Below are 52,240 nucleotides of genomic sequence, written 5' to 3'. Positions count from 1 at the left end.
CTCTCGGAGCCGGCTTGCTTCTCTCTACTACGTGACTTTTTCGACAGCCTGAGGCCGTCCCCCTGGGACGGCCTTTTCGAGCTATAAACAAAGAAGGCGAGAGAACCTGCGCAATACTCAGCTTTTCAACAAATTGATATGCGACAGTTCGACGGAGTTGTTGAAAACAAACTCGACTTTATATTTCCCGCGTTTGTAGGTCAGCTTGGTTTGCGCGGCGCCGCCGCTTTTGATCGTCGTTGTGGAAATCGGCGTATACCAGTTCTTTTTGACCATGGACAGCGTGATGCCGCCGATGTTGGTCTGACGCTCGACATTGGTGCCGAAATAACGGATTTCTTTCAATACGCCCGAAGCATCGTAAGACATGGCATATCCGGGATTGCCCATATCGGCCGTGTAATTGTCGAAGCCGCTTACAGAAGAGCGGGGGACGTTCGGCGAACCGAACTTATCGATGATTTCGGTTCGCTTGGTCTCGCCGACCACGAAGCCGTCTGCGTTGCCCGGGAACTCGCCGTTCAAGGCCGGCTTGTAGAACGACATCAGCGTCTCCCGAGCCATGGCGCTGCTTGAGGCGGCCGACGTCTGCGCCGCCGAAGCGGAAGGCAGAAGCGTCGGTACGGCAGCTCCGAGCGAACCGAAGCCGACGAGGCCTGCGACGGATAACGTCAAAATGTTTTTGCGCATACGTGTAATTTCGATCATTACGAATTCCTCCTCCCAATCGACAAACGATGAACCTTTACTCATATTACCTGAACGGAAGGAGGCGAAACAAGTCGGCCCGCAAGGCAGGCTTAAGCTTTCTCTTTCAGCGTTCCGCCGCTGCCGGAGAACAGTTTGCGATACTGGCCCGGCGTGTGCCCCGTTTCCTTTTTGAATTTGCGGATGAAATTCGGCGCGTCGTGATAGCCGATGCGTAGGATGATCTCTTTGAGCGGTTCGTCGGTGGTCGTCAGTTCGACAATAGCCGCTTCCATGCGTTTCTGCCAAATATACTGAACGAAATTGGTACCGACTTTTTCTTTGAACGAGCGGCTGAAATACGACATGGAGATGGAATAATGGTGCGAGATCGTCTCCAGACTCAGCGAATGGTCCGCATAATGTTCGTCGATGTAAGCCACGATCTTGTCCATCAGCGTGTGCGCCTCGCATTCTTCCTTTTGTTCGATCCGTTCGCACAGCCGATCGACCAGTTCCAGGAAATAGGGCTCCAGCTCGTCGGGCGAGGAGAACATTTCGATTGGAGGAATGGCGCCGTTCAAGCTGTCGACATCCGCTTCGGCGGCCGCTTTCAAAATCGTATTCAAGATGTCGAAGCCGATGCAGCGCATGTATTTGGCGGACAACCCCGGCGCGCGCAGCGTTTCCATCGCCTCGGCTATCGAACGGGCGGCGATGTCCGCGTTGCCCTGTTTGAGGCTTTGCGACAGTTTGAGCAGCACGGTTTTCGGAACCCAGCACGCTTCGCCCGATTCGGAAGAGAGATCGCTGAAGTAAGCCAGGTTGATGCCGGCGCCGCGCGTGCGGGATTCGAACGCCGAACAGGCTTCGATAAACGACTGGCTCAGCCGCCGCGGGTCCGCGGAGCAGGTACCGATTCCGATCGCCGGGTTCAGACGGCCGATTTCCTGCAGATGATCGTATACGGCGCGGGCGATACGGTCGATCTGTCCCGCTTCGTCCGTGTCGTGGATCGGGTTAAATCCGACAATGACCGCGATCTGATCCGGCTTGGGCAGTTCGACGCCGAAGAGGCGGACGCCCAGTTCGGGATATTCCGCTTCGCCCAGCATCGTGAGCATCAGCTGCCAATCCTTTATTTCGTCCGCGGTGCCTCCCGGCCGTTCGCGTCCGATCAGCATGGCGAAATAACGCGCACGGTCGAAATTCAGGCCGAACGAATCCAGCAGTTCGGGCGAAGGATTCGTGTCTCCGCCGTGACGCAGCAGCATGAGCAGAACATGATTGCGCGCATAAGGCTCCTGCAGGTCGGCCCGCGCGCTGTAAGCCTGCAGGGCGGACCGAATCCGATCGAGTTCATTGCGGCCTGCCGCTTCGCCCGTTCGATCGGAATCGACGCTTCGTGCGGCCGGTTTGGATTCGGCGAATTCGGACAGCTGAAAAATGGGGCTGTACTGCCGGCGTGCCAGCAAAAGGGCGCCGATCGCGCCGAATACGACGACAATCGAAAATAGAGCGGCGATAAACGTACGGATGTGCAGCACGCTGCTGAAAAATTGCGAACTGGGCATAAGGGTCACGTATTCCCAGCCGTTCAATTCGGATTTGACGGATACGACCGAATGGGGCACACCCTGAATGGTGATGCTGTGGGTACCGGTGGACAGGGAAACGAGCGAAGCCAGCGCCTCCGGTTCCAGAGCTTCTTCCTGGCTGCTTTTCACGGCCAGCACCTGACCTTCGCCGTCAAAAATATAAGAAGACCCTTCATAGCCGCCCAGAATGGAATCGATCAGTCCCGTCAGGCTCGATTCCTTCACGAAATACATCAACGTCCCGTGCGGATTCGGACTATTAGGCACGACGGGAACCAGATAAGCCAGCGTCGATTGTTCGAATCCCGAACCCCGGCCGACCAGATCGGCGGGGCGCATCGTCGCGTAGCGCACTTCGTTCAGGTCGCGTTCTACCGTGCCGCCGCTCCAATTACGGAAACGATATTTGTCCGCGAATACGTCCAGATCGTACATGCCGACGCTGGAATAAATTTTCGGGTCGCCCCTGAAGTACAAAAACATCTCGTCCACGATGGGACTTGCCGCTTTGTAATTGCCCAGCGCATCGACGGCTTCCAAGCTGTAATAAGGATCGTGCACGCGGTAGCGGCTGAGCCTCGGATCGTAAGCGGCTCGGGAAGCGATATCGTTCAGCTGCTGCAGATGGGTATCGACGATCGTCTCGGCTTGATTCAGCTGATTGAAATGGGACTGTTCGATCTGTGCGCGCAGATTGCCTGCCGTGTTGTGGTACAGCACGAAGGTCAGGCAGATCAGCGGGATAAGCAGAACGAACAAATAGGAAGAAATATATTTCAGGAAAAGCCGCGACTTGAAGTAGCTCGGTTTCACGTTTACCTTCAATTTCATTCTCCTTTCCCGATCGCTTGGTGGAGGCGAGTTGTCTTCTGCTTAAAGTGTACGCAGGCGGCGGATTGTCGGACAATATGTAGAATTTGATCGGCTTCGGACAAGCGCAGCGGCGCTGTCTTTCGCCCCAAAGTATGTCATTCTTTACTTTTTTGCTTTGAAAGGCTGAAATCGCTTTTCTCCGTGATGTGAAATTTACTTAGAATTTTCATGAAAAAGAACTGGATCTGTAATATATTCTAACACATTTGTCTGATCTTGCGATTGTCCAAAATAACGACAGAGCCAAAATCACATATTTACGCTTAGCATACCTTTCTGTAAACTCGCTGTAAACCCGAAACGTCGAAAGGCTCAGCAAAGCGAATGGAAATGCTTACAAAAAAATAAACCCCCGCCTTTTCCGCTCAGGATGAACGGATATGAAGAGAAGCGGGCGGTACGAAAGGAAGTGAACCGGAAAAGAAGGCTTGTCAGGTAATGTAACTCTTCTATAACTCGAAACCTGATACGCGGACATTACAACGAGGGAGTGGGGAACATGATGCACGAAGGCGCAAAAGCGGTGCTGAACCCGCCGGACGCTCCGGCGAAAGGGAAAAGCAAAAAACTTCTAAAGAAGATCGCGCGGAACTGGCAGCTGTACATCTTCATGGCTCCCGCGCTGCTGACCGTCATTATTTTCAACTATGTACCGATGTACGGCATACAGATCGCTTTCAAAAATTACGTTCCGGCGTTCGGCATGGCAGGCAGCAAATGGGTCGGTTTCGACCACTTTACGAGGTTTTTCGAATCCTATTATTTCTGGGATCTGATCTGGAACACGCTGAGCATCAGTTTATACGGACTGCTCGTCGGGTTCCCGCTGCCGATCCTGCTGGCGCTGGCGTTCAACGAAATCCGAACGGGCCCGTTCAAGAAAACGGTCCAGACGGTTACATACGCGCCGCACTTCATCTCGATGGTCGTTATGGCGGGCATGATCATTACTTTTCTGACGCCTTCGACCGGCATGATCATCAATCTGCTCGAAGCCGTCGGCATTACGCCGCCCGCGTTCCTGACCGACCCGCGCTGGTTCAAGACGGTCTATGTCCTCTCCGACGTCTGGCAGGCGACCGGCTGGGGCACGATCATTTACCTGGCCGCGCTGACCGCCGTCGATCCGGGGCTGCACGAAGCGGCTATTCTGGACGGAGCGTCGAGGCTGCAGCGCATCCGGCATATCAATTTCCCGGTGATCATTCCGACCATTACCATTCTGCTGATCCTCAATATGGGCGGACTGCTCGGCGTCGGATACGAAAAGATATTGCTGCTGCAAAATCCGCTCAACATGGAAGCGTCCGACGTCATCGCGACGTCCGTATACCGGACCGGCCTGCTCGAAGCGCAGTACAGCTACTCCACGGCGGTCGGACTGTTCAACTCCGTCGTCAACGCGATCCTGCTGATCGTCGTCAACCAGGTCGTGCGGCGGACGAGCGAAAACAGTCTATGGTAACGACGTTCGCAGAGGAAAGGGAGTGAGAAAGAATGATCAGTTCGATCAAGGAAACGAAGCAGGACAAAATTTTTCTCGTCTTTGTCTATTTGCTGCTCACCGCGGCGCTGATCGTGGTCGCTTATCCGCTTATCTACATTCTCAGCGCTTCGATCAGCAATCCGACGATCGTGGCCGCCGGCCAAATGTGGCTGCTGCCCAAAGACATTACGTTCGAAGGTTACCGGCGGGTGTTCCAGGATTCCAGCATCTGGAACGGCTATCTCAATACGATCATCTATACCGTCGTCGGAACGCTGGTCAACCTGATCGTGACGCTGCCCGCCGCCTATGCGCTCAGCCGCAGGGATTTCGTCGGAAGGAACCTGTTCATGATCCTGTTCATCGTCACGATGTTCTTCGGCGGAGGTCTCGTTCCGACGTACCTGGTGGTGCGCAGCCTGGGCCTGGTCGACAGCATGTGGGCGCTGATCCTGCCCGGGGCAACGTCCGTGTGGAACCTGATCGTCTGCCGGACCTTCTTCCAGTCTTCGATTCCGAGAGAGCTGCAGGAAGCGGCGGAGATCGACGGATGCAGCAATTTCCGGCTTTACTTCCGGATCGTGCTGCCGCTCTCGACCGCGCTGATCGCCGTTATGGCGCTTTTCTTCGGCGTCGGACACTGGAACAATTACTTTTCCGCGATGATTTACCTGAACCAGCAGGAAAAATACCCGCTGCAGCTCGTGCTCCGGCAGATTCTCGTCCTGCAGCAGATGTCCGCGCAGGCGGGCACGGTCGACGCTTCGATGGCGACTTCGCTCAACAACAAAGCCGAAGTCGCGGCTCTCGTCAAATACGCCGTCATTATCGTGGCGACGCTGCCGATTATCGCGGTGTATCCGTTCCTTCAGCGTTACTTTGTGCAAGGTGTCATGATCGGTTCCGTCAAGGGATGATCTTGCCATAGCATGGCCATCAGAAAAAAAGGGGAGGATTCGGTTATGAAAATGAGTCGCAAAAAAGGGGCGGCGGCGCTGTCCGGTCTGATGTTGTTCTCGATGCTGGCTTCGGCCTGCCAATCCGGAGGATCTACGGAGACGGCGGCGGAATCGGGCGGCAGCGTGAGCAAAGAGGGCTTTCCGATCGTCGAAAAGCCGATTACGCTGAGCGTGTTCGCGCCGAGCGCCGACATGGCGCCGTGGGACACGATGCCGGTCATTCAAGAAATGGAAAAGCTGTCCAATATCAAAATCGAGTTCCAGACGGCCCCGATCGACAGCTTCCCGACGAAGAAAAATCTTGTCTTTGCCAGCGGCGAGCTGCCCGATATTTTCTACGCGGCGGACATTACTCCGGCCGAACAGGTCAGCTACGGCACGCAGGGCCAGCTGCTTCCGCTGGAAGATCTGATCGACAACTATGCGCCGAATCTGAAAAAAGTTCTCGACGAAAATCCGAACGTGCGCAAATCGATCACGACGACGGACGGCCACATCTACGCGCTGCCGTTTATCGACACCGCGGCCGTCTGGTACCGGGGACCGATGTGGTACAACGGTGAATTCCTGGAAAAGCTGGGCGTGGAAGAACCGAAAACGACGGACGAGCTGTACGAATACTTGAAAAGAGTCAAAACGGAAGACCCGAACGGCAACGGCAAAGCCGACGAAATTCCGCTCACTTCGGTCAAGCTCGACGATCTGCGCATGTATTTCATGGGATTCTGGGGCATGTATAACGAAGTGTACTACGCGGACAAGGACGGCAAAGTCCATTATTCGCCGCAGGAAGAAGGATACAAAGGGTATCTGACGTTCCTGAACAAGCTGTGGAACGAGGATCTGCTGGATCACGAGACGTTCTCGCAGACCGACGAACAGAAAAAAGCCAAAGGCGCGAAAAACCAGCTGGCGCTGTTCAGCGACTACTATCCGTACTTCACGCTCGGAGGAACCGAAGAAACGATGCAGGACCCGATGATGACGCCGGTCAGCAGCGAGATCGCGGGCACCCCGGTTTACGGCAAGCATCCGGGCATGTCTTCCAACGGAACGTTCGCCATCTCCGCGACCAATCCGAATCCGGAAGCGAGCATGCGATGGATCGATTATCAGTACGGCTATGAAGGCGCGACGCTCTGGACGCAGGGACCGCAGGGCAAAATGTGGGATTATGCCGACGAAGCGACGCACGAGAAAAAATTCCTCGATGTCCCGGGCGGCGGAGACCGCGAAGAATACCGCGCGACGCTGACGCCGAACTACGGCATCGTGACGCCGGGCGTCAATATTCCGGAGCTGACCAACGGCCTGCGCAGCGAAGTGGAAGACTGGGTCGTGAAGCAGAACGAGGAGAAGCTGGTGCCGATCGCCAAAGTGCCTTTCCCGAACGTGTACCTGACGAACGAAGCGCAGACGGAAGTGTCCGCGCTGCTGTCCGACCTCAACACGTACGTAGAGCAGATGGAAGCGAAATTCGTCACCGGACAGGAGCCGCTGAGCAACTGGGACAGCTATGTCGCGCAGCTCAAAAAAATGGGCAGCGACCGCATCGTGGAAATCTACCAGGAAGCGTACGACAAGTGGAACAGCGAGAACGCGCAGTAAACGCGGCTTGAATGCCGGAGCAGAATAGACCGGCGAGCGCCGCTTCTCGACTGCGGGAAGCGGCGATTCGGCGGAGAAGGAGGGTTCGATGACGGAAGCGAAGATCGCGGAAGAAGCCGTTCATGAAGAAACGGCCGTTCACGAGGGCGTGCACAATTATAGCAGCGAAGAGGAATGGGTCAAACCGGACGATCCTCTGCTGCTGGAACGTCTGGAATGGTTCAAGGATCAGAAGCTGGGCTTGATGATGCACTGGGGTCCGTATTCGCAGCTCGGCGTCGTCGAGTCCTGGGCGCTGAGCGACGGGGACGCCGATTGGGCGAGGGACTGCATCGACTGGGGCGTCGAAGGCGAAGAACTGAAGCGGGAGTATTTCGACCTGAACAAGACGTTCAACCCGATCCGTTTCCAGCCGGAACTGTGGGCCGACCTGGCCGCCGAAGGCGGATTCAAATATTTGAACTTCACGACCAAGCATCACGACGGCTTCTGCATGTGGGACACGCATACGACGGATTACCGGATCACGGGGCCGGCTACTCCGTTCCACCGGCATAAATACGCGGACATCTGCCGCAATCTGTTCGACGCGTTCCGCTCGCGCGGACTGGCCATCTCGGCTTATTTCTCGAAGGCCGATTGGCATACGCCGGATTATTGGGCGCCGGGCATGGAGCGGGGGGAGAAGATGTGGCGCGGGCCGTCGTACGATCCGCAGGAATACCCGTGGCTGTGGGAAAAGTTCGTGAAGTTCACGCACGAGCAGATCACCGAACTGATGACCCGATACGGACGGATCGACGTGCTGTGGCTTGATGCCGGCTGGGTCAACGAACGCCGCGGACAGGACATCCGGCTCGGCGAACTGGTCGACGGCATTCGCCGGGACCATCAGCCGTGGCTGCTGTCGGCGGACCGCACGGTGGGCGGCGCGTACGAGAACATCATCACGCCGGAGCAGACGCTGCCGGAGAGACCGCTGAACGTCCCGTGGGAAAGCTGCATCACGATGGGCACTTCGTTTTCTTTCAATTATGAAGACCGGTACAAAAGCGTCCGCCAACTGGTGCATCTGCTGGTGGAGATCGTGGCGAAGGGCGGAAACCTGGCGCTCAACGTCGGTCCGCAGCCGGACGGCCGCCTGCCGAAAGCGGCGATCGAACGGATGAAGGGGCTCGGCGCCTGGCTCAAAGTCAACGGCGAAGCGATTTACGGCACCCGGATCTGCGAACCGTATGCGTCGGCGGACAAAAAGCTGCAGTTCACGCGCAAAGGGGATGTCGTCTACGCCATTCGGTTATATGCGGAAGGCGAGACGGTGGAACGCGAGTTGGAGCTGCCGGCGAACGGATCGTTCGAAAAAGCGACGCTGCTCGGCCGCGAAGAAGAGCTGCCTCTGAGGAGAACGGAACGGGGATTGGCTGCGACGCTGCCGGAATGGCCGGCAGCCGAAGAGGCGCCGATCGCTCTTGCGTTTCGGTTGGAGTAGAAACGGTCGAAAAAGCGGCGGTACGCACCGGGAAGGGGAGCGCCGCCGCTTTTGGCATCCGGGAACGCGGAACCGAATCGGATTTCGGCCGAGAAACGGGATATCGGACATAGGAGGGGAGAACATGAATTTGAGCGGAATGCCGGAACCGGCGGTCGAATTTGCGCCGCGTTCTTATGTGTGCGGGCGCGCGCCGGGAATGTTGGAGCTGGACGGGCAGCTGGACAAGCCGTTTTGGGAAGCCGCGCCGTGGAGCGAAGCTTTCGTCGATATCGAAGGGCCGGCGAAGCCGAATCCCGCCAAGTCGACCCGGGTGAAAATGCTTTGGGACGACGAATACTTTTATTTTGGGGCGCATCTGGAAGAAGACGAGATCTGGGCGACGCTGAAAGAACGGGAATCGGTCATTTTTCACGACAACGACTTCGAAATCTTTATCGATCCCGACGGCGACAGCCATCAATATTACGAGTTCGAGATCAATGCGCTGAATACGGTTTGGGACCTGCTGCTGGTCACGCCTTACCGCGACGGAGGGCCGCCGGTCAACGGCTGGGACATCCGCGGTCTGAAGACGGCGGTACATATCGACGGGAAGTTGAACGATCCGTCCGCGGACAACCGGAGCTGGAGCGTCGAGGTCGCGATGCCCTGGAGCATTCTGCGCGAATGCGCCGAAGGACAGCGTCCTCCGCAGGCGGGAGATTATTGGCGGGTGAATTTTTCGCGGGTGCAGTGGAAGGTCGACAAAGATGGCGGAGCCTATCGCAAAAGTATCGATCCCGCGACCGGGCGTCCGTATCCGGAGGACAACTGGGTCTGGTCGCCGCAGGGCGTGATCAATATGCATTATCCGGAGATGTGGGGATTCGTGCTGTTCGCCGGAGAAGAAGCGCCGGACGTTTTCGAACCCCCGGCGGACGAGTCGGTCAAATGGAAGCTGCGGAAGCTGTATTACCGGCAGCGGAATCGGTACGAGCGGTCGGGCGCTTTTTCGTCCGAACTCGCCGATCTGCTGGAAGACGGAGACGAACAAGGGGAACTGGCGGCGTTCGGCGCTTCCGGAATCCTGATCGAGACGACGGCGAACTCGTTCCGCATGCGCGCGCCTTCGGCGGACGGCGGCGGGGCGTACTGGATCCGGGAAGACGGCAAACTATGGAAGGAGTGAGAGGCGGATGAAAATCGACGAGACGATGCCAGGAAGCGCGAAGGGCGGCATTAAGGACGGCGCGGGCGAGACGGCTGCGGAAAATCGGGGAATCGGCGGTTCTGCCGCGGCCGGCGGAGGCGGCGCGGACCGGGACGGGCGAACGCTCTCGCTCGGACCGGAACGAACGGCCGCCATTCGGGAAGCTTTCGCTCGGCGGAGGGAGCTGGCGTCGACTCGGGAGCAGGAGCTGTTCGGCGTGCTGGACGGGCCTTTGAACGGGGAAGAACGGTTGGCGCTCGAATTTCTGTATGCCCATATGCCGATCAACGATCTGGCGGATTATGACGGAGAGCTGTTCCTGACCCACGTGCGGCAGGCGCTGACCATGCGCCGACGGATGCCGTGGGGAACGGAGGTGCCGGACGAGCTGTTCCTGAATTACGTACTTCCGCCCCGGATCAATAACGAACGGCTTGAGGATTATCGGAGCGTCATCGCCGGAGAACTCGCGGAACGCGTCCGGCATCTGTCGATGGGCGAAGCCGTGTTGGAAACGAATTACTGGTGCTACGAAAAAGCGACCTACACCGGCAGCGACGCCCGGACGATCTCCCCGCTCGGCCTGATGCGCAGCGCCAAAGGGCGCTGCGGGGAAGAATCGACGCTGGCGACCGCGGCGCTGCGCAGCATCGGCATTCCGGCCAGGCAGTGCTATACGCCGCGCTGGGCGCATGTCGACGATAATCATGCCTGGGTGGAGGCTTGGGCGGACGGAGCCTGGCATTTTATCGGGGCGTGCGAGCCGGAGCCGAGGCTCGACAGAGGCTGGTTCGACGGTCCGGCGCGGCGCGCGATGCTGGTGCATACCCGCGTGCCCTCGGGCTATGCGGGTCCGGAGCCGGTCACATACTCGGACGAAGCGCATACGGAGATCAATCTGCTGGCGAACTACGCGCCGGTGCGCGCGCTGACGGTCCGGGTAACGGAAAAATCCGGCCGCCCGGCCTCCGGCGCGGACGTGCAATTTCAAATTTACAACTATGCCGAGCTGCATCCGATCGCGACGGTTCGGGCGAACGAAGCGGGCGAAGTCCGATTCGTGACCGGATTCGGCGACCTGGTTGTCAGAGCCGCGCAAAACGGGGCATGGGGCGAAGCCGCCGTATCGGGCAGCACGAATCCGGCCGAGGAAGAGACGGTGACGTTGGTGCTGGACGGCTTCGGACAGCCGGAAGGCGAGGCGGATTTCGATCTGACGCCGCCGAAAGAAATTCCGCCCGAGGCAAGCGAAGCGCCGCTCGCGGAAGAGGAGCTGACGCGACATCGGGAGCGAATGGCGGAAGGCGAGCGGATTCGCGCCGCTTACGAAGGCCGTTTCGCGACCGAGGCCGAAGCCGGCGCGCTGGCCGGCCGGTTGGGATTGGATGCCGATCGGGTGTTTAAAGTGCTCGGCGACGCCCGGGGCAATAAGAAAGAGATCGCAGGCTTTCTTGAAGACCGTACGCCGGATCACGGGGAATGGCCGCTGCGCCTGCTTGAAAGTCTGACGGACAAGGATATGATCGATGTCGGCCGCGAAACGCTGGACGACCATCTGCTGCAGGGACTGCGGGCACTCGAAGACTATGAGTCGGCGGAATCGGCGGGATTGGCTGGAAATGAAGCGGAGACCGGAACCGAATCGAAGCCGGGAAATCGTGCGGACGCTGCCGATCCCGGCGAGATTTCCCTTCCTTACGTGTTCTGTCCGCGCGTACGTTGGGAGCGGCTCGCTCCTTATCGTTCCCGGCTGCGCGAAGCGTTCTCCGCCGAGGAGCGCGCGGCGTTCCGCGCCGATCCCCGGCGGCTTGCGCGCCGGGTCGCCGAGGACTTGCGCGCGTTCGCCGGTCTGACGCCGGTGCCGGGCAAAGCTTCGCCTGCCGGCACTTTCGACTTGAAGGCCGGCGACCCGGAATCGGTCGAGATTCTGCTGGTCGCGCTCTGCCGCGCCATGGGCATTCCCGCCAGGTTGCACCCGGCGACCCGGCGGCCGCAGGCGCTGGCGGACGGCGAATGGATGGATCTGGAACGCCCGATCCCGTCCGGGGAGGAACGAAGCGCGGCCGTCGACAGTGCCGACCAAAAGCCTGGCACAACGCGCGGCACGCTGCGTCTGCTGCGCGCCGGAAGCGGCGGCCCGGCGATCGAAGCTTCATACCGCGAGAACTTCACGCTGGCACGGCTTGACGGAGGCATCTATACGACGCTGGAGTATCCTTTCCGCAGGAAAGACGTTTACGACAAGCCGTTCGAGCTGGAAGAGGGAGAATATCGAATGACGACCGGCGTCCGCCTGCAGGACGGCAGGGTGCTCGGCCGGATGTTTTACTTCACGGTGAAGCCTGGTCTCGAGACGGCGCTGCGGCCGGCCTTCCGGCTGTCGGGAGAGACGTTGCCGGTACTGGGCGCGGCCGCCGGAGCTTCGAGACTTCGGCTCCCGGGCGAGGCCGGTCGCACGCTCGGCGCTCTGGCCGGATCAGACGGCGCGCTGGTCGCCTGGATCGATTATCGGCTGGAGCCGACCCGGCATCTGCTGCGCGAAGCGGGAGAGTTGAAGAACGAACTCGAAGCCGAGAGCGTCCCGCTCCTTTTTATCATGCAGGGTCAACCGGAAGGGGAGGAAATCGAAGCCGCTCTTCCGGAAGAAATCCGGCCGTTCGTTCCCGGGCCGCTGCCGTCCGGCGCGTCGTTCGCTTACGATCCGTCCGGCGAAGCGTTCGGCGAGATGACGTCCGTCTGTCCGCCGCCCGGATCGGAATATCCGCATCTGTTCGTGCTGGACGCGGAACTGAACGTCCGCTATGCCGAATCCGGCTATAAGCCGGGCAGCTGCCGGGAAGCGCTGAACGTGCTGCGCGCGGTCCGCGGCTGATTGGTTTATCGCGCCCGTCGCCTCCTATCGCGCCGTCCGACCGATCCGTTCAGCCGATTCGTTCGACCGATTCGTTTGAGCGGTCGGACCTCCCATTTTAATAACAGAAAAGAGGAATCGACTTGACCGAACACCTTTCACGCAGTGCCGCGGAGCGGGCAGACCTGCCTTTCGGCTCGTCCGCATCCGCAGCTCCGAACGGCGATGTTCCCGCCTTCCGCACGGTCGGCTACGTCGGTCACGCCGACCTGCCGGACCTGCGCGCCGAAGACCTGCTCAAGCTGACGCATATCAATATCGCGTTCGGCCATGTGAAGGACGACGCCGTCGTCACCGATCATTTGCGGAATATGGAAGAAATCGCCCGCCTGAAAAAGGAACATCCCGCCGTGCTGATCCTGCTGTCGGTCGGCGGCTGGAGCGCGGGCGGTTTTTCCGAGGCGGCCTCGACCGAGTCCGGCCGTCGGCGGATGGCCGAATCCGCGCTGGAAGCGATCGACGCTTACGGCCTGGACGGCATCGATCTCGACTGGGAATATCCGTGTTACGGCGAAGCCGGCATCGGCGCGAGTCCGGCCGACCGCGACAATTTCACCCTGCTGCTTCGAAACATCCGCGAAGCTTTCGACGAGCGCGAAGCGGCGGAAGAGCGGCATTATTTGCTCACGATCGCGGCCGGGGCCGACCAATATTACGTCGACGGCACCCGCATGGACGAAGCGCAGCGTTATCTCGATTACGTGCAGCTGATGACGTACGATATGCGCGGCGGGTTTCAGGTGCTGACGGGGCATCATACCAATCTGCACACCCCGACCGGAGACCTGTTCCGCATCAGCGTCGAAGCGTCGGTCCGTCTGTTCGCGAACGCCGGCGTGCCGAAGGAGAAGATCGTGATCGGCGCCGCGTTTTACTCCCGGATGTGGAAAGGGGTACCGGACGTCGACAACGGCCTGCACCAAATGGCGGGCACAAGCGGCGGTTACGGACCGGAGTTCACGGAGCTGCACGAATCTTACATCGACCGAAACGGATTCCGCCGCTATTGGGACGACGAAGCCGCGGCGCCTTATCTGTACGACGGAGGCCGGCATGACGGCGGAACGTTCATCACGTACGACGACGAAGAATCCATCGCCCGCAAGTGCGAATTCGTGCGCAACGAACGGCTGGGCGGCGTCATGTTCTGGGAATACCGCTGCGACCGGACGGGAAGGCTGCTGGAAGCGATCCGCGCAGGCTTGGCAGGCGAAGCGGAAACGGCGCCGTCCGCCTCCCGAACCGGAGGAGCTTGAACGCGCCTTTGGCCGCGCCGGTGGACAAGGCGTCTTCCTGCCGCTAAAATCGAAAACAACGTCCGAAAGCCCCGCTTCCCGGAAGCGGGGCTTTCGGCATTCCGGCGAACGCGGCGAAGCCGCGCATTGTTTCGCGTATTCGCGATACTTCGATCGAAGCCGGCTGCTCGATTTTTCGAGATCCGATAAACAAGGAGCGAACCCGACTTGACGAATGAACCCCATGTTTCGAATGAACACGGCAATGACGAAGAGTACGATAATCCCGTGCGCTACGATCTGGAAAACGAACAATGGAAACCCGAACTGCCGCTGCTGACGCAATACGCGGAGGGGGCGGAAGGCCGAACGATCCTCGAAATCGGCTGCGGGACCGGCCGCACGGCGATTCCGCTGGCGGAAGCCGGATACACGGTGACGGGGATCGATCTGCATGAAGGCATGCTTGAGCTGGCGCGCCGCAAAGCGGCGGACAAAAACGCGGAAGTCGAATGGATCGCCGGAGATATCGCGGATCTGCGGCTGCCTTCGCCCGCGGGATTCGCCTACATGACGGGCAACGGCTTCCAGCATTTTTTGCGCAACGAAGACCAGGACGCGCTGCTGTCGGCCGTCTCGCGGAATCTGCGAAGCGGCGGCGTCTTTTTGTTCGACACCCGTTTTCCCGGAGCCGAAGAATTGATGCAGCCCGAGAGCGAACAATATTGGCGCGCCGCGGCGGAAGGGGACGGGACGGAAACGAAGCTGTACACGATCGCCCGCTACGATGCCGTAACGCAGATTCAGCATTATACGACGATCCGCCGCCGAGCAGACGGTTCGGAAGAACGCACCCGGATCGATCTTCGTTATACCTACCCGCAGGAACTGCGCCGTTTATTGGAACGTGCCGGCTTCGGGATCGAAGGTTTATATGCCGACTGGGATCGCACGCCGCTTCATCCCGGCGCCTATTCGATGATCTGCGTATGCCGCAAAAAGTAAACGCGGCACTCGGGCGGCCCTACCGCCGGCCAGCCGATACATAAAAGCTCGTTTCAGCTGCCGATTTTTACCGTACGCGCTTTCGTTATGTTAACTTACCTGCCGCAAAAAATGAAATTTTCGCATTTCATCTGGTGATTATTTATCAAACTCGTTATACTGGTTAAAATAGTCTGCACCATCAGAGGAGGAAATGCATTGACGACTTTCCAGCAGTTCGAATACGTACGCCCTAATATTGACCAGTTGAAGATTAACTTCAACGAATTGATCGCCAAGTTCGAAGCCGCGCAGAGCGCCGCGGAGCAGGAGTCCGTCGTGCACGAGGTCAACGCGCTGCGCAACAGCTTCGATACGCAGCATCAGCTCGTCAGCGTCCGGCATTCCATCGACACGACCGACGAGTTTTACAAGAGCGAGCAGGAGTTCATGGACGAAGTGGGCCCTGTCGTGCAGGAGTACATATCGGATTACTATCGCGCCCTGACGACGTCGAAGTTCCGCGGGGAGCTGGAAGGCAAGTGGGGAAGCCAGCTGTTCAAGCTGGCCGAAAGCGCCATCCGTACCTTCAGCCCGGAAATCATCGAAGACCTCCAGCTGGAGAACAAGCTGTCGACGGAATACGACCAGCTGATCGCGTCCGCGAAAATTCCGTTCGAAGGCGAAGAGCGCACGCTGCCGCAGCTGCTGCCGTTCGAGCTGTCGACCGACCGCGATATGCGCAAAAAAGCTTCGGAAGCGAGATTCGGCTTCCTCAACGAAAACGAGCCGGAACTCGACCGCATCTACGACGAGCTCGTCAAAGTCCGGACGCGGATGGCGAAAAAACTCGGGTATCCGAGTTTCGTCGAAATGGGCTACGACCGCATGATGCGGACCGACTACGACGCCGAGATGGTCGCGAACTTCCGCAAGCAGGTGCTGGAAGAAATCGTGCCTGCGGCGACCCGCCTGCGCAAGCGCCAGGAAGAGCGGATCGGCGTCGACACGCTGCGGTATTACGATAACGGCTTCAGCTTCAAGACCGGCAACGCGACGCCGAAGGGCGACCCGGATTGGATCGTGAAGAACGGCGAAGAGATGTACAAGGAGCTGGCGCCGGAAACGGACGAGTTCTTCCAGTTCATGCTGAAGAACGACCTGATGGACCTCGTCAGCAAAAAAGGCAAAGCGGGCGGCGGCTACTGCACGTACCTGGCGGATTACAAAGCGCCGTTCATCTTCTCGAACTTCAACGGAACGTCGGGCGATATCGACGTCCTGACGCACGAAGCGGGACACGCCTTCCAGGTGTACTCCAGCCGGATTCACGAAGTGCCGGAATACCTGTGGCCGACGTACGAGTCCGCCGAGATCCATTCCATGAGCATGGAGTTCTTCACATGGCCGTGGATGGAGAAGTTCTTCAAGGAAGACACGGATAAATACCGCTTCGACCATCTGGCCTCGAGCCTGCTGTTCATTCCTTACGGGGTGTCGGTCGACGAATTCCAGCATTTCGTATACGCCAATCCGGACGCGACGCCGGACGAGCGCAAGACGGCCTGGAGAGAGATCGAGAAGAAATACCTGCCCCACCTGAACTACGAAGGCAACGACTATCTGGAGCGCGGCGGCTTCTGGCAGAAACAGGGCCATATCTTCAGCACGCCGTTCTATTACATCGACTACACGCTGGCGCAGATCTGCGCGTTCCAGTTCTGGAAGCGGTCGAGAGAGAACTTCGAAGACGCGTGGAAAGATTACATCCATCTGTGCAGCCTCGGCGGCACGCAGTCTTTCGTCGGACTGGTCAAAGAAGCCGGCCTGATCTCCCCGTTCGAAGACGGCTGCGTCGCTTCCGTCATCGGCACGATCGAGGAATGGCTGAACGGCGTGGACGACAAAGCTTTGTGACGCAGACGCGGGCTTGTTGGCCGGAGCGAAAAAAGGATGAAGCCGTTAGCCGGCTTCATCCTTTTTGGCGTCAAGAGGCGGAAACGACCGACGCGGCGCGAAACTCTTGCGGCGTCTGGCCGAGCTGTTTGCGAAAGACGTGCGAGAAATAGCTTGCGGTCTGGAAGCCGCAGTCCATCGCGATTTCGGATACCGGCCGGTTCGTTTCTTTGAGCATTTCGCGGCTTTTGCGGATACGGTACTGGATCAGATAGTTGTTCGGCGTCAGATGCATATGCTTTTTGAACAGCTCGCAGCATCGGCTTCTGCATACGGAACCGGCCGCCGCGATATCGTCGATCGTCATCTTGGTTCCGTAATGCCGGTGGATATGGTCCGTCATGTCGTGGATGAGCGCCAATTGATGGGCATCCGCGGCTTCGGCCGGCTTTTCCCGGACGTGGTCGGCCGTGCAGGCGCAGAGTTCGACCGCCCGGGTCAGCAGATGCAGGAGATTGCCCGGTGCGTTTTGCATCCGGTCGTGCAGCTCCTCCAGCAGGCGCAAAATTTGCGGATGCCCGGGAACCTGCGGAGAGAGCAGCAAAAAATCTTCCGCGTTCAGGCCGAACTTTTGATCCAGATAAGCTTTGCCCGCAAAGGTGCTCTCGCCGAGCAGCGCCGGATGGACGGTCACCACGATGTACGAACAGTTCCCGCCGGGAGCGGATATCCCCCGATGGAGGCGTTTGCTGTTGACGAACACGGCGCTGCCGTCCTTGATCCGGATCGTCCGGCCGTTCACGAAATAGTCCATCGCGCCTTCGAGCACCAGCACGAACTCCAGATCCGCATGCCAATGATAAGCGAAAGCGTTCGAATCGTAATAACGCAGCGATCCCTTATAGACGCACAGGGGGAAATCCGGCAGATTGTATTTCAATTTCTCGGACAGGTCCGAAAAGATCTCAAGCGGCTTGTACATGGGACTCTCTCTCCAAACTTTATACGATATTGATAGTATACTACCCGATTTTGAGAGCGAAAACATCCTCTCTATTATACAATTTCGATAATGAAAGTTCAGTTTGCTTTTAATAGGAGTGTGAGAGAGATGAATGCCTTGATCATCGCGGACGATTCTTACGTGAAAACGTCTGTCCGAACAGCGCTTGGACGTTTCGATTCGGCGTGTACGATTTTTGAAGTGTCGTCGCCCGAAGAAGCTTTGCGATTGATGCGATCGGTGTCCATGTCCGTCGTGTTTTCCGAGGTCAACATGCGTCATATGAACGGTCTGTCTTTCGCCGAAGCCCATAAATCTTTCTTTTCCGGCCTATGCTGGATCGTGATCTCGGAGTTCGAAAGTTTTTACGATATCCAAAAAGCCATTAACCTCGGAGCGAGGGATTATCTGCTCAAGCCGGTCGACGAATCGGGAATCCGCGATCTGCTGAAATACGGGCTGCTTCAAAATGCGGGCGCGTACCGGCAGCGCTGCAATCCGTGCGTATCGTGCAGGTAGTCGGGGCAAGTGCACGCTTCAACGATCCGACAGCCGACCGTCATCGTCCCAACGCCCGTACATCCGGTTCTCCCGCGTATGGGCGATCAGCTTGTTCAGCCTGCGTTCGAACAATTCCGGCTGTCTGCGGCAGCCCTGAATCGTGTCGAGACGGATTCGGCGGTACAGTTCGGGAAAAGCGGAGAAGTTGGCGTAAACCTGCGGATCTTCCCGAAGACGCCGTTCGATCTCTTCGTCGATCGCGAAGGAATCGAGGCCGGAAGGCGGATAGACACGCCGCCCTTCTTCCCGCATCAGACCCATCCGTTCCAACCGCAGCGCGCGCTGTTTGTTCAATTCGGTCCACGAACTCCCTCGCGCCCTGGGGGAAATCCGCTGCGCGACTCCGCCTTCCGGCAGCGTCTTTTTGACCCCGTCGATCCAACCGAAGCACAGACATTCTTCGACGGCGTCCAGGTACAGCAGTTTTCCGGGAGAGGGCTTCATGCCGACGAGGACCCAAGCGCATTTTGCAGAAGCGGCATACTTCTCCAGCCAGCGCCGCAGCTCCTGCCTCGTCGTGATTTCCGCCCGCACAGGATTTCTGTTCTCCGTCTCGTCCATAGCTCCGTCCGCTCTTTTCTCGTTCACGCCGGGCCCCAATACCAGGTCATTTCCACCGCATACATAGGACTGAATGCCTCGGCGATCGTAGGGAAGGAAGTGCCGACTTCCCGAGTCCGGACCGAAGACGGCAGTTCGCCGATCCGGTTCAGCGGCGTTTGCGCGGCCCGGGCGTTGTAAAGGAACATTTGTGCCGGATGATTCATGAATAACGACCTCTTTTCGGTAAAGTAATAGTGAGCTTTCGAAATCAGCATAAACAAAGAAGGCTGACAGCAGTCTGTCAGTCTTCCGAAAGGTTTGCGATTGTTTGCAAAAGGCGTTACCGTTCGTCGTTTTCGTAGAATCGGAGGGCGCCGCTGCCGAAGCCCAGCAGGATGGACCACAGCCAACGAGCCTCCAGCTTGGCGGCAGACAGCACCTCGTGATTCAACAGCTTATAAATCATGGCGATCAGCCGCTCCAATTTCATGATGACCCTCCGCCTTCGAATAGGATAAATTTCGGAATCGATTATACCATGAAGCGAAAAACACAGGAAAAACACAAGTTCCGTCTACACTGGATACAGACTGATCCGTTTGCGCCTACAGCAAGGTTCGGTCATGCTGAACGAATGTGGAGTGATCATCGTGAAAAAAATGTTTCCGTCCATGCTGACGCTGGGCAACCTGCTGCTGGGGTTCGCGGCCATACTGTTGATTTTTCAAGACCAGAAGACGACCGCGGTGCTGCTGATCCTGCTCGGTCTGGTCTGTGATTTTTTCGACGGATTTTGCGCGAGGAAGCTGAATGCGGAATCGGCGCTGGGCAAAGAACTCGACTCGCTTGCCGATCTGGTGACATTCGGGGTGGCGCCTGCCATGCTGGTGTATGCGTCCGCGCTGCAGCATATGTCCGTGTTGGGGGCGGTATGCTGTCTCGTTTACGTAGCGTGCAGCGCCTTAAGGCTGGCCCGTTTCAATGCGGGACAGAGCCATATGTGCGGTTTCGTCGGCATGCCGACACCGATGGCGGCGGTTATTCTGATTCTGCTGACCGTTACGGCGAATCCGCCCGTACTGGCGGTCGGCGTGTGTCTGACCAGCATGCTTATGGTCAGCCGTCTTTCCTTTCCGAGCCTTAAGAAAATCAAGCCGGAAGTCGTAGAGGACTGCTGATGGATGCGGCTTTGAATTTTCTGTCGGATTACGGGTACATGGCCGTGTACACGCTGCTGACGCTCGGGATCGTGGGACTGCCCGTGCCGGACGAAGTGTTGATGACATCGGTCGGCTACTTGACTTCGATCGGAACGATGAAACTGCCTTATGCGCTGCTTTTCAGCTTCGCGGGCGCCTTGAGCGGCATGATGATCAGCTATGCCATCGGCCGGCAGGCCGGACGGCCTCTGCTGAATCGCTACGGAAAATGGATCGGCCTCAAGCCGTCGCGCATCGCCAGAGTGGAAGGATGGATGAGCAAATACGGGCCTGTATCCATTATGTTCGGGTACTTCATTCCGGGCTTTCGGCACGTGACCTGCTATCTGTGCGGAATCGGCCGAATGTCTCTGCGAAAGTATACATTGTTCGCTTCGATCGGCGCTTTGCTTTGGTGCACGATCTTTATTATGATAGGAAGGGTTTTGGGACATGCCAGCCATTGAACGCATAAAAGGAAAAATATACCGCACATCCATGCTCATGCTGGGGAACCGGTTTTTCAGCTTCGGCCTCAAACGTCTTTGCGACTCGGCGCTCAGCCGGAAGGGGATTCCTTCATTCATGAAAATGTACGGAATAACCGAGGAAGAACTGACGAGGCCTTTATCCGACTTTCGCTCGCTGACCGACTTTTTTATTCGGGACATCGATCCGCTGCGGCGTCCGATCGACGGGGAAGATTCGGCGGTTGTCAGCCCGGTGGACGGCTTCGTGCAGTGCTACGGGGATATCGGGGAAGACTGCCGCTTCCTCGTGAAAGGGAAAGCGTACACGTTCGAGGAATTGACCTCGATGAAAGCGGAAGATACGGCATACGCCGGGGGGAAATTCATTATTCTGTACTTGAGTCCGTCCCAGTATCATCGCTTCCACAGTCCGCTTGCCGGGGAAGGGGAGCAGACGGCCGAGCTCGGCCGCCGCTCGCTGCCGGTCAACAAAGCGGGTTGGAAATACGGAGGCCGATTGCTTTCGTTCAATCATAGAGTCGTATTCGAAATCCGTCGGCAGAGCATGTCGATGCTCATGATTGCGGTCGGAGCCTTGAACGTCAACTCCGTAATCCGAAGCAATCCTCGTCCGTTTTGGGAGAAGGGCGAAGAGGTCGGATACTTTTCTTTCGGATCGACGGTCGTTTGCCTGTTTGAAAAAGGAAAAATCGAATGGATCGGGAAGCTGCAAGAAGAAATGTATCTTCGGGTAGGAGAACGTTTCGCCGAGCTGGTCCCTCCGGATTTGTCGAGTGATGCTAAAAACTAAGGAAGGAAGGGCGGCGCATTGACCAAAAAAGTGCTGATTGTGGAAGACGAACACCGAATCCGGGAGCTCATCTCGGATTATTTTGCTGCCCGGGATTGGGCGGTTTGCCAGGCGGAAGACGGCAGGGAAGGCTTGTATGCGTTCGAGACCGAAATTCCCGACCTGATCATTCTCGATCTGATGATGCCCGAGATGGACGGTTGGGAACTCTGCCGCGAGATCCGCAAGCGTTCGGACGTCCCGCTTATCATTTTAACGGCCGTTTCCGGCGACGAGCGGCAGATCGAAGGTTACGAGCTTGGCGCCGACGATTACGTGACCAAGCCGTTCAGTCCGAAAGTGCTCGTTTCCAAGGCTGAAGCGCTGATGAAAAGGGTGGACGGCCAAATGTCTGCGAGTCCCTGCCTGCCCGCGGGGTGCGGCGTCCTGCTGAATACGCACACCCGCCGTCTTGAACGGGACGGAGAATCCTATGACCTGACGCCCAAGGAATACGACATCCTGCAGCTTCTGCTGCGCAACCGGGGAATCGTGCTGCCGCGGGATACTATTCTCGGACATGTGTGGGGCGGCGAATACGAGGGCGACGTGCGGGTCGTCGACACGCACATCAAGAAGCTGCGCGGCAAGATGGGACAGGCTGCGGACTGCATCCGGACCGTGTTCGGCGTCGGCTATACGTATGAGGAAATCCAATGAAAAAAGCCGGGATCACGACCAAGCTTTTTGTGGCGACCGCGGCCTTTTTCATTCTGTTTTACTTTATCGTTCTTTCGGGTCAGCTGATCGTCTTTCCCAATTTTTACGAGCAGCGGAAGTTCAAGAAGCTGGAGCAGGAGGCGGCTGCGCTGGCATCGATTTACCGCAGCGATCCCGAGGCGATTTGGGAGGACAGCTCTCCTTCCATACTCAGATTGTACAAGGACGGGGCCAACTTTGCGCTGACGGACTTCAGGGGGAATCTGCGGACGTCCGATCCTTACCGGATGGAAGTGGAGCGCTCGGACGGCCGGACGATCGACGTTTCGCTGTATTATCTCGCCAACGCTTTTCGGCCGGAATTCAGCCGGCTGCGTCTCTCGCCCGGTCAACAGGTGACGATGCGGGGCGTGTACGGCGACGATACGGAGAGAAACGTGTTCTATCCGCATTATTTGCAAAAAGCGGAAGGGGCGAGCATCGGGGAGGCCGGAGACGGGACCGACGACGGATCGGAAATCCAAGAAGCCGCGGGCACGATCAAACGGATCAGCATGCCTGACGCGAGCAAGGCCAGCCGGCGTTCCGGTCTGCTGTATCTGGCCATGGACGAATTTTTTCCGCTGTCGGCGGAGCATACGGAACGGTTGAAAAACATGGAGCCCGTCGAGCAGGAATGGGTCGATCCGTGGAGCGAAAGCCGCAGTCTGATCATGATTCAGCCGGTACGCCGCGGCGACGGCGAGATCAAACTGCTGTTTCTCGTGACTTCGATGCAGGAGCTCAAGGAAACGAACAGCGCGCTGCGCGTCTTCTACGCTTACCTGGGAGCCGGAGGACTCGTATTGATTCTGCTGCTGTCCAAATTTTATTCCCATCTGGTGACGCGGCCGCTTCTGCTGCTGAACAAAAGAGCGGAAAAGATGAAAAATTTGGATTTTTCCTGGGGCGAACCGATTCCGCGAAAAGACGAACTCGGCAGCCTGTCGCATACGCTGGTCGAACTGTCGGGCAAACTGGGACGTACGCTGGACGAATTGAACGACACGAACGAGCGCCTCAGAAGCGAGATCGAGCAGAATAAGGAATTGGAACAGCTGCAAAAAGATTTTTTCGCCAATGCTTCCCATGAGTTGAAAACGCCGATCAGCGTCGTGCGTGGATTCGCCGAAGGCATGCGGGACGGTATCAGCACGGGGCGGCAGGATCATTACATCGGCGTTATCCTGGAGCAGAGCGAGAAAATGGAGCGGCTCGTTCAAGATATGCTCGATCTGCTTCATCTGGAGTCGCCGGCCGTCAAGCTGTACAAATCGCCCGTGCTGCTCAGCGAGCTGACGGAAGACGTGCTGGACAATCTGGTGTATCAGATGGAAGAGAAAAAGGTAACCGCAAGCATCGACTGCTTCGAAGAACGTCCGGTCATGGCCGACGCAGGCAGGATGGAGCAGGTGGTGCTGAATTTGATGACCAACGCGATCCGCCACGCCAAAGAAGGCAGCGTCATCGAAATTTCCGTTCGCGGAGGAGCCGAGGATTGTTCGTATGTCGTCCACAACAAGGGAGAAGCCATTCCCGAAGAGTATCAGAAGCGGATCTGGGAACGCTTCGTCCGTGTGGAAGCTTCGAGAAACCGCAAGAGCGGCGGAACCGGACTGGGACTCGCCATCGTCAAACGGATTCTGGAGCTCCACGGCTGCGCCTATCGGGTCGAAAACAGGGACGGGGGCGTGACGTTCACGCTCTTATTCCCTTCCTGAAAAACTCGCTCGGACCGGCGGCGCATTCCCGCCGCTGCGCCTGCCATCCACAAGAACCGCAAACGCTCCGCTTTGCGGTTCTTTTCTTTGCGCGCGGAATGTGGAATGATAAAGGGTAAGGAGTTGAGCGAATGTTTAACGATTTCAGAACGGAAGGCGAAAGCCCCGCCTATATACAGTTGAAAGTTTATATCGAAACGCTGATTATGCAGGGCGTGATGCCTCTGCATCACAAACTGCCGTCGACGCGCGAATTAGCCGGACTGCTCGGCGTCAGCCGGACCACCGTCATCAGCGCCTACGAGGCGCTGGAGCGGACGGGCTGGATCGAAGCGGTCAAAGGACGCGGCAATTTCGTATCCCGGGCCGTGGCGCACCTCGAAGAGCCGCCGGGCATGATCGATTGGAAAGAACGTCTCGGCCGCCGGGCTCTTTTGTCGGAAGAGATGGATTTGATGAAGCACGGAATCAAGTGGGAAAAAGGCATGATCGCCTTTACCAGCATCGCTCCCGACGAGAAGCTGTTCGACATGGGCGGCGTCAAGCGGGCTTTCCTGGATCGGATGGCGCTTGAAGGGGATGTGCTTCTCAACTACGGCTATGCCCAGGGTTATCGTCCTCTTATGCAGTATCTGATGAGCTATATGCGCGGCAAAGGCGTCGAGGCGAAGGGGAAGGACATTCTGATCACCAACGGATTCACGGAAGGATTCGATCTCGTCCTGACGGCGATCGGCCGGCGGACCGGCCGGATTCTGTGCGAAAACCCGACCCACCAGACGGCGATCAAAATCATGAAACTGCACGGCTTCGAACCGGTCGGCGTTCGGATGGAACAGGACGGCATGGACATGGAGGAACTGCGGCGCGTCTTGGGAGAAGGCGGATTCGATCTGGCTTATCTGACGCCTTCTTACCATAACCCGACCGGAATCGTGACGTCGCCGGAAAAAAGAATGGAGCTGCTGCGCCTGCTGGGCGAACACGAAGTGCCGGTCGTGGAAGACGGCTTCAACGAAGAGCTTCGGTATTCCGGGGCTCACGCGGCTCCGCTGATCGCCTGCGCGGGAACGGGCAACTCCGTTGCGTACATCGGCAGCTTCTCCAAAATTCTGTTCCCGGGCATCCGCGTAGGATGGATCGTCGCGGACGGCGGGCTGATCGGTTACTTGGAGAGCCTGAAGCGCGCACGGACGATTCACACGTCGACGCTCGATCAGGCTCTGCTGTTTCAATATTTGCACAACGGCAATTTCGAGCGCTATTTGAAACGGGCCAGAACCGAATACAAACGCAAATACGAACTGGCGATCCGGGGGTGCCGGGAGCATATTCCGATGAAAAGCATGAGCGGCGAAGGCGGGCTGCACGTCTTCGTCGAGTTGGACGAGTCGCTGGATGCGCGTTCCGTGCTGGAAGAATGCCGCGCCCGGGGGGTCGTGTTTACGCCCGGCGACATTTTCTTCACGGACGGCGGAGGTCGGCATACGATGCGGATCGGCTTCTCGCGCGTGCCCGAAGAGCGGATCGAGGAAGGGCTTCGAATCATCGGCGGCGTGGTAAACAAACAATTGAAAGCGTCCGGAAGATAACGAAAGAGCGGGGAGAAGGGATCGAGATGAAAGAACCGATAAACGATTTCAAAAGCAAAAGACGGTCGAAGCCGAAAGGCGGAGACGGGCTGCGGGGCAAGCGATGGGCGTCCGCCGCGGCTTTGGCGTCCGTCGCGCTGCTCGGCGGCTGCCTTCGCTTCGGACCGCAGGAGGACGAGATGGCGAATGCCGTTCCCCGGGAAGAAGAGCAGAAAGTGCAGCAGAATACGGATTCGGCGCAAAACGGGGAGACGGACGAGAACGTGCGGGAAGACGTTCCGCAAGGCACTGCGGAGAACGGCGGGGCGGAGCCGGAATCGGGAGACCGAACAGAAGACGGAAGCGGCGGTCCCTCCGGCGAAGCTGAACCGGAAAGTCCGGAAGACGGAGACGAAATCCAAATCGTCCTCAGCCGCGACGACCCGGAGCGTACCGTCGAATTCGATCTGCAGAAGCTGCCGAGCGGTTATTCGCTATCGGGGATGTCCTGGGAACCCGAACCTGCCGAAGCGGTGGAGAACGGAACGCCGCAGGAGAGCGCTGAACTCTCGGACGAAGGTCAGGCGGGATCCGAAGCGCCGGAAGGAACGGAGGAAACGGAAGACGCGGCAGCCGAGCCGGAGCGCGTGAAGACCACGTATCACGATGCGGTCATAGCCGGAGAAGCGGGAACCGACGGTTTTTTCGTCGATCGCAGCGGCCAGCGGCTCGGGTATCGTTATGCCGAAGAGCAGACGGGAGAGTCGGGAACGGTCCGTCTCGAATTCCGGGACGAAAAAGGCGGCATCACGACCTGGGAATCCCGAATTTCGTTAGGTTATTTGGAGATTTCCGACGATGCCGCGGAGGTGGAAGAGCCGTAGCCGCCCCGCCTTTGGCGGCTCGGCTTTTTCTTCGTTTCAAGCAGGGATAAAGTGGATAAACATTCAATAAATTCGTGCCTGCGTTTCCTGCAGGCGCACCGGGGGAGGCGGAAACTTAGAAAATGAAAGTCAAAAACGGCAGTTGACGGTTCGCGGGCAGCCGGTAGCATCCCGTCTTCTTATCAGCCGTCTCGCTAACTTTTCGGCCGGGGAAGCCGATATATAGACAAGGAGAAACGGCATCGCATTATGCGAAACAGCGGTTTCGACTTCAAAATGGAAGCGTTATCAGTCCATTACGGAAAGAAGGAGACCACCTATGAGAGTACATGAGTTCAAAATCGAGAGCGATCTTAATCGCGACGAACTGCTTCGGATTTCTTCGCAGGCTTCCCAATTCGCTTCGGACATCAAGTTAACCTTCGGAGACGAAGATAACCAGCGGATCGTGGACGTCAAAAGCCTGCTCGGCATGATGCTGCTTCCCATACACGGCGGAAGCACGGTGCGGCTGAGCGCCCGAGGGCAGGATGAGCTGGAAGCGCTGGAATATATGTGCGGACTTTTTCAACAGTACGGATGCGCGCCTCATTGAATGAGGGGCCGCGCCGGAGGCGGAGCTGTTTGTCATAAAAATCGTCCGCCCAAAGTTTTTCGCATGCGGGATTTTCGGCAGTCTGCCGGAAGTCCCGCATTTTTCATGAGGGTTCCGGTAATAATCAACCGCTGGAATGCCGATATTTTCTTTATACAGCAAGCCGTACAGAATAGACGGTCGGCTGCTTTTAGGAGGATGTCGTCATTATGATTCAACTTTCTTTTAATCTGGGCTCACTGACGGAAGCCCATGCTTGCCTTGAAAATGACGAACTGCAGACCCGCGCGTCTTGCAGCCGCTCCGTTCTGGTGCAATTTTTCGCTTCCTCGCTGGATCCGAAAGTCGCGGTTCCTCTTGCGGAACGGATACACAGCCTTTTTCCGCAGGCGGTCGTGACCGGCATTACGACTTCCGGGGAAATTTATGAAGGCGAAGTGGTACTGGGGCGCACGATCGCGGTATTTTCCTTTTTTGAAACGACGGAGCTGATCCCGGTTGCTTTTCCGTGCCGGGCGGGCGAAGAGGAAGAGACCGGACGCCGCTTGGCGGCCGAAATTCTCGAGGATCGCGAAGTGGGCGGCGTCAAAGGAATCCTGCTGTATGCGACGACTCAGCGCATGGACGGAGCCGGCCTGCTGGTCGGCATGCGGGAAGCGCTGGACGGAATTCCGGTGTTCGGCGCGGGCGCCGGTTCTTATGTCAACAACGGAGAAGCCTGGATTTTTGCCTGCGGCCGGGTGTACGAAAATGGCGTGGCGGCCGTTGCGTTCCGCGGGCCCGATTTGGAGATCGAGATCCATCCTTACCTGGGTTGGGAGCCGCTGAGCCGCGGGATGACCGTAACGGGAATCGAAGAGCCGACTTTGATTACGACGTTGGACGGAATTCCGGCAGCCGAAGTGTACGAGAAATACTTGAGCATTCCGAACGACGAGAGCTTTTTCGAGAACATGCTGGAATTCCCCTTAATGCTTCAGAGAGGCGGCAGCATGCTGGCTAGGGTTCCGATCTCCCGGGGAGAGAACGGCAGCCTGCGCCTGGCGGCCGACGTTCGCGTGGGCGAACAGATCCGCTTGGGATACGGAAACCCCAAGCACATCGTCATCGACGCTTACGATATTCAAGAAAAAATAGGCGCTTTTCAGCCTCAAGGCATCCTTCTGTACTCCTGCTACTGTCGTCAAATTTATTTGCAGGATGCCGTTAATCTTGAGACCAGGGCATTCCAAAAATTCGCTCCGGCTTCCGGTATCTACACTTACGGCGAGTTTCACGGCCAAGGGGAAGGGCTGCAGCTTCACAATGCGACGATGATCGCCGTCGGCATGCGGGAAGGCGGGAAGAAGGAAGCCGCGCTGCCGCGGATCGAAGAACGGATCGGCCAGCGGGACACGAAGCAGATGGAAATGACGAGCCGGCTTGCCCGATTTGTCGGAGCCGTGGTCGAAGAATGGGAAAGCGTCAACCGCGAGCTTCAGGAGATGATGCAGACCGACAGCCTGACGGGACTGTACAATCGGAGGAAAATGGATGAACTGCTGAATGACGCGATCAAGGAAAACGGCGGGAAGCTTGCGATCATTTTGCTGGATATCGACCGCTTCAAGCGGATCAACGACGAGTGCGGCCATTTATGCGGAGACGCCGTCCTGCAGCGGGCGGCCAAGATCCTGCGGCTGCACGAGGGGGAGAACGGCACGGCCGGACGCTGGGGCGGCGAAGAGTTTCTGCTCCTGCTGCGCCATACGGGCTTGGAAGAGGCCGAAGCATTGGCGGAGCGGATTCGCGCCGACATGGAACGGACGGACTTCGGCAAAGCGGGGCGGGTTACGGGAAGCTTCGGAGTGACGGCGGCCGAGCCCGGCGAAGGGACGCGGCAAATTTTCAAACGCGCGGACGAAGCGCTGTACGCGGCCAAGCACGGAGGGCGGAATCGGGTAGTGGCCCAGTAAGGAACGTCTGCGACAAAAAAGAAAAAGGCTTCCGGCGCGTCGCGCCGGAAGCCTTTTTATCTCGCGAAGCTGGCTTTATGGAAAGCTTCGATATAGGCAAACAACTTCTTGCCGTCTCTCGGCAGCTCATTTTGACGGGAGGCGTCTTTGTCTTGGAGATCGAGCAGCATCGCGCGATACTTCTCGGGTACCCAGATATAGGAATGTACGTAATCCGTCGATTCGAAGCCGCAGCCCGACCAGAATTTTACCCGGTTCTTCCCCTCGGGGCTGTCGTCGTCTTCCGCTTCGATCAGCAGACCTTGAACGCCGTGCGTCTCGCGGGCCCAAGCGGCCAGTTCGAGCACGGTTCGCCTGCCGATTCCCCGTTCCCGAAAAGACGGCGAAACGGCGAGATAATCCACGATAAGCAGCCGGCGATCGGAACTGAGTCCGGTTAGCGCCATCGAGCAGACTTGACCGTTCAGAGTCCCTTCATGCAAAAACGCATCCATGCGCCCGAGCATGCTGCGAACGATCCGCTCGGGCTTGCGGATATGTTCGGGAAAGGAGGCTTCGTAAACGGGACGGATGCGCGCCCAGCGCGTATCGCTCCATTCCGCTGAAGCGGCCAGTTCGAATTCGGATCGGTGCAAGTCGGAATTCATGAGGTGTTCCTTCTTTCTTGGTTAGTGTAGAGGCCGATATAACAAATTAACCGAATCGGGAAGACAAGCGCACAGGCCGGACAAAATACCGAGCGGCCGGAAAGGGAGCCATGCGGGCGGACAAGCCGAAATCCCCGATGCCGGAGGCGTCGGGGGGTTCGATTATCGGTTTCTCATTGTCCGGACGACAGCTTGAAAAATTTGAGGTCGCTCTGCAGCCCGCCGGCCATGTCGCTGAGTGCGCCTGCCGCGCTGCCGATCTCTTCGAGAGCGGCCAGCTGCTGCTGAGCGGCGGCGGCCATATTTTGCGATTCTTCGGAAGAGTGCTGGGCGACGCGGGCAACCTCCGATACCGAAGCCGTCACTTCTTCCACGCCTGCGGAAATTTCCTCGGAAGCCGCCGAAATTTCCTGGATCTGATCGTTGACGCTTCTTGCGCTCTGTCCGATTTCGCCGATTGCGCTGCTGGCCCGATCGATGAAGGTCATGCCGTAAGTCGTTTCCGAATCGGTCCGCTGCATCAATTCGACCGTTTCGCCGATCAGCCCGCGTATATCGCCGATGCGCAGCGAGATCGTTTCGACGGAAGATTGCGTCTGCTCGGCCAGCTTGCCGACCTCGGAAGCGACGACGGCGAAGCCGCGGCCGTGTTCGCCGGCTCGCGCCGCTTCGATGTTGGCGTTGAGCGACAGCAGCTGCGTCTGCCGGGCGATGGCCTTGATCGAAGCGACAATGTCGTCGATCTGCCGGGAATGCTCGTCGAGCCGGGATACGCTGCCGGTCGAGAGGCTGACCGATTCGCGGATGCTGCGCATCTGCTCGACCGCCGCCGACAATTCCCGGTCGCCGGCATCGGCGCGCTGCGCCGTCTCGGCGGCCGATTCGGCGACCGAAGCCGAAGATTCGGCGATCCGGGAAATGCCGATAGCCATCTCGTTCATCGCCAGCGCCGTATCTTCGGTCATGCGCCGCTGCATCTCCGACCCTTCGGCTACGGACTGAACGGCTTCGGCGACCTGCCGCATGGCGAGCGAGGATTCGGTAGACACCGAGCTGAGCTGCTGAGAGGACTCTGCCGAACGTTCCGAAGCTCCCTGCGCGCCGAGCAGCGTCTTGTTCAGCGCCGCGATCATGCGGTTGAACGAATCGCCCACCTGCCCCAGTTCGTCCCGCGTCTCCAGCGCGATCGTACGCGACAAATCGCCTTCGGCCATTGCCGCGGAGCGCTCGCTCAGCAGGCTGACGGCGGAGTGGACGCTTCGGTAGAAGGCCGCGTAGAAGAGCAGGACAAGCAGGAGTGCGACCGCGATTGTCGAGACGATCAGGTTGCGCTGCGTTTCGAGGCGGTCGATCCGCTGATCCAGCAGGAGCGCGAGCGTCGACGAAGCTTCGCCGAAGAACGAATACGAGACTTCGATCGTCGAGGTGCCGGCCGCAAAAAATTCCGCCGGTTCCGACGACAGACTTTTATCGTCGAACAGGCGCTGCTGCACAAGCGTCAGGAAGGTTTCGATCGAGTCCGCCGATTGGTTGCCCGACGCTTCGATCTTCGCTCCGGCTTCCGGATTCAGTTCGCCGAGCCGCGCAAGTGCCTTGTTCAATTCTTTCAGATTGTTTTCCGCTTGGGCTTTCTTGACCGCGACGTCCGTCAGAGCCTCCGGCTTGGCCTGACGTTTCGTCAGCATGCCGTTACCTGTACCCCGAATCTGGGCCGTTTCTTCGATCAAGGAAGGCAGACGCTTGACGACCATGTCCATAAGGTAGAAAGAATCGATCTCCGTATCGAGCGACAGACCCGATTCGTCGGCGCTTTTGATCACAAAGTCGAGCATGCGGCCGATCAGTTCGCTGTGGCGCGAAAAGCTGTCTTCGGCGGAAAGCGAAGAAGTCTGCTGCTGCAGAGTCTTCCATTCCCCGAAAATTTCTTTCCATTCGGCGCCGGAGCCGGCCAGTTCGGCATTTTGAAGCGCCTTATCGATCAAGGCCGCATCGTTATCGGCTTGAAGGGCGGCTTCGGCCAGTTTGGTTTCGCTGTCCGCTCCGCCGCCGTTCAAATAAGCGTTGGCCTGTCCGCGATGCTGCTGCAGCGACAAGACAAAGGGAAGGGAAGCTTCCACCTGAGCCAGGCCCTTTTTTTCCAGGAGGGAAGAAGAAATCTCTTCCTGGGTCCCGGCGATCCATAAGCTGAACAGCAGCGCCAGCGGCGCTGCGAACAAGACGCTGATCAATATGAATTTTTGAGCGTATTTTAATCTTGATAACACGAATGTGAATGGATAAAGCAGTTTACTCAGCATAAAAATCCCCCTTGTAAAAGTTCGGCTTTAACGGATCGAAGTTCCATAATTGCTTCTGCCTCGGTATATATATCGGCAGAACGATTCGAAAATAATCCATTCGACTCTGCAAAAGCACGGGGATTTAACGCCTTTTTTACAAAATAACATAAAAATTTGCCGCTTCGTCACCTGCCGAACCTGCCGGAGCCTTCACTTAAACGCAAAAAGGCTCCGTCCGCGCTCGGCGCGTCGACGAAGCCTGGGAAAAATATTTTTTTGCTTGCACGGGTTCGGCCGGCGGCGGGCGCCAAGAAAGAGGCGCGTCCGGTGTTCTTTTGAAAAAACAACGTTCCGGACACGATTCAATGGATGCGCTCGAAGCGTTTAACCGCCCAATAAGGCAAAGTCACCGGACATTCCGACGTATTGATGGTAAAAAAACGGGCATCGTTCACGTGGGGAGAACAGGGACCGGTGTAAAATTCGCCGCTGACCAAGTGCAGACGAAGGACTTCTTCTTTGGATACGGCCTTTTTGATTTCTTGAACCGCCATGATGCAGGCCCCCTTAACAGTGCTGAATCAAATTCCTTTTTCAATACCTTACATTACCCGTGGCCCGGAGCCTCCAATCATATTGCAGACAATATGAATAAATTGTAACTAATATGAAGGAACTTCGAAAAAGCGGCTTCGGGACATCGAGCAAAAGAGGAACAAAAACGCGCGGAAAGAGATCCCGCTTCTTTTTCGTAGACGAACGAAAATAGGCCTGTTATACTTGAAATGATAATGAATCTCAATTAAAGCGGTAAGAACGGTCCGAAGGCGTGCGGAAGCGTAAGCGGAGTCGGGCCGATTGCATACATAAGTTCGGCTGAAGATGAGAAAGAGAATGTTCATGCCGTCTGCTGTCCGTACGCAGGTTCGAATCAGAGAAGACAGAAGACGCGCGAAGTCTGATGTTCATTCGGAAAAGGGTGATGTCGTGAAACAACTGCAAATTGACGCGAGGGGGACGAAACGAGATGAAATCGTCCGCTTTGCCTAAAGATCCGAACCAAGCCGTGCGCCAGGTGAAAGTCCGTTCGCGGCCGTGGGCGGCTTCGCTTATTCTGGTAGGAGGCCTTATCGCGCTTGTGTTCGGCATGGCGGCCGCCATTGCCATCGGGGCGAAGGATATCGCGCTGCCGGACGTGTGGACCGCGATTTTCCATTTCAACCCGGACTTGACGGAGCATCAGATCATTCGCGAACTTCGGATGCCCCGCGTGATCGGGGCGGCGATTGTAGGCGCGGCTTTCGCGGTGGCGGGCGCGATCATGCAGGGCATGACCCGCAATCCGCTCGCGGATACGGGGCTGCTCGGGCTCAATGCCGGAGCCAGCTTTGCGCTGGCGCTCTGCTTCGCTTTTTTTCCGGGGATGTCTTTCCTCGGCCTGATGCTGTATTCGTTCCTCGGCGCCGGAGCCGGCGTCGGCATCGTATACGGAATCGGTTCGCGTTCGAAAGGCGGATTGACGCCGATTCGTCTCGTGCTGGCGGGCGCCGCGGTCAGCGCGCTCTTTACCGCGCTCAGCGAAGGAGTCGCGCTTTACTTCAAAATCGGTCAGGATCTTGCTTTTTGGTATGCCGGCGGCGTAGCGGGTACCCAATGGCTGCAGATCGAAATCATTCTGCCGGCGGTCCTGATCGCGCTGCTTGCTTCTTTTGCGCTGTCGCGCTCGATCACGCTGCTCAGCCTGGGTGACGAGATCGCGACGGGGCTCGGCCAGCGAACAGGGCTGATTCGCCTGTTCGGCGTGCTGATCGTGCTCGTGCTGGCGGGAGCGGCCGTGTCGGTCGTCGGATCGGTCGGATTTGTCGGCTTGATCATTCCGCATTTGACGCGAAAACTGGTCGGCGTCGATTACCGCTGGATCATTCCCTGCTCGGCCGTGCTCGGCAGCCTGTTGATCGTGCTCGCGGATTTGGCCGCGCGCATGATCAACCCGCCGCAGGAGACGCCGATCGGAGCGCTCGTCGCCCTGATCGGGGTGCCGTTCTTCCTCTATCTGGCGGTCAAAGAAAGGAGGAGCCTATAATGGAATCGATGATCCACCAGGCGGAGCGCCGCAAGCGCAGCCGCGGGCTCCTGGTTATCGGCATTTTCGCGGCGCTTATCGTTGCCGCGTTTATCGTCAGCATGAACATCGGCTTTATCCGTCTCGGACCGCTGGAGGTCGTTCGGACGCTGTTCGGCGGAGGAACGGCGCAGCAGCATTTGATTCTGTTCGAGTTCCGGCTGCCGCGCATCGTCATTTCGATCCTTATCGGCGCGGGTCTTGCGGTATCGGGCTGCGTCATGCAGGGACTGTCGCGCAATCCGCTGGCCGATCCGGGCATTCTGGGCGTCAACGCCGGCGCGGGGCTTATGGTCATGCTGTACGTTTCGTTTTATTCCTCTACGGTCAGCGGCTCGGTATTCCTGCTTCCGCTGCTGGCTCTCATCGGCTCGGGATTGACGGCGGTGCTGATTTATGTGCTGTCGTACAAAAGAGGAGAGGGATTGGTACCGACCCGCATGCTGCTTGTCGGCATCGGAGTGGCGGCAGGAATCAGCGCGGCCATGATCGTGCTGACGCTTCGTCTGAACCCGGAAGAGTATCAGTTCGTCGCCTCGTGGCTGGCCGGCCGGATTTGGGGGACCAGTTGGAAGTTCGTCGTGGCGCTGCTGCCGTGGCTGATCGTGTTCCTGCCGTTCATTTTCTATAAAGCCAAAGTTATGAACGTGCTGAATATGGGCGACCAGACGGCGACGGGACTCGGGACGGCCATCGAGCGGGAGCGGCGGCTGCTGCTGGCCGCGGCGGTAGGACTGGCCGGAGCCTGCGTCGCGGTCAGCGGCGGGATCGGCTTCGTCGGCTTGATCGGTCCGCATCTGGGCCGCCGGCTCGTCGGTCCCAAACATCAGATTCTGCTGCCGGTTTCCGCGCTGGCCGGCGCGCTGCTCGTGCTGGTCGCCGATACGCTCGGACGCTGGATTTTGCAGCCGACCGACATCCCGACAGGAGTCGTGGTCGCCGTGATCGGAGCGCCGTACTTCCTGTATCTGCTCTCCAGAGCCAAAGTTTAGACCTGTCGGCCGGCTGTGTCGATACATGGAACGTAAGGCAAGACCGCGAAAGGCCTCCTGCTCCCGCAGAGCAGGGGGCCTTTCGCGGTCTTGCGGACAGCGGGGATTGCAAAAGTCGCCGCAATGGCCTATCATGGAAGCGCTATCCGGGCAGCTTGATCAAGACCGGTCGGGTGGGGGGCATAGAGTCCCGCCCGCATCACGAAGGAGTGAGCGGAATGAAGTACAGAAGATTGGGCAAGACCGAATTGGACGTTTCCGTCGTAGGCGTCGGTACCTGGCAGTTCGGCGGCGATTGGGGCAAAGATTATACGCAAAAAGACGCCGACGAAATTCTGAATCGGGCCAAAGAGCTCGGCATCAACCTGATCGACACGGCGGAATGCTACGGACCGCATCATATGTCGGAAAGCTTTATCGGCGACTTCCTTTCCCGCGATCGTCGAGAAGACTGGGTGCTGGCCACGAAGTTCGGCCATCACTGGCACGATCATTGGGAGAACGCCTGGAGCGTCGATCAGATTCGCACGCAGCTCGAAGAGTCGCTCCGCGCGCTGAAAACCGATTATATCGATTTGTATCAATTTCATTCGGGTTCGGACGAAGCTTTCGACAACGACGAACTGTGGACGATGCTGGACAAGCAGGTGCAGGCGGGGAAAATTCGAAATTTGGGCATCTCCATCGGCAGCAACGACAATGCGTATCAAACGGATAAAGCGGCCGAAGTGAATGCCAAAGCGATTCAAGTCGTGTATAACCGTATCGACCGGGTGCCGGAGGAGCGCGTCTTTCCGTCCTGCGAACGTCAAGATCTGGGTGTTTTGGCGCGGGTTCCGCTCGCAAGCGGATTTTTGAGCGGCAAATACAAGCCTGGCGCCGTGTTTGAAGACAACGTGCGCAAAGGCCGCGAACGAGGGGAAGTCGACGAGAAGCTGAAGCTGGTCGAGGAGATCCGCCGCAGCGAAGTTCCGGAAGGCATGGGCATGGCGGAATGGGCGCTGGCCTGGTGCTTGAAAAATCCGGCGGTCAGCTGCGTCATTCCGGGCTGCAAAACGGTAGAGCAGGTCGAATCGAACGCCCGCGCGGCGGAGATCGAGCTGTAAAGGAAGCCATATAGGAAATCGTTCGTCCCCGTGCCTAGAGAGGCACGGGGACGTTTTTTTCGAAAACGGTTCAATCCCGGCGTCAAAAGGCGTATTCTGAAAGGGAGAGAAGCGGACAAGCCGCCGCTGCACATTCGGTAAAAGGGGAATGAAAATGAACGGTTGGCGAGAAATCGAAGCGATACCCGAGCGAAAACGAATCTTGTTTCTGGGAGACAGCATTACGGAAAACGGAACGTATATCCGCGATCTGGAGGCGTTTTTTTTGAAATATTTGCCGGAATGCGAAATCGAATGGATCGGACTCGGCGTCAGCAGCGAGACGGCCGCGGGGACGCAGGAGAAATCCCATCCGTTTCCGCGGCCCTGCCTGCACGAGCGGCTGGACCGCGCATTGTCGGAAAGCCGGCCCGATTGGGCGTTCCTCTGTTACGGGATGAACGACGGCGTTTATCGGCCGCTCTCGGCCGAGCACTTTGAAGCGTATCGAAGCGGCATCGACCGGGCGGTCGGCGCGATCGAAGCGGCGGGCGCGCTGCCGATCCTGCTGACGCCTCCGCCGTTCGACGCCGTTTCGGCAAACGGCCGCCTGCAGCCGGACGGCGCGCCGGATTATTCGTTCGAGGAGCCGTATGAGCGCTACGACGAGGTATTGAGGCATTATGCGGAATGGCTGCTGCTGTACGGACGCGGGCGCGGAATCAAGACGGTCGATATCCGTCGGCCGCTCCTGGATTTTATCGAAGGCGAAAGAAAGCGGAATCCGGGCTTTCGCTGCGGGGACGGCGTGCATCCGGAAGCGGCCGGCCATGCCGTGATCGCGCACACGATCCTGCGGAAAGTGTTTCGTCTGGAATGGGAAAAGATGCCGGAGTGGCTGCATGCGAACGGGGAATTTCTTCGGCGGGTCACGGAACGGCGCGAACTGCTCAAAGCCGCCTGGAGGGAACATGTCGGCCACACGAACCCGTTCAAGCTTGAGGCGCTTCCTCTCGAGGAGGCGCTGGCGCAGGCCGAAGAGCGGCTGCCGGCTATCCGCGAGGCGGCCCGTCGCGAAGGAGGAACGTTCGACGAACGGAGATCGGATTGGAACGGCTTCGTCCGCAGGGATTATGTCCTGCAGGGCAGATCCTGTCTGGTCGTCGAGCCGGAGCGGGCGGCAGCGGGACGTCCCTGGATTTGGAGAACCGAATTTTTCGGCGCTTTCGCGAATGCGGATCTGGAATTGGTTCGCCGAGGGTGGCATGTCGCTTATATGAAGCTGAGCGATCTGTACGGATCGTCGTTCGCGGCCGAATCGATGGAGCGTTTTCGCGCCGATACGGCAGAACGGTTCGGGCTTGACCCCAAACCGGTGCTGCTGGGCTTCAGCCGAGGCGGCTTGTACGCCGTCCGATATGCGGGGATGTATCCAGAGCATGTGCGCGCGCTTTATCTGGACGCGCCCGTCGTGGATATTGCGAGCTGGCCTGGAGGGTTCGGCAGAGGACACGGCTCGCCGGAGGAATGGATGGACTGCCTGGACGTTTACGGGACTCGGGTCGGCGGCCCCGAAGCGGGTACGGGCACCCGCACGTTCGCGTTCGGCGAACGGGAGCGCCAGGAATCGGAGCGGGTGACGGAAGGACTGCTCGAACGGCTGGAGATTCCGGCAAAAGCCGGCATTCCGATTCTGCTGATAGCCGGAGCGGCGGACGATGCCGTGCCGTTTGAAGAAAACGGCAGCCGGCTGCGGCAGCGCTATCTCGAAGCCGGAGGCCGGATCGACAGCATCGTCAAACCCGATTGCGGCCATCATCCTCACGGACTCGACGATCCTGAGCCGATATTGAACTTCATCAATTCGTCATGGATCGATTGAAAGACCGGCCATGCGCGTATACAATGGAAGAATTAAAGACGCCGCGGCAGCGAAGAGACAAAGGCGCGCGGCGTCCTTATTTGATCCGATTCGGAAAGGAGCTGTCCCGTGCATAATCTCGATCCTCGGAACCTGGACGGCAAGCTTGTCTATAAATTGATGACCGGAACGATCGTGCCCCGCCCCGTCGCTTGGGTGACTTCGCTGTCGCAAGAGCACGGAACCGTCAATGCGGCGCCCTTCAGCTACTTTAACATGATCAGCTCGGATCCGCCGCTTGTGGCCGTCTCCGTCGTTCGTCGTCCGGACGGCACCATGAAGGATACCGCCCGCAACGTGACGGAACTCGGCGAGCTGGTCATACATATTTGCGACGAAACGCTGGTCGAGGAAATGAACAGAACCGCGGCGCCCCTGCCTCACGGCGAAAGCGAAATCGATTTGACGCGGCTGACGCTGGCCGGCAGCGAAGCGGTGGGCGTGCCGGGCATCGCCGAAGCCAAAGTGCGGCTGGAATGCCGGCTGGAGTCGCATGTGCCCATCAAGGCCGACGACGGACGGATCTCCCACGATCTGCTGATCGCCCGCATTTTGCGCTTCCGTCTCGACGAATCGATCTTCGACGAAGAGCGCGGTTACGTGCGGACGGAAAAGCTTCGCCCGGTCGCGCGCCTCGCGGGCAGCGAATACGCCGAGCTCGGCCGACTGTTCAGCATCGAGCGCCCGACCCAGCCGGGCGGCGGCGCATGACCTAACAAAAAATCCGCTCCAACCGCCGCGCAGGCGGAGTCGGAGCGGATTTTTTTGCCGAAACGCGCACGGCGGTTCTTACAAGATCGGGGACAACAGCCGGGTGAACGACTCGAGAATCTTGCGCAGCAGCGGACGACGTTTGTACATTTCGAGAGTCAGCACTTCGCTGTCCTCCATGTCTTTGCGGAACAAAGCTTCCAGCTCGCCCGCCTTCTCGGAATCGTAAACGATCGCGTTGACTTCGAAATTCAGCTTGTAGCTGCGGATATCCATATTGGCCGTGCCGACCGAGGCCAAGCGTCCGTCGACGACCATCGTTTTGGCGTGAAGGAAGCCTTTTTTGTACAAATAGCAGTTGACGCCCAGATCCAGCAGTTCGCCGAGGTAAGAGTAAGACGCCCAATAGACCATTTTGTGATCGGGCACTTTCGGGATCATCAGATGGACTTCGACGCCCGACAGAATGGCCATCTTCAGCGCGGTCATCATGCTCTCGTCGGGAATGAAGTACGGGGTCTGAATCATGATCGTCTCGCGCGCCTCGTCCATCATTTTGATATAGGCGAGCTTGATCGTTTCCCGGCTCTGGTCCGGACCGCTGGAGATGATCTGGGCGCCGACCCCGCCCGAGAACGGACGGTCGACCGTAAGGAACAGGTTTTCCGGCAGCTTCTGGCGAACGGACAGACTCCAGTCATGCAGAAAAATGGCATGCATCTGAATCAGGGCCGTTCCTTCGATGCGCAGATGCGTGTCGCGCCAGTAACCGAATTTTTTGACTTCGCCGAGATACTCGTCTCCGACGTTGAAACCGCCGATGTAGCCGCATGCGCCGTCGATGATGACGAGCTTTCGGTGGTTGCGGTAGTTCATTTTGAAGTTGATGAACGGAATGCGCGAAGGGAAGAAGGGAGCCGCCAGGCCGCCCGCTTCGCGAAATTGACGGAGAAAGCGGCGTCCGACCTTTTTGCTGCCCCAGGCATCGTACAAAACGCGGACTTCGACGCCCTGCTTCGCTTTTTCGGTGAGCGCGTCGATCATTCGCCGTCCCAGTTTGTCGTTCTGCCAGATGTAGTATTGGACATGGATATATCTCTTCGCGCGCTCGATGTCTGCCAGCAGCGCCTCGAATTTCTCCTTGCCGTCCGAGTAGACGGTGACTTCGTTATCCTGCGTGTACAGCGAAAAATCGCCGACCATGTTCATATGCAGCAGCTCGCGGTAGCGTGCCGTGCGCGGATCGTTGAACGGGAGTTTGTCGTCGAGCAGAAGCTGACGCTGAACGGAGACGCCGGGCAGCAAAATTTTCTCCTGTTCCCTGAGCTGGTAGCGCTTGACCCTGCTGAGGTTTTGGCCGAAAAACAGGTAAAGCACGAAGCCGACGATCGGGAGGAAAAACAGGACCATCAGCCAAGCCCAGGTGACTCCGATGTCGCGTCTCTCCAAAAACACGACGGTCAGCGCGAGGAGTAAGTTCAATACAAGCAAAAACCACGGAGAGTGGTCAAACCAATACAATTCCAATTGCTGCGACCTCCGCTTTCGATGAGGGATTCAAGGACGGATATCCTTAAAGGTTGATAGAAAGAATTTTACAGCATACCGAAGCTCAGTGTAACCGATTGTGAGCAATAAGTGAACATTTCGGACCGTCGGAAGCTTGAAAAAGTCGGAAAAGCGTCAAACGTAGCCCGAACGGGCCATTTGCCGGAGCGCTTTTTTGGTTAAAATTTAATGGACCGCCGATGCCGCGGAAGAGAAAGGCGGAGAGCGCATGAGTTACAAGCAGGTGAAGTGGCTGATTTTGTTTCTGCCGACGGTAGTCGTCGGCTTATGGGAATACATCCGTCATCAATTTCTGATGCCGGTATTGTCGATGGACGCGGGCAATATGCTGACGCCGGTGCTCGTCTTCCTCGTCAGCGTAACGCTGCTGCGCCGACTGTTCGCCATGCTCGAACGCATGCAGCGCGAACTGGAGCAGGCCCGTTCGGTCAAAGCGAATCTCGAAGCGCGCGAAGAATTGGCGAGGGAACTGCACGACGGCATTGCGCAGTCGCTGTTTCTGTTATCGGTCAAGCTGGACCGGATGGAGAGAAGGGCGGGCGATTCGGGACTCGGCGGCGAGCTGGGCGCCGTGCGCCGCACGGTCCGCGAGGTGGACCGTTACGTTCGCCAGGCGCTGGCGAACTTGAGGGAGCCGAAGGCGCGGACGGCGCCGGGAAGCGGGGCGGGGACGGGAAGCGGGGCGGGATCTTCCGCGCCCCGCCGCGGCCCGGAAACGGCGGTAGAAGCCGTTTCTGCGGGTTCCTCCGAGGCCGATCAACCCGCGGAAGAATCGATGGCCGCGCGCGTCGGGCGGCTGGCGGAAGAGGCGATGATCGACGTGGCGGTCGATTGGAGCCTGCCGGACGAGTCGCTGGCGAGCCGCGAGAAAGCGGAGCTGCTCGCCTGCATCCGCGAAGCGGTCATCAACGTTCGCAAGCATGCGCACGCGGCGCACGCGCAGGTGACCGGCCGGGGCTCCGCCTCCGGCTGGACGGTCGAAGTCGCGGACGACGGCCGGGGATTCGACGGCGATCCGCTGGCGGCCCCCGGCCGCTACGGGCTTAAAATCATGGCCGACCGGGCGCAGGAGATGGGCTGGCGCTTCGAATTGAATTCGAAGCCGGGCCGAACTTCGGTCCGTCTCGGCAAAGGGGAGGAACCGCGATGAACCGCTGCCGGGTATTGGTCGTGGACGACCACAAGCATGCGCAGGAAGCGATCCGCGATATCCTGTCGCTCGATCCGCTGTTCGAAGTAGTCGGCGTCGTATCGGACGGCGCCGAGGCGATCTCGTTTACCGAACAGTGGATGCCGGACCTGATCCTGATGGACATCCGCATGAGCGGCATGGGCGGACTGGAAGCGACGGGACGCATCAAAATGGCCTATCCGTACGTCAAGATCGTCATCATCACCGTATCCGACGATATTGCGTATCTGCTGGAAGCGTTGAAGCAGGGAGCCCAGGGGTATCTGCTTAAAAATCTGGCTCCTTCCACCTGGATCGAATATTTGAAGGCGATCGTCAGCGAGGAAGCGCCGCTTACGCGGGAGCTGGCGTTTCAGATCCTGAAAGAATTTTCCGCTCCCGCCGCGGAGCCGGAAAGCGACGCGCTGACGGCGAGGGAGCGCGAAATTTTGCGTCAGGTGGCATCGGGGCTTACCAACCGGGAAGCCGCCGAGGTGCTGGGGATTTCGGAGCACACAGTGAAGAATCATCTGAAAAACATTTTGCAAAAGCTTCAGCTGCAGAACCGGGTGCAGCTGACCCGGTACGCGATGGAAAAAGGCTGGGTCGGACGCGACGGGTTCGGCGGAGAGCGCTGAGCGTACAAGGTCCGTGCGGCAAGCTCTGCCCCGCGCGCCCGGTTCACGGCCGCAATCCGGCGATGTCGCCGGAAATTCACACGGAATCCGCGCCGGCCGGGAAAAGCTTTCGTGCAAATGCTTTCCCGGTTCGGCGTTTTTACGGAAAGGAAGAATAGGATGAAAGCAAGGCACGGATGGAAAAGGCTCGGCTTGATGCCGCTGCTGGCGGCGCTGCTGATCGCGGCGCTCGTTCTGCCGGGCCTCGCCTCGGCGCACGCGACGCTTCTGTCGTCGACGCCGGCCGACCAAACGTCGGTCGCGCAGATGCCCGAGCAGATCGAATTGACGTTCAACGAGACGATTCAAGGCGAGTTCATGTCGATCTCGGTTACCGATACGGCGGGAAAAGACATGCCTGTCGGGCAGGCGGCTCTGTCTCCGGACGATACTCATATCGTGCAGGCCGAGATCGGAGGAGAATTCCCGGACGGCATCTACACGATGAACTGGCGCGTCGTGTCCGCGGACGGTCACCCGATCCGGGGCACGATCCGCTTCGGCGTCGGTTCGGACGGCGTGCTGACCGATGCCGGCGTGGCCGGCGGCGCGGCGGATTATACGCCGGGCGCCGATACGGTCGCCCAGCGGGCCGCGCTTTATACGCTGCTGTCGCTGACGGCGGGCAGCATGCTGTTTCTCGGCTTCCTGCTGCCGCCGGAGCTGCGGGGCGTCAAGAAAGCGGCCCGTCCGGGGCGCGTCTGGTTCTGGATCTCGCTGGCCGGCCTGCTGCTGGTCGTTCTGATCGGGCTGCCGCTTCAAGCGAAGCTGTTCGCGGACGTGCCGTGGAGCGAGGCGTTCGGCCGCGAAATTCTGAGCCAGACGCTGGAAGGCACGTCTTCGGGCCGAATGTTCCTGCTGCAGCTGCTGCTGCTGATGATGATCGCCGGCGCGGTGGTCGTCAACGACTTGATGGGATGGGGCAAACGGGGCGGCCACTGGACGATCGCGATCATCGGCTTCGTGCTGCTGCTCGTGACGAAGGCGCTCACGGGACACGCGGCGGGAACGGAGCATGTCTTCTGGCAGGTGACGGCCGACACGCTGCATCTGCTCGGCGCTTCGGTCTGGGTCGGCGGCCTGCTGATGCTGCTGCTGGCGATTCCCGCCGGGTCAAGCGCCGACGGGGAAGGCTCGCCGTTCTGGAAAACGGCGTTTCGGCGCTTTGCGCCGTGGGCGTTCGCTTCGGTGATCGCGCTGGTGCTGAGCGGCGTCGTCATGGGCGCGGCGCATGTGCCGGCCTGGTCGGACCTGTTCACGAGCCGCTACGGCCTGCTGCTCGTGGCCAAAGCGGCGCTGCTGCTCGTCATGGCCGCACTCGGCTTTCTGCACTTCCGCCGGGCCCGGCGGAACGGGGACAAGCGGGGAACCGCGTCGCTGGCCGCCGAGCTCGCGGCGGGCGTCGTCGTGCTCGTTCTGGCCGGCCTGCTGACGAACGTGCCGACGCCGCAGCCCGCGGAAGCGGCTCCGGCGGCCTTTACGGACACGCAGCCGGCCGAAGACGCGGATAACGCGGTCATCTCGCTCGACGTGCGTCCGCTTCAGGTAGGGACCAGCACCTTTACGGTCCGTTTCGCGGACGCGGAAGGCGCGGAGCGGATCGATTGGCAGCAGGTTACCCTGCGCATCTCTCCTCAGACCGCGCCCGGGGATTACACGGAAGTGAAAGCGGAAGCCCGCGAAGACGGGAGCTACGCCGCTTCCGGACTTTACTTCGGCAGCGCCGGGACATGGAATGTCGAAGTGCACGGCTTGTCCGAAAAGTTCGAACAGGCCGACCGCACGTTTACGATGGAAGTCAAATAAAGAAAAAAACGAATAAAGGCGGGATCGGAAAATGACGATTGCGAATACGAAAATGAACAAAACTTGGAAAAAGCTGCTCGCTCTCGCGGCGCCGGCTTCCGCGGCTCTGCTGATGTTTGCCGCGGCGGCAAGCGCGCACGTGACCGTGCTGCCGAAAGAATCGGCGACGGGAGCCTGGGAGACGTACACGATGAAAGTTCCGGTCGAGAAAGACGTCAACACGAATAAGGTCGTGCTGAAAATGCCGGAAGGCGTCGAATTCCAGCAGTACGAACCGATTCCGGGCTGGACGACCTCGGTCGATGAAGCGGCCGGTACCGTCACCTGGGAAGCGGAAGGCAATGGAATCGCGGCCGGCCAATTCCAGCGCTTCACGTTCGTGGCGAAAAATCCGGCGGAAGAAGGCGAAGCGGCCTGGGACGCTTTCCAATATTACGCGGACGGCAGCATCGTGGAATGGACCGGCGACGAAAACGCCGATACGCCGCACTCGATCACGACGATCGGCGCTGCGGCCAGCGACACGGCGGCGGATGCGCACGGTCATGCCGCAGGCGCGGCCGGTGCCGCGGCGTCCGACGATGCGGCATCGGCAAACGAAGCGGCGGTCAGCGATCCGGCTTCGGCCCCGGCAGACGAAGCGGGAGAGCCCGCTTCCGATACGGATTCGGCGCCCGAAGCTTCGGCAGTCAGCGATCCGGCGTCCGCTGCCGCGGACGCGCCTTCCGATGCGCCTGCATCGGAATCGAATTCCGTCCTGCTGTACGTGACGCTTGCGCTGTCGATCGCGGCCATCGCGTTGTCCGGCGCGGCGCTGTTATCGCGCAAACGCAAATCTTAAGCGGATAAAAGTCAAAGCCGGCTTCGCGCCGAAGACTTACGAAGCGCCCGAAATTCGGGCGCTTTTTTGCTTTTCCGAGCCCCGGGCGGATTTTTACTCCGCCGTTACACTCCTCTTGAACAGCGCTTACGCTGGGGGCGTACGATGACGGATAAAGTACGGTAATCGTAATTAGGCGGCCCGGAAAGTCCGGGTAGGAAGCCGATCGAGAGGAGTTCTTCACAATGACGTTTGTCAGCGAAAACAAGATTCGCCCTTTGGGCCTGAATAGCAGTGAGACACTGGAGCCGATTGTAGAGGGAGCAGGGCTGTTGGCCGTTCCGGCGCCGGTGCTGCCCGACACCGCGACCTGCGGGGAGACGCTGCGCCTGCTGTCCAAGCGTCAGCACGAAGCCTGCGTCGTGATCTGCGACGCCAAGCAGCGCCCGGTAGGGCTCGTGATGAGCGATGCGTTCTATATCCAGATGAACGCGGAATACGAACCGGAGCATCTGTACGATCTTCCGGTCAGCCGCTTGATGAGCCTGCATCCGATGACCGTCGATTTCGGCGCGTCCGTCGGCTTCGTACGCGAACTCGCAGCCTTGCGTCCGTCCCGTACGCGCAAGGAAGCGATCGTCGTTACGCGCGGCGGAACGTTTTTCGGCGTCGTCCGCTCGGAAGATCTGCAGGGTTAAACGCAAAGCAAGAGCGAATACCTAAAAAGGCACGGAGCTTATGCTCCGCGCCTTTTTTTCGTCATGACGCGCCTTTCCGCCCGGGAAGGCGATCAAGAACGCGGCGCCGGAATTTCCGTTTCCAGCCACCGAAACATGCCCGCCAGCACGATCATCCGCGCCGCATGCGACATATGATGCCCAAAGCCTTCCAGGCGGGCCAGCGAAGCGGGTTTATTCCGCCTGAGCAGTTCTTCGTACATCCGCTCGCCGTGACCGTAGTCGACTTGAGCGTCCTGCGTGCCGTGAATGATTAGAACCGGACATTCGATCTCCCGGGCCATATGGATCGGAGAACGGTCGCGGTAGACCTCGGGCAGCTTATAAGCCGAGCCGCCGACGACCCGTTTCAGCATGCGCCGAAGATCGACCCGTTCTTCGTACGTTTGCGCCAGATCGGAAAGTCCGCCCAGCAGAACGAGCCGAGAAGCCCGTTCGTGAACCGCCGCGTCCGTCGCGTTGACCGAGCCTCGCGAGAAGCCCATTACGGCGAGCCGTTCGGGATCTGCCCAAGGGAGCGCTTTGGCGAGCCGCACCGCGACCCTCGAGTCTTCCAGATCGGCTCCGCCGAACCGGTCATGCCCGACCCCGCTTTCCCCGCCGCGATAGCAGGGCGCCATCACGATATGTCCAAAAGAAGCGAATTCGGCCAGCCAATCGAGCTGCACGCGGCCGACCCGGCCGATGCCTCCCCGGCAGTACACGAGCACCGGATAAGGCGCTTTATTGGAGAAAGCGGGTTTTTCCGTTCCGGCCGCCGCATATTCTTCGGGTGCATAGTCGGGGGCTTCGCCGGCAGCGCGCTTCGCCGCTTCGGCCGCCGCCGGCAGGATGCAGGCCGCCGCTGCCGCGGTCAGCCCGTCGTCCCCGCATTCCCGCCGGAGAAAGGCGGCCAGTTCTTCTTCCGTCGTCTCAAGCCCCGGCGGCAGCGCGACATATCCGGCTACCCGAAGCCCGTCCGACAAATACGTGATGCGATAAATCATGTCCGACTCCTTTCCCGCTTCGAAGCAGAAGTTGTATAGTCAAAAGATAACCCTTCCATTTTAACGTCCTATGCGTTTAATTTCGAATTTCAATTTTTTTTTGAAAAGACGGTATAAATTCCGGGAACCCCCCGTCTTTCCAGTGTATATACGGCAAGGAAGAGCGGCCGCACTTCACAAGGAGGTTTACCGATGGATAATTCTTATACGGAATCCGATGCGTTTCGCGCGGTATTTCTTGAATATTACCCCGGCGTGCGCCGGAAGCTGATCGCGATGGTCAAAGACGAGGCGACGGCGGAGGATTTGGCGCAGGAGGTGTTCCTGCGGCTGTACCGCAATCCGCCGGACGATCCGAGGGTGCTCGGCGCCTGGCTGCATCGGGTGCTGACCCGGATCGCCTACGACCATACCGATCGGCTGGTCCGGCAGAGGAAGCTGCAGGAGAAGCAGGAACAGTATTTCGACCGCGAAAATACGTGGGAGAGCGGCGAAGAAGCGCTGCTTCGCAGCGAAGAGCGGGAACAGGTGAGCGAACTGCTGGACGAACTGCCGGAGCGGGACCGCAGGGTGCTGATGCTTAAGTATTCCGGCTACAGCTACGCCGAGATCGCCGAAGAAATCGCGGTCCAGCCGCCGAGAGTCGGTTCGCTGCTGAACCGGGCCGCCGACAAGCTGCGCAAACGCGCCGCTGGCAAACCGAACGGATTAGAACTATAAGAAGCCGATGGCCACTCGAACTTGAACTTATTGGGAGGAAAAAAGGATGACAACGAATAAAGAAACCGAACGCGATCAAGCTCTGGCGCGGGAAGCTTGGACCCGAATGGAAGCCCGTTTGCAAAGCGAACCGGCCAATCCAGCATGGGCGACTTGGAACGAACGCAGGACTGCCGCGCAGAGCGAGCAAGCGGCTGCCGCTGCGGAAACCGTGACCGTTTCCGGAACTTCCGCGCGTAACGAATCGGCGGAATCGGCCGCTGCCGCGGTTTCGTCGCCGGCCGCCGCACCCGCCGCCCGCCGCCGTCTGTCTGCCAAAGCGCGCAAAAACATCGTCCGGCTGGCGGTGACCGCAGCCGCCGCGGCCGCGATCGTCACGGCCGTCACGCCGGCCGGCAACCGGGCGTTGGCGGATATGCTGAACCGGTTTACGATGCAGGACGTGGTGCTCGTGCAGGAGAACGATATGCGGAATATGATCCAGTCGGTCTATAACTACGGCGAGTCGTACGAATCCAACAACCGCTACGGCAGCTCCGAGAGCATTTCGCTGGGCAAATTCGAAGAGGACGAAACGCCGGAAACGTTCAGAACGAAACTCGGATTCAAACCGATCGTCGCGCCGGACGGAGGGGAAAGCACGATGAGCATGTGGAAAGGAAGCAAGACGGTCATGAAGCTGAACGTGGCGGAAGTCAACGAGACGATGCGCCGGCTGGGCGCGCCGCATCTGTTCCCGCAGGAAGCGGACGGCAAAGCGATCACGCTGATTTCTCCGGCTGCGATCTATTACAATTTCAATCCGGGCGACGACACCGGCAACAATTGGGCCGTGTTGACGCAGTCGAATATGCCGACCGTGGAATTCGACGATACGTTCCCGGTCGAAGAAACAATGAAGGCCGTCATCAATTTCCCGGCTTTGCCGGGAGAGTTGAAAAACAGTCTGGAACATTCGGCCGTATCGAGCGGAAAACTTCCGCTGCCGATGTATGCCAACGGCGCCGCGCACCAGATCGACGTGAACGGCGTAAAAGCGACTTACATGTACGACGCGGAAGGCAAGCGCTACACCGCTTTCTGGAGCAAAGACAATCAATTGTTCGAGTTTAATGCGAGTGAAAGCTTCCGTCAAAACGAAGCGGGCTTCCTCGAATTCCTGAAAGGACTGGTCGCGCAGTGAACGTAATCCCCGATGCGGCGATGCCTGCCGTTCATACCCAAGGACTCAGTAAAATTTACGATAACGGACGCGGCTGCAGGAACATCACGCTGACGGTGGGGAAAGGGGAAGCCTTCGGCTTCCTCGGTCCCAACGGGGCGGGCAAAAGCACGTTCGTCAAAATGCTGGTCGGACTTGTCCGGCCGAGCGGCGGCGAAGGCGAATTGTTCGGAAGCCCGATCGGTTCTTTGGAAGCCCGGCGTTTGATCGGTTATCTGCCGGAACTGTACCGGTATCCCGAATGGCTGACGGGCGAAGAGGTGATGCGCATGCACGCCGGTCTTCTGGGACTCGAAAACCTCGACGCCAAATCGAAAATCCGCGCCCGTCTGGACGAAGTCGGCATCGGCAAGCGCGGTTCCGACCGCGTCAAGCAGTATTCGAAAGGCATGCAGCAGCGTCTCGGATTGGCCTGCGCGCTTCTCGGCGATCCCGACATCCTGTTTTTGGACGAACCGTCTTCGGCGATGGACCCCGTCGGACGCCGCGAAGTGCGCGAACTGCTGCTGGAATTGAAAAAAAGAGGCAAAACGCTGTTTCTCAATTCGCACTTGATGGAAGACGTCGAAGCGGTATGCGACCGGATGGCGCTTATGCTGAACGGAGACATGATCCGCTCGGGTTCGGTACCGGATATGTTGAAAACGAAAGTCCGCTGGCGCTTCAAAGTCGGCGGGTTTTCGCTTCTTCTGCTGGATTGGCTGCAGGAAGAAAGCGGCGTTGTTTTGACGGCGGAAGTGCCGGCCGACGCCGGTTGGGACGAGCCCGTCTGGTTGGAAGCCGAACTCGAGGACGAGTACCGGGCCGCATTGCTGAACGCTTTGATCGTCGAACAGGGGATGACGTTGTACGAATCGAACGCTTACCGGGAAAAACTCGAAGATTGGTTCCTCGAAACCGTATCCGGACGCGACCAGAGGGGGGAGAGTCGATGAATACGATCATACGGGCGACGTGGCAGGAGATGGCCCGCCGCAAAATGCTGCTGATCACGCTCGTGCTGACGGCTCTTTTCCTGGCCGTTTTTTGGTTTATCGCGGATACGGTCGCGCTGCCGGGCGGAGGCGCAGCTTCCGATTTGATCGGCCAATTCGCCCGCCGCAGCGCGATTCTGTCTCTAGGCTTCTTTTTCGGCGGCTTCGTCGTCGCTTTCTTGGCGATCTTCAGCTCGTTTTCGGTCATTTCCGGCGAAGCGGAGCAGGGCGTGCTGCAGGCGGTGCTTACCCGTCCGATTCCGCGTTGGAAATGGTATGTGGGGCGCTGGATCGGTTATGTGTCGTTGATCGGTACATACGCGCTGCTGCTGTACGTTTGCATCGTCGCGATCACGGGCGTGCATGCCGGCTTCAATCGACATGCGGGCGACAATGTCTCTTCGCTGCTGTTGTTTTTGGCCGCGGTACCGGCTTTGGTCAGTCTTTCGATGCTCGGATCGTGCCTGTTCTCGGGAATCGGCAACGGCGTCTTCGTGACGATGATGTACGGAGCGGGCTGGCTCGGGGGCATGGTCGAAAAAGTGCGGGGCGTGCTTCCGGTCGAACCCGACGTCCAGGCGACTTTATCGCGGATCGGCGCGCTCCTGTCGCTCGTCATGCCGGGCGATGGACTCAACCGCCGTATGCAGTACGTGCTTACCCAGGGCGCGGGCGAAACGATTCCGTTTCTGACGGGAGGCAATCCGCCTTCGAACGCGTTTATCGTCTATGCTTTGATTTATACCGTTTTTGCTTTCGGGCTCGGATTGTGGTTATTTAAAAGGAAAGACTTTTAAGACCATGATGAAGGAAGGGAACGTTTATGGGCCGACAAACTTATCATATTCCGTTCGGAACCGAAGCCTCGAAACCGTCGCTCAAAGGAACGATGATTTATTACGATTCGTTCCAGCATACGACCGACGAACAGTTAGCGCGCGCGGCGCAGGCGGCCGCGGCGCGATCGTTCTCGCAGCTGGTGCTGTATCCGCTGCATGAAGCGACCGTCAAGCGTTTGACCGGAGAAACCGCCAGCGCTTTTTACAAACGGGACGACCGGGTGCACGAATGGCGGCGCGATCAGCGGATCATGCGCAACGTCACGGTCGAAAACTGGGACGGCAAGCGCAAAAAGTATACGCCGCTGGAGGCGGCGCTGCGGTTCATGGACGAAAAATATCCGTCGCCGCTGTTCCTGTACCTGACCGCCGATAACGCCAACCGGTTCGCTTCTTTCGCCACGTTCGAGGAATGGATCGTGCGCATCCGCCTTGTGGTGGACGAACCGCCTGCGCGCCTTCATCCCCGGTTGGAGAAATACCGGCATCGCTGGGATACCGTCGACGAACTGCTGGCGAAGGACAAGCCGGAGGAGCGTGAAGGGCGTTGACCCCGAAGCCGCTCCCTTTGTTGGGAACCGGAATTCGTCCGTTTTCGCTCTCCGTCTTCACCATGGCCTCATAACCGTATAAGCCGCGCTTCCGCCGCTTCCTTTACACTGCAACTGTAAAGGAAGCGGCTTTTGCTCGATTTCCGGCGTTATTCGCGCGACTTTTTCGCCGGAATCTTAAGCGTCCATCCAAAACCCCTCTCGCCAAGATCGGCTTTTCCGGTTATAATGACGGGTGGCCCGATTGTTGACTTTTTGACAATCGCCGTCTTTCAGGATCGATTCACCCAAATCCGCAAGTTCAATGGAGGCTATAACCGCTTTGACCACTACTTATCCGTTCACGTTCGATCCCGCGGCGCCTTTTTTGGATCAGGCATCCGACTGGATCGCGGACGTTTTTTACGATATTTTGCCCGAGGCGGGTTTCGAGACCCGCGACGAACAGATTTTCATGGCGTTCCAGCTGGAGCGCGCTTATAAAGAAAAAAAGACCATTTTCGCCGAAGCCGGCGTCGGAACGGGCAAGACGCTCGTGTATCTGCTGTACGCGTCGCTGTATGCCCGCTATACCCGCAAGCCGGCAGTCATCGCCTGCGCCGACGAGTCGCTGATCGAGCAGCTCGTCAAGCCGGAAGGCGATATCGCCAAGATTGCCCGCCATCTGAATTTGAACATCGACGTGCGTCTGGGCAAGTCGCAGGATCAGTACCTCTGCCTCAATAAGCTCGAAGAGGTGCGCGGTCCGGGCGAAGACGAGCAGATCTTTCAGGAGATCTACGAAGAACTTCCGCCGTTCGTGCATTTCCCGGACACGCTGCAGGCGTTTTACCCGTACGGCAGCCGCAAAGATTATCCGGAGCTGGACGACCGGCAGTGGAACAAGGTAGGCTGGGACGTGTTCCAGGATTGTCTGATCTGCCCGCGCCGCCATCGCTGCGGACAGACGCTGTCGCGCGACCATTACCGCAAAGCGACCGATCTGATCGTATGCTCGCACGACTTTTACATGGAGCATGTGTGGACGTACGAAGCGCGCAAGCGCGAAGGCCAGCTGCCGCTGCTGCCGGAGCACAGCTCCGTCGTATTCGACGAAGGACATCTGCTGGAAACGGCCGCCCAGAGCGCGTTGACCTACAAGCTCAAACATTCGGCGTTCGAATCGATCGTGACCCGGCTGCTCGAAGGAGAAGTCCGCGAGACGCTGGCGCTTGCCGTCGAGCGCGCGATCGAGCGCAGCGACGATCTGTTCGCGCTGCTGGAACGATACAGCACCAAAGTTCCGGCATCGGAGCGCAGCGAACTCGAATTGTCCGCCGAGCTGATGAACGGCGTGAGCGCGTTCCGCGCGGCGGTCGACGCGATCGAGGAAGAGATCGTGTTCGAGAGCGGCATGTTCAGCCTGGACGAATACCAGCTGCGCATCGTGGAAGAGCATCTGG

Annotated in this window: 45 protein-coding genes and 1 pseudogene (1 of these 46 running past the window's edge); 35 read left to right on the top strand and 11 right to left on the bottom strand. The window is 58.6% G+C overall.

Annotation, left to right across the window (positions count from 1 at the left end):
- Window positions 1–117: 117 nt before the first annotated feature.
- Both GYN08_RS21160 and GYN08_RS21155 read right to left on the bottom strand, forming a co-directional pair.
- Entirely contained in the window at window positions 118–708 is a 591-nt protein-coding gene (locus tag GYN08_RS21160) for a YjgB family protein (RefSeq protein WP_166278865.1), read from the bottom strand.
- 92 nt (window positions 709–800) lie between these two features.
- A complete protein-coding gene (locus GYN08_RS21155) occupies window positions 801–3,116 on the bottom strand; it encodes an AraC family transcriptional regulator (RefSeq protein ID WP_206023862.1) in 2,316 nt (771 codons plus the stop codon).
- Between the two features lie 544 nt (window positions 3,117–3,660).
- On the opposite strand from GYN08_RS21155, the gene GYN08_RS21150 reads away from it, so the two are divergent.
- From GYN08_RS21150 to GYN08_RS21110, 9 genes are all read left to right on the top strand, one after another.
- Window positions 3,661–4,623 carry an ABC transporter permease gene (locus GYN08_RS21150; RefSeq protein WP_166278907.1) on the top strand — a complete coding sequence of 321 codons (963 nt, stop codon included), beginning with the start codon at window positions 3,661–3,663 and terminating at the stop codon, window positions 4,621–4,623.
- 32 nt (window positions 4,624–4,655) lie between these two features.
- Window positions 4,656–5,561 (top strand): carbohydrate ABC transporter permease, encoded by a 906-nt coding sequence (locus GYN08_RS21145; RefSeq protein WP_166278862.1) that lies wholly within the window; start codon window positions 4,656–4,658, stop codon window positions 5,559–5,561.
- Window positions 5,562–5,606: 45 nt separating this feature from the next.
- Entirely contained in the window at window positions 5,607–7,211 is a 1,605-nt protein-coding gene (locus GYN08_RS21140) for an extracellular solute-binding protein (protein WP_166278859.1), read from the top strand.
- 88 nt (window positions 7,212–7,299) lie between these two features.
- A complete protein-coding gene (locus GYN08_RS21135) occupies window positions 7,300–8,700 on the top strand; it encodes an alpha-L-fucosidase (protein ID WP_166278856.1) in 1,401 nt (466 codons plus the stop codon).
- A 124-nt stretch (window positions 8,701–8,824) separates the two neighbouring features.
- Window positions 8,825–9,871, top strand: coding sequence for a carbohydrate-binding family 9-like protein (locus GYN08_RS21130; RefSeq protein ID WP_166278853.1), 1,047 nt, complete (start codon window positions 8,825–8,827; stop codon window positions 9,869–9,871).
- A 7-nt stretch (window positions 9,872–9,878) separates the two neighbouring features.
- Entirely contained in the window at window positions 9,879–12,764 is a 2,886-nt protein-coding gene (locus GYN08_RS21125; protein WP_166278850.1) for a transglutaminase-like domain-containing protein, read from the top strand.
- Between the two features lie 122 nt (window positions 12,765–12,886).
- Complete coding sequence (locus tag GYN08_RS21120) at window positions 12,887–14,059, top strand: glycoside hydrolase family 18 protein (protein ID WP_268952903.1); 1,173 nt, start codon at window positions 12,887–12,889, stop codon at window positions 14,057–14,059.
- Between the two features lie 207 nt (window positions 14,060–14,266).
- Entirely contained in the window at window positions 14,267–15,043 is a 777-nt protein-coding gene (locus tag GYN08_RS21115) for a class I SAM-dependent DNA methyltransferase (RefSeq protein ID WP_166278847.1), read from the top strand.
- Window positions 15,044–15,241: 198 nt separating this feature from the next.
- Window positions 15,242–16,939: a M3 family oligoendopeptidase gene (locus GYN08_RS21110; protein WP_166278844.1), complete on the top strand. Its 1,698-nt coding sequence runs from the start codon at window positions 15,242–15,244 to the stop codon at window positions 16,937–16,939.
- Between the two features lie 70 nt (window positions 16,940–17,009).
- Here the strand turns inward: GYN08_RS21110 and GYN08_RS21105 are convergent, their stop codons facing one another.
- Entirely contained in the window at window positions 17,010–17,900 is an 891-nt protein-coding gene (locus GYN08_RS21105) for a helix-turn-helix transcriptional regulator (RefSeq protein ID WP_166278841.1), read from the bottom strand.
- A gap of 129 nt (window positions 17,901–18,029) precedes the next feature.
- On the opposite strand from GYN08_RS21105, the gene GYN08_RS21100 reads away from it, so the two are divergent.
- The gene (locus GYN08_RS21100) at window positions 18,030–18,440 is read left to right on the top strand and encodes a response regulator transcription factor (RefSeq protein ID WP_166278838.1); all 411 of its coding nucleotides are present in this window, start codon (window positions 18,030–18,032) and stop codon (window positions 18,438–18,440) included.
- Window positions 18,441–18,458: 18 nt separating this feature from the next.
- Here the strand turns inward: GYN08_RS21100 and GYN08_RS21095 are convergent, their stop codons facing one another.
- From GYN08_RS21095 to GYN08_RS21085, 3 genes are all read right to left on the bottom strand, one after another.
- A complete protein-coding gene (locus GYN08_RS21095) occupies window positions 18,459–19,043 on the bottom strand; it encodes a YdeI/OmpD-associated family protein (RefSeq protein ID WP_166278901.1) in 585 nt (194 codons plus the stop codon).
- A gap of 23 nt (window positions 19,044–19,066) precedes the next feature.
- Window positions 19,067–19,249 carry a hypothetical protein gene (locus GYN08_RS21090; protein WP_166278835.1) on the bottom strand — a complete coding sequence of 61 codons (183 nt, stop codon included), beginning with the start codon at window positions 19,247–19,249 and terminating at the stop codon, window positions 19,067–19,069.
- A 116-nt stretch (window positions 19,250–19,365) separates the two neighbouring features.
- Window positions 19,366–19,515 (bottom strand): hypothetical protein, encoded by a 150-nt coding sequence (locus GYN08_RS21085; protein WP_166278426.1) that lies wholly within the window; start codon window positions 19,513–19,515, stop codon window positions 19,366–19,368.
- Window positions 19,516–19,684: 169 nt separating this feature from the next.
- Between GYN08_RS21085 and pssA the strand changes: the two genes are divergently transcribed.
- The 9 genes from pssA (at window position 19,685) to GYN08_RS21040 (ending at window position 28,969) form a co-directional block, all read left to right on the top strand.
- On the top strand, window positions 19,685–20,203 hold the full coding sequence (gene pssA / locus GYN08_RS21080; protein WP_235946425.1) for a CDP-diacylglycerol--serine O-phosphatidyltransferase: 519 nt from the start codon (window positions 19,685–19,687) through the stop codon (window positions 20,201–20,203).
- Window positions 20,203–20,691, top strand: coding sequence for a DedA family protein (locus tag GYN08_RS21075; RefSeq protein ID WP_166278832.1), 489 nt, complete (start codon window positions 20,203–20,205; stop codon window positions 20,689–20,691). The genes pssA and GYN08_RS21075 overlap by 1 nt, the downstream gene beginning before the upstream one ends.
- Before the next feature lie 118 nt (window positions 20,692–20,809).
- Window positions 20,810–21,505, top strand: coding sequence for an archaetidylserine decarboxylase (gene asd / locus GYN08_RS21070; protein WP_166278829.1), 696 nt, complete (start codon window positions 20,810–20,812; stop codon window positions 21,503–21,505).
- A gap of 18 nt (window positions 21,506–21,523) precedes the next feature.
- The gene (locus GYN08_RS21065) at window positions 21,524–22,204 is read left to right on the top strand and encodes a response regulator transcription factor (protein WP_166278826.1); all 681 of its coding nucleotides are present in this window, start codon (window positions 21,524–21,526) and stop codon (window positions 22,202–22,204) included.
- On the top strand, window positions 22,201–23,964 hold the full coding sequence (locus GYN08_RS21060) for a sensor histidine kinase (protein WP_166278823.1): 1,764 nt from the start codon (window positions 22,201–22,203) through the stop codon (window positions 23,962–23,964). Before GYN08_RS21065 ends, GYN08_RS21060 begins: the two co-directional genes overlap by 4 nt.
- A gap of 131 nt (window positions 23,965–24,095) precedes the next feature.
- On the top strand, window positions 24,096–25,556 hold the full coding sequence (locus tag GYN08_RS21055; RefSeq protein ID WP_166278820.1) for an aminotransferase-like domain-containing protein: 1,461 nt from the start codon (window positions 24,096–24,098) through the stop codon (window positions 25,554–25,556).
- Between the two features lie 26 nt (window positions 25,557–25,582).
- The gene (locus GYN08_RS21050; RefSeq protein WP_166278817.1) at window positions 25,583–26,419 is read left to right on the top strand and encodes a prolipoprotein diacylglyceryl transferase; all 837 of its coding nucleotides are present in this window, start codon (window positions 25,583–25,585) and stop codon (window positions 26,417–26,419) included.
- Between the two features lie 319 nt (window positions 26,420–26,738).
- Window positions 26,739–27,014 carry an HPr family phosphocarrier protein gene (locus GYN08_RS21045; protein ID WP_166278814.1) on the top strand — a complete coding sequence of 92 codons (276 nt, stop codon included), beginning with the start codon at window positions 26,739–26,741 and terminating at the stop codon, window positions 27,012–27,014.
- A gap of 209 nt (window positions 27,015–27,223) precedes the next feature.
- Window positions 27,224–28,969, top strand: coding sequence for a sensor domain-containing diguanylate cyclase (locus tag GYN08_RS21040; RefSeq protein WP_166278811.1), 1,746 nt, complete (start codon window positions 27,224–27,226; stop codon window positions 28,967–28,969).
- Between the two features lie 56 nt (window positions 28,970–29,025).
- Here the strand turns inward: GYN08_RS21040 and GYN08_RS21035 are convergent, their stop codons facing one another.
- The 3 genes from GYN08_RS21035 to GYN08_RS21025 all read right to left on the bottom strand — a co-directional run bounded on the left by GYN08_RS21035 (window position 29,026) and on the right by GYN08_RS21025 (window position 32,449).
- The gene (locus GYN08_RS21035) at window positions 29,026–29,616 is read right to left on the bottom strand and encodes a GNAT family N-acetyltransferase (RefSeq protein WP_166278808.1); all 591 of its coding nucleotides are present in this window, start codon (window positions 29,614–29,616) and stop codon (window positions 29,026–29,028) included.
- Window positions 29,617–29,789: 173 nt separating this feature from the next.
- Entirely contained in the window at window positions 29,790–31,913 is a 2,124-nt protein-coding gene (locus GYN08_RS21030) for a methyl-accepting chemotaxis protein (protein ID WP_166278805.1), read from the bottom strand.
- Window positions 31,914–32,257: 344 nt separating this feature from the next.
- On the bottom strand, window positions 32,258–32,449 hold the full coding sequence (locus GYN08_RS21025) for a hypothetical protein (RefSeq protein ID WP_166278802.1): 192 nt from the start codon (window positions 32,447–32,449) through the stop codon (window positions 32,258–32,260).
- Between the two features lie 473 nt (window positions 32,450–32,922).
- Between GYN08_RS21025 and GYN08_RS21020 the strand changes: the two genes are divergently transcribed.
- The 5 genes from GYN08_RS21020 to GYN08_RS21000 all read left to right on the top strand — a co-directional run bounded on the left by GYN08_RS21020 (window position 32,923) and on the right by GYN08_RS21000 (window position 38,726).
- Complete coding sequence (locus GYN08_RS21020; RefSeq protein ID WP_166278799.1) at window positions 32,923–33,978, top strand: FecCD family ABC transporter permease; 1,056 nt, start codon at window positions 32,923–32,925, stop codon at window positions 33,976–33,978.
- Window positions 33,978–35,009: a FecCD family ABC transporter permease gene (locus GYN08_RS21015; RefSeq protein ID WP_166278796.1), complete on the top strand. Its 1,032-nt coding sequence runs from the start codon at window positions 33,978–33,980 to the stop codon at window positions 35,007–35,009. The genes GYN08_RS21020 and GYN08_RS21015 overlap by 1 nt, the downstream gene beginning before the upstream one ends.
- Window positions 35,010–35,227: 218 nt before the next feature.
- A complete protein-coding gene (locus tag GYN08_RS21010) occupies window positions 35,228–36,115 on the top strand; it encodes an aldo/keto reductase (RefSeq protein ID WP_166278793.1) in 888 nt (295 codons plus the stop codon).
- Window positions 36,116–36,269: 154 nt separating this feature from the next.
- Complete coding sequence (locus tag GYN08_RS21005) at window positions 36,270–37,976, top strand: SGNH/GDSL hydrolase family protein (RefSeq protein WP_166278790.1); 1,707 nt, start codon at window positions 36,270–36,272, stop codon at window positions 37,974–37,976.
- A gap of 108 nt (window positions 37,977–38,084) precedes the next feature.
- Window positions 38,085–38,726, top strand: coding sequence for a flavin reductase family protein (locus tag GYN08_RS21000; protein ID WP_408015081.1), 642 nt, complete (start codon window positions 38,085–38,087; stop codon window positions 38,724–38,726).
- Between the two features lie 78 nt (window positions 38,727–38,804).
- Here the strand turns inward: GYN08_RS21000 and cls are convergent, their stop codons facing one another.
- Window positions 38,805–40,253 carry a cardiolipin synthase gene (cls, locus tag GYN08_RS20995; RefSeq protein WP_206023861.1) on the bottom strand — a complete coding sequence of 483 codons (1,449 nt, stop codon included), beginning with the start codon at window positions 40,251–40,253 and terminating at the stop codon, window positions 38,805–38,807.
- A 250-nt stretch (window positions 40,254–40,503) separates the two neighbouring features.
- On the opposite strand from cls, the gene GYN08_RS20990 reads away from it, so the two are divergent.
- The 5 genes and pseudogenes from GYN08_RS20990 (at window position 40,504) to GYN08_RS20970 (ending at window position 45,467) form a co-directional block, all read left to right on the top strand.
- The gene (locus GYN08_RS20990; RefSeq protein WP_166278787.1) at window positions 40,504–41,445 is read left to right on the top strand and encodes a sensor histidine kinase; all 942 of its coding nucleotides are present in this window, start codon (window positions 40,504–40,506) and stop codon (window positions 41,443–41,445) included.
- Complete coding sequence (locus tag GYN08_RS20985) at window positions 41,442–42,104, top strand: response regulator (RefSeq protein ID WP_166278784.1); 663 nt, start codon at window positions 41,442–41,444, stop codon at window positions 42,102–42,104. Before GYN08_RS20990 ends, GYN08_RS20985 begins: the two co-directional genes overlap by 4 nt.
- A 159-nt stretch (window positions 42,105–42,263) precedes the next feature.
- Window positions 42,264–43,949, top strand: coding sequence for a copper resistance CopC/CopD family protein (locus tag GYN08_RS20980; protein WP_166278780.1), 1,686 nt, complete (start codon window positions 42,264–42,266; stop codon window positions 43,947–43,949).
- 52 nt (window positions 43,950–44,001) lie between these two features.
- Window positions 44,002–44,556: pseudogene (locus tag GYN08_RS23860) on the top strand (DUF1775 domain-containing protein); the annotation flags it as partial.
- A 458-nt stretch (window positions 44,557–45,014) separates the two neighbouring features.
- Window positions 45,015–45,467, top strand: a complete 453-nt coding sequence (locus tag GYN08_RS20970; protein ID WP_166278777.1) for a CBS domain-containing protein — start codon at window positions 45,015–45,017, stop codon at window positions 45,465–45,467.
- A gap of 92 nt (window positions 45,468–45,559) precedes the next feature.
- Here the strand turns inward: GYN08_RS20970 and GYN08_RS20965 are convergent, their stop codons facing one another.
- Window positions 45,560–46,492: an alpha/beta hydrolase family protein gene (locus GYN08_RS20965; RefSeq protein ID WP_166278774.1), complete on the bottom strand. Its 933-nt coding sequence runs from the start codon at window positions 46,490–46,492 to the stop codon at window positions 45,560–45,562.
- A 192-nt stretch (window positions 46,493–46,684) separates the two neighbouring features.
- On the opposite strand from GYN08_RS20965, the gene GYN08_RS20960 reads away from it, so the two are divergent.
- From GYN08_RS20960 to GYN08_RS20935, 6 genes are all read left to right on the top strand, one after another.
- Entirely contained in the window at window positions 46,685–47,212 is a 528-nt protein-coding gene (locus GYN08_RS20960; protein WP_166278771.1) for a sigma-70 family RNA polymerase sigma factor, read from the top strand.
- 46 nt (window positions 47,213–47,258) lie between these two features.
- A complete protein-coding gene (locus GYN08_RS20955) occupies window positions 47,259–48,395 on the top strand; it encodes a hypothetical protein (protein WP_166278768.1) in 1,137 nt (378 codons plus the stop codon).
- Window positions 48,392–49,369: an ABC transporter ATP-binding protein gene (locus tag GYN08_RS20950; protein WP_328802989.1), complete on the top strand. Its 978-nt coding sequence runs from the start codon at window positions 48,392–48,394 to the stop codon at window positions 49,367–49,369. The genes GYN08_RS20955 and GYN08_RS20950 overlap by 4 nt, the downstream gene beginning before the upstream one ends.
- A complete protein-coding gene (locus GYN08_RS20945) occupies window positions 49,366–50,205 on the top strand; it encodes an ABC transporter permease (protein ID WP_166278765.1) in 840 nt (279 codons plus the stop codon). The genes GYN08_RS20950 and GYN08_RS20945 overlap by 4 nt, the downstream gene beginning before the upstream one ends.
- Window positions 50,206–50,231: 26 nt before the next feature.
- Window positions 50,232–50,798 carry a hypothetical protein gene (locus tag GYN08_RS20940; RefSeq protein WP_166278762.1) on the top strand — a complete coding sequence of 189 codons (567 nt, stop codon included), beginning with the start codon at window positions 50,232–50,234 and terminating at the stop codon, window positions 50,796–50,798.
- Window positions 50,799–51,102: 304 nt separating this feature from the next.
- Window positions 51,103–52,240 carry the 5' portion of an ATP-dependent DNA helicase gene (locus tag GYN08_RS20935; RefSeq protein WP_166278759.1) on the top strand. 818 nt of this gene lie beyond the right edge of the window, so the window shows 1,138 of its 1,956 coding nt (coding positions 1–1,138); it begins with the start codon at window positions 51,103–51,105; the stop codon falls past the right edge of the window.

It is taken from the genome of Saccharibacillus alkalitolerans (assembly GCF_011090185.1).
GTDB lineage: Bacteria > Bacillota > Bacilli > Paenibacillales > Paenibacillaceae > Saccharibacillus > Saccharibacillus alkalitolerans.
This window is presented reverse-complemented; position numbering and strand designations above follow the sequence as displayed.

What these genes read in the sequence shown, in the direction of transcription:
- GYN08_RS21100 (WP_166278838.1), top strand. Translation starts at nt 18,030, where the DNA reads ATGAATGCCTTGATCATCGCGGACGATTCTTACGTGAAAACGTCTGTC.
- pssA (WP_235946425.1), top strand. Translation starts at nt 19,685, where the DNA reads ATGTTTCCGTCCATGCTGACGCTGGGCAACCTGCTGCTGGGGTTCGCG.
- GYN08_RS21020 (WP_166278799.1), top strand. Translation starts at nt 32,923, where the DNA reads ATGAAATCGTCCGCTTTGCCTAAAGATCCGAACCAAGCCGTGCGCCAG.
- GYN08_RS20940 (WP_166278762.1), top strand. Translation starts at nt 50,232, where the DNA reads ATGGGCCGACAAACTTATCATATTCCGTTCGGAACCGAAGCCTCGAAA.
- GYN08_RS20945 (WP_166278765.1), top strand. Translation starts at nt 49,366, where the DNA reads ATGAATACGATCATACGGGCGACGTGGCAGGAGATGGCCCGCCGCAAA.
- GYN08_RS20980 (WP_166278780.1), top strand. Translation starts at nt 42,264, where the DNA reads ATGAAAGCAAGGCACGGATGGAAAAGGCTCGGCTTGATGCCGCTGCTG.
- GYN08_RS20955 (WP_166278768.1), top strand. Translation starts at nt 47,259, where the DNA reads ATGACAACGAATAAAGAAACCGAACGCGATCAAGCTCTGGCGCGGGAA.
- GYN08_RS21030 (WP_166278805.1), bottom strand. Translation starts at nt 31,913, where the DNA reads ATGCTGAGTAAACTGCTTTATCCATTCACATTCGTGTTATCAAGATTA.
- GYN08_RS21050 (WP_166278817.1), top strand. Translation starts at nt 25,583, where the DNA reads ATGAAAGAACCGATAAACGATTTCAAAAGCAAAAGACGGTCGAAGCCG.
- GYN08_RS21135 (WP_166278856.1), top strand. Translation starts at nt 7,300, where the DNA reads ATGACGGAAGCGAAGATCGCGGAAGAAGCCGTTCATGAAGAAACGGCC.
- GYN08_RS21045 (WP_166278814.1), top strand. Translation starts at nt 26,739, where the DNA reads ATGAGAGTACATGAGTTCAAAATCGAGAGCGATCTTAATCGCGACGAA.
- GYN08_RS21155 (WP_206023862.1), bottom strand. Translation starts at nt 3,116, where the DNA reads ATGAAATTGAAGGTAAACGTGAAACCGAGCTACTTCAAGTCGCGGCTT.
- GYN08_RS20970 (WP_166278777.1), top strand. Translation starts at nt 45,015, where the DNA reads ATGACGTTTGTCAGCGAAAACAAGATTCGCCCTTTGGGCCTGAATAGC.
- GYN08_RS21025 (WP_166278802.1), bottom strand. Translation starts at nt 32,449, where the DNA reads ATGGCGGTTCAAGAAATCAAAAAGGCCGTATCCAAAGAAGAAGTCCTT.
- GYN08_RS21145 (WP_166278862.1), top strand. Translation starts at nt 4,656, where the DNA reads ATGATCAGTTCGATCAAGGAAACGAAGCAGGACAAAATTTTTCTCGTC.
- GYN08_RS21005 (WP_166278790.1), top strand. Translation starts at nt 36,270, where the DNA reads ATGAACGGTTGGCGAGAAATCGAAGCGATACCCGAGCGAAAACGAATC.
- GYN08_RS21090 (WP_166278835.1), bottom strand. Translation starts at nt 19,249, where the DNA reads ATGAATCATCCGGCACAAATGTTCCTTTACAACGCCCGGGCCGCGCAA.
- GYN08_RS21010 (WP_166278793.1), top strand. Translation starts at nt 35,228, where the DNA reads ATGAAGTACAGAAGATTGGGCAAGACCGAATTGGACGTTTCCGTCGTA.
- GYN08_RS21085 (WP_166278426.1), bottom strand. Translation starts at nt 19,515, where the DNA reads ATGAAATTGGAGCGGCTGATCGCCATGATTTATAAGCTGTTGAATCAC.
- GYN08_RS21160 (WP_166278865.1), bottom strand. Translation starts at nt 708, where the DNA reads ATGATCGAAATTACACGTATGCGCAAAAACATTTTGACGTTATCCGTC.
- asd (WP_166278829.1), top strand. Translation starts at nt 20,810, where the DNA reads ATGAAAATGTACGGAATAACCGAGGAAGAACTGACGAGGCCTTTATCC.
- GYN08_RS21150 (WP_166278907.1), top strand. Translation starts at nt 3,661, where the DNA reads ATGCACGAAGGCGCAAAAGCGGTGCTGAACCCGCCGGACGCTCCGGCG.
- GYN08_RS21015 (WP_166278796.1), top strand. Translation starts at nt 33,978, where the DNA reads ATGGAATCGATGATCCACCAGGCGGAGCGCCGCAAGCGCAGCCGCGGG.
- GYN08_RS20985 (WP_166278784.1), top strand. Translation starts at nt 41,442, where the DNA reads ATGAACCGCTGCCGGGTATTGGTCGTGGACGACCACAAGCATGCGCAG.
- GYN08_RS20965 (WP_166278774.1), bottom strand. Translation starts at nt 46,492, where the DNA reads ATGATTTATCGCATCACGTATTTGTCGGACGGGCTTCGGGTAGCCGGA.
- GYN08_RS21130 (WP_166278853.1), top strand. Translation starts at nt 8,825, where the DNA reads ATGAATTTGAGCGGAATGCCGGAACCGGCGGTCGAATTTGCGCCGCGT.
- GYN08_RS21055 (WP_166278820.1), top strand. Translation starts at nt 24,096, where the DNA reads ATGTTTAACGATTTCAGAACGGAAGGCGAAAGCCCCGCCTATATACAG.
- GYN08_RS21040 (WP_166278811.1), top strand. Translation starts at nt 27,224, where the DNA reads ATGATTCAACTTTCTTTTAATCTGGGCTCACTGACGGAAGCCCATGCT.
- GYN08_RS21140 (WP_166278859.1), top strand. Translation starts at nt 5,607, where the DNA reads ATGAAAATGAGTCGCAAAAAAGGGGCGGCGGCGCTGTCCGGTCTGATG.
- GYN08_RS21075 (WP_166278832.1), top strand. Translation starts at nt 20,203, where the DNA reads ATGGATGCGGCTTTGAATTTTCTGTCGGATTACGGGTACATGGCCGTG.
- GYN08_RS21105 (WP_166278841.1), bottom strand. Translation starts at nt 17,900, where the DNA reads ATGTACAAGCCGCTTGAGATCTTTTCGGACCTGTCCGAGAAATTGAAA.
- GYN08_RS20960 (WP_166278771.1), top strand. Translation starts at nt 46,685, where the DNA reads ATGGATAATTCTTATACGGAATCCGATGCGTTTCGCGCGGTATTTCTT.
- GYN08_RS21095 (WP_166278901.1), bottom strand. Translation starts at nt 19,043, where the DNA reads ATGGACGAGACGGAGAACAGAAATCCTGTGCGGGCGGAAATCACGACG.
- GYN08_RS21035 (WP_166278808.1), bottom strand. Translation starts at nt 29,616, where the DNA reads ATGAATTCCGACTTGCACCGATCCGAATTCGAACTGGCCGCTTCAGCG.
- GYN08_RS21125 (WP_166278850.1), top strand. Translation starts at nt 9,879, where the DNA reads ATGAAAATCGACGAGACGATGCCAGGAAGCGCGAAGGGCGGCATTAAG.
- GYN08_RS21060 (WP_166278823.1), top strand. Translation starts at nt 22,201, where the DNA reads ATGAAAAAAGCCGGGATCACGACCAAGCTTTTTGTGGCGACCGCGGCC.
- GYN08_RS20990 (WP_166278787.1), top strand. Translation starts at nt 40,504, where the DNA reads ATGAGTTACAAGCAGGTGAAGTGGCTGATTTTGTTTCTGCCGACGGTA.